This window comes from Providencia sp. UF-183 (assembly GCF_058246155.1).
In genome coordinates this window covers 57,672-114,468 of record NZ_JBSICD010000016.1, presented here as the reverse complement: position 1 = coordinate 114,468, position 56,797 = coordinate 57,672, and the positions used below count along the sequence as shown (strand labels likewise).

Below are 56,797 nucleotides of genomic sequence, written 5' to 3'. Positions count from 1 at the left end.
TCGATGTTGGATTTGGTCGAAGACGGTTCAACGTGGGAAGAAATCGAATACCTCGCTAACGAAATTGAAAAAGCTGGCGCGTGTATGATCAACACAGGCATTGGTTGGCATGAAGCCCGCATACCGACCATCGCAACCCAAGTCCCTCGTCACGCATTTAGTTGGGTCACCCAAAAATTAATGGGCAAGGTGAATATTCCATTAATTACCACTAACCGTATCAATGACCCTTTTGTTGCTGAGCAAATTCTTGCCAATGGGCAAGCGGATATGGTGTCGATGGCTCGCCCATTCCTTGCGGATGAAGCTTTTGTACGTAAAGCCGCCGAAAACCGTGCGGACGAAATAAACACCTGCATCGGCTGCAATCAAGCTTGCCTTGATTTAATTTTTAACGGGAAGCTCGCCAGTTGCCTTGTTAATCCCCAAGCGGTTAGGGAAATGGATTACCCCAATGAAAAAGCTGCTAAAAGTAAATCCGTCGCCATTGTAGGCGCGGGCCCTGCGGGGCTTTCATGCGCTATTTATGCAGCTAAGCGCGGCCATAAAGTCACGTTATTCGAAAAGTCGAACCAAATTGGCGGGCAATTTAATTTAGCGAAACAAATTCCCGGAAAAGAAGAATTCCATGAAACCATTCGCTACTTTTGCCGCCAATTACAGCTGTTGAACGTGGATGTTCGCCTTGAACAACAAGCAGATGCGCAAAGTCTTTCAGGGTTTGACGAAGTGATTATTGCCACTGGCGTCACCCCACGTAAAATTCAGCTGGAAGGAGCGGATCACCATAAAGTGGTTTCTTATATTGACGTGATCACCCACCAGCAAGCGGTTGGCAAAAATGTCGCCATAATTGGCGCTGGGGGCATTGGTTTTGACGTGGCAGAGTTGCTAACGCAAGAAGGCAAAAGTAGCAGTTTGGATACTTCGCTGTTTAATCAAGAGTGGAATATTGACCCCACAATTCATTCAAAAGGGGGAATTTACCCAGAGCATAAAAATGCTGTGGGGTCGGCTCGCCAGCTCTATTTATTACAGCGAAAAAACAGCAAGGTCGGTGCTGGCCTTGGTAAAACAACGGGTTGGGTTCACCGTTTGTCATTAATGAAACGCGGTGTGAAGATGCTCAATGGCGTGGAATACATGCGTGTTGACGATGAGGGTTTGCATATTCGTTATCAAGATAAAACGCAGTGTTTACCTGTCGATAATGTGGTGTTATGCGCAGGGCAAGAACCTTATCGCCCATTAAAAATTCAGCTCGCTGAACATGGAATTGATGCCCATGTCATTGGCGGAGCCGATGTGGCCGCTGAATTGGATGCGCGTAGGGCTATCGAGCAAGGCATGAAAATCGCTTATCAGCTTTAGCTCACCCCCTTTTCCCTCTTGGTTGAATGTATTGAGCCAGAGGGAAAATTGAATACCTCTCCCAATGACCCATTACTATTTATTTATTTGCCTCGCTTTAACGATATTAATTGTTATGTTATAACATAACTCTTGCATTCTATATTACTGAGGCTCTATGTCATTGACTACCGAAACACTCACTACCCCACTCGCAGATGCACAACTACAAAGTGATACTCACAGCCAAATAGGGCTTGATTGGGTGGGTATGACAGGGATTGCCTTACCCATCGAGTTAGCAGGCCGACCCGTTAATGCAAATGTCGATATTGGGATTAATTTCCAAGGGCAAAAAGGCATTCATATGTCTCGTCTTTACCAATCCCTAGATGCACTTACCCAAAGTGAATTAACCCGAGATTTGCTAAGGCAAACGTTAGAGCAGGCGTTGTCTTCTCATATTCAAACGTCCTCTAAAGCTTATCTTCGTATTTATGGTGATATCTTGCTATCTCGCCGCTCTTTAGTTTCTAATCAGTTTGGTTGGAAGTCTTACCCTATTGAAATAGAAGTTAATTTTAAAAATTCATTCACTATTCTGTTAAAGGTTGGTGTGCCTTATTCTTCTACCTGCCCCAGTTCAACCGCGCTTTGTGCCCAAGTGATGCAGCAGCAATTTGCACTGGATTTTGATAACCAAGCGCCCCTATTACCGCAAGCTCAAGTTCTTGATTGGTTGGTTAAGCAAGGCTTACCTGCAACACCCCATAGCCAAAGAAGCTGGGCATGGGTTACTGTAACCTTAAACGCCGAGGAGAAAGAACTTCCCGTTATTGAATTGATAAACCGCATCGAAAACATCCTGCTCACTCCTGTTCAAACTGTGGTGAAGCGCAGTGATGAACAAGCATTTGCCATCACTAATGGGCAAAATTTAATGTTCTGTGAAGATGCGGCAAGAAGGTTAATCAATGCGTTTAGTCATCAATGCCAATTTGACGAAGTGACCGTTGAAATAGACCATCAAGAAAGTCTGCATGCACACAATGCCGCTGCACGCACCAACTGGAAACGAGGTGACCATGCTGCGTAAAAACCCATCAGGCCATGTGCCCGTTGTTTCTGAAAAGGCTTACATTGACCCAACCGCGATTATTTGTGGCAAAGTCATTATTGAAGATTACGTGTATGTGGGGCCTTACGCGGTGATCCGTGCAGATGAACTGAATGAGGACGGAGATATGTCACCCATAGTGATAGGCTCTCACTCAAATATTCAAGATGGTGTGGTGATTCACTCCAAAAGTGGTGCAGGCGTTCATATTGGGTCACATACATCTATCGCTCATCGTGCCATTGTCCACGGGCCTTGCGAGATTGCACAACGTGTTTTTATTGGCTTCAATAGCGTTTTATTTAATTGTGTAATTGGCGAAAACTGTGTGATCCGCTACAACGCCGTGGTTGATGGCCTAACGCTTCCCCCTGCTCGCTATATTCCCTCTTGTGTGCATGTTAACGGGCACAGTGATTTATCGGATTTCAGGCAAGTCGACCGTGCCTCATTGCAATTTTCGGAGGAAGTCGCGGCAACCAATATTCAGTTGGTTGAAGGCTATCGCCGCTTACGTAATGAATTTTAATTCAAAAACAAAAAAGGCAGAATATCTATTCTGCCTTCTCGTTTATCGCATAAAACTATTAATCATTATGGGAGAGCTGAGTCTCTGAATTTGCGAGCTTTTCATCTTCTGCCAAGCAAACTGCAGCAGTAAATAAGACATCAGTAGAAGAGTTCACTGCAGTTTCCGCTGAATCTTGCAGTACACCAATCATCACGCCGACCGCAACCACTTGCATTGCCACATCATTCGGAATACCAAACATATTACACGCTAATGGAATTAATAATAATGAACCACCGGCCACACCAGATGCACCACACGCACACACTGAAGCCACCACACTTAACAGTAATGCAGTAGGGATATCCACTGGAATGCCTTTCGTGTGAACAGCCGCTAGCGTTAGAACCGTAATGGTGACTGCCGCCCCAGCCATGTTAATAGCTGCACCTAATGGGATAGAAACAGAGTAAGTGTCTTCATGCAAGTTCATACGGCGGCACATTGCCATATTTACAGGAATATTCGCCGCAGAACTACGGGTAAAGAACGCCGTAACGCCACTTTCACGTAAACACGCAAACACTAATGGGTATGGGTTGCGCTTTAATTTTGAATAAACGATTAATGGGTTAACAACCAATGCCACAATCACCATACAACCTAATAATACAGCTAATACATGGAAGTAGCCTTGTAGGGCTTCAAAGCCTGTTGTGGCAATCGTTGAGGCAACTAAACCAAAAATACCCAACGGTGCTAAGCGAATAATGACTCTAACTAATTGGGTTACACCATTGGAGAAATCCAGTAGCAGTGTTTTTGTGGTATCACTCGCATGGCGAAATGCGATACCCAGCCCTAATGCCCACGCTAAAATACCGATGTAGTTACCGTTAATCAGTGCATCAACGGGGTTAGTAAATACGTTATTTAATAAACCACTGAGAACTTCGACAATGTTACCTGGAGGGTTCATTTCTGTCTCGCTACCTGCCAAAGCAAGTGTCGATGGAAACATAAATGATGCAACAACCGCCACTAATGCCGCGAAGAATGTGCCTAAGATATAGAGAACCAAAATTGGTTTAATACTGGTTTTTTGCCCTTGGCGATGGTTAGCAATGGACGACATGACCAATACCCATACCAAGACTGGTGCAACCGCTTTTAACGCACTCACGAATAAATGGCCTAACAACCCCACGTTTTTTGCGGCCGATGGCCATAACCATGCCAATAAAATCCCTGCAACTAAGCCAACCAGTATCTGCTTGACCAAGCTACCGTGAGTGATCACTCGCCATAACCCTGTTTTATTTGTATCCATAGTAGACCTATATTATTTATCTTTATTAGGAATTAAATGTGTTTGCAGAGCCAGTATAAGGAATAAATACCTTGTGGAAAGGCTATTATTCAAAATATACACAATGATTGATTTTACTTAACAAATATTTTACATAACTGTGATCGCAATAGAGTTTTGTTTCTTATAGTAGAATGGCATAAGGGAGAATGATTGTGATTTTTCAGAGAGTTAAAACAAAAAACCCCTACCTTATCGGTAAGGGATTTAAATTTTGAAGGGTATTATTTGCTTTTTGCTTCGTTGTGTTTGTTAACAATTGTATTAATGATTAATGTCACCACTAATATTGCGGCAATCGTTCCCAACGATATCGGCGTTGGAATATGGTAGATATCAATAAGCAGCATTTTTATACCAATAAAGCTTAAAATGACCGCTAAGCCATATTTTAACATTGAGAACTTCTCTGCGACGCCTGACAGCAAGAAATACATCGCACGTAACCCTAAAATAGCAAACAAGTTAGACGTTAAAACAATAAACGGGTCAGTCGTCACGGCAAAAATAGCAGGGATACTATCCACCGCAAATATCACGTCACTGATTTCAACTAAGATCAGCACTAAAATAAGCGGCGTTGCAAACAGCACACCATTACGTTTAATAAAGAATTTTTCACCGTGTAGCTCATCGGTCATGCGAAGATGTGAACGCACCCACTTCACTAACGGTTTATCATTAATTGGCGAATCATCTTCTTTGGCAAAAGCCATTTTAAGCCCCGTAAACAGTAAAAATAGGCCGAAGACATATAAAATCCAACTAAACTGCGTGACCAACCAGCTGCCCGCGAAAATCATGATAGTTCTTAATACGATAGCACCCAGCACACCATAGACTAAAACACGGCGCTGTAAACTTGCAGGGATCGCAAAATAGCTAAATAGCATTAACCATACGAAGACGTTATCCACTGCCAAGGCTTTTTCTAACAGGTAACCCGTTAAAAACGCCATTGTTTGGCTATCGGCGAACTCACGGCCTACGTTGTCATTGAGGTACCACCAAAAACCCGCAGCAAAAATAAGCGAAAGTGTGACCCACACGATGCTCCAAGCCGCAGCTTGCTTCATCGACATGGCTTGGCCTTTGTGTTTGCCCTGCCAAAACAAATCGATAAGCAACATGATTAAAATAATAACTGCAAAACTGCCCCATAAAACAGGGTTACCGACTGAATGCATTTTCCTATCCCTTAAAAAACAAAAAACGGCTGATATCCAGAAGACATCAGCCGCTTAAAATTCTTTAACCTCAAGGAGTTATCTATTGGTTGTAAATTATGAGCAAACCTCGCCTTCTGGCAAGGTCTCACTTACAACACAATTAACCCGAGGACAGGTAATGTGGTGCTCGGCTACCGGGTGTAATGTGTACACCGTAATGACGATAAACCGACAAGAAGAAGTTACTCCCCTTTGCTATGCGCAAAATATACGGTAAATAATCTTAAAATGCAATAATTAGCTATATTAGATTTAACCCGATTTTTTTGTGTGAAAAGATACATTAACGGCAAACTTTTGCAGTTTATAGTTAAAATCCTCTACTAAAGTGGGTTTTTAGCCATTTTGCTTTGTTACAATTAGGGTGATTAATTGTAAAAATAGCGCTCAACTTAAATGAATTCTAAAAATATGCTTAAAATTTGCTGTTTAGTTATTTTCGGTTTTGTTAAAGTGAGCGTGATTTACACTAACAGCCTGAGGAAACAACGCTTTCACTTAGGCATTCACTTAATCCATTTCTCCCTGCCCAACAACAAGTTTGTTGCTGTTATTGCCGTTTAGGAAACATTAATGGAATTAGTTAAAGAACTTTTTTTTGCCCTTTGGCACCAAGATTATGTCACACTCTCTAACCCATCATTGATGTGGGCTATCTACCTTATGCTGTTTGCTATCCTGTTTCTTGAAAATGGGGTTTTACCCGCAGCGTTTCTACCGGGCGATAGCTTATTGATTTTAGTGGGCGTCCTGATTGCGAAAGGCACCTTGAGTTACCCTCTTACCATCGTTATTTTAACCGCTGGTGCAAGCTTAGGCTGCTGGGTGGGCTACATACAAGGCCGTTGGTTAGGAAATACAAAGATAGTCAAAGGCTGGCTCGCACATCTCCCCGAACATTATCACCAACGGGCCCATGGTTTATTCCATCGTCATGGTCTTGCTGCGCTGCTGATTGGTCGTTTTCTCGCCTTCGTAAGAACGCTACTCCCGACTATCGCAGGTTTGGCTGGCTTGAAAAATGGCCGCTTCCAAGTGTTTAACTGGCTAAGTGGTTTGCTGTGGGTGTTGATTTTAACCTCAATTGGTTACGGTTTTGGTAAAAGCCCAATTTTCCAGCAATATGAACATCGCATTATGAATGTACTGATGTTAATCCCTGTTTGTCTGTTAGTTATCGGTTTAGTTGGCAGCATTGCTGTTGTGGTAAAGAAAAAACTGTCAGGCAAAAAAGTAAACTAATTCAATTTGCGGGAGCACTTTGCTTCCCGCATTTTCGTTTTTACTCATTTTTACTTTTCCATTTCTCCTTCGCTAAAAACAGCATTAATTCGCTGATTAAACGACGATTTCTTAGCACACTCTGTTTGTCATTTTTTGTTAATAACTCATAATCACGCTGAATATTTGATTGCACTTAGTACAAAAATCGCTATTGTTAATATAACGAATGCGCTTTTTCTATTGATAGGAGGTTGTATATGTCATCGAATCATTCATCAGACGAACTACGTGCGGAACTACGCGCTTTAGCTGATTCTCTGGAAACGATGCTTAGTGATACCGGCGAAAAATCGAAAGAAGAGATCGAAAGTTTAAAATCAAAAGCACAAGAAGCATTGCGCTCATCTCGCGCAAAACTCGGCCAAACCACCGAAAGGATCACCGAGCAAACTAAGGAAATTGCGGGACGCGCAGATAACTACGTAAAAGAAAACCCATGGACAGGCGTCGGTATTGGCGCAGCAGTGGGCGTTGTTCTTGGCGTGTTGCTCGCTAAACGTTAATTGCTTATGGAACCAAATCAGCAACGTCAGGGCCCCGGTAAAGGGGTCCTTGAAACCTTACGACGTATAGCCAATATTTCCGTAGGTATGGTGCAAACTCGCCTAGAGTTAATTGCCGTTGAATTAGAAGAAGAAAAGCTCAACCTGATTCAACTTCTTTTATTGGCAGGTTTAGCGCTACTATTCACCGCATTTGGTTTGATGTGCCTGATCGGCTTAATCTTTTGGTCTGTTGATCCTATTTACCGCTACCAAGCATTGGCGATGACAACTGGCGCGTTAATCCTGCTCGCTATTGTTTTTGCTATTTGGGCGCTAAAAAAGGCAAAACAATCAACCTTACTGGGGGCAACACGTGAGCAACTGGCTCAAGATGCCAACGCATTAGCGAGAAAGGATGATGAGCAAAAATAAGCAACAGTTACTGGCAGCTAGAAAACAACGTTTAGTCAGAAGAATTGAGCGTCAGCGTCAAGAGCTGACGGAAACGTCCTCTGATTGGCTACACACCACTGCACCTTATGACCGTGCTTGGCAAACGATCATGACATTTCGCCCTTTAGTCATTGCAGCCACTGGCTTGCTCTCTGTTTACTCCCTTCGCAAACCACAAAAAATTCTACAGTTAGGCCAAAAAGCCATCACCATTTGGGGCTTAGTTCGTTCAATTCAAAGCGCAATTCAAGCCAGCAAAAAATAGCCATTTTCCCCAAATAAAAATAATCCTTATTATTCAAAAAGATAAATAATGTATCTTTCTAATTTTTATTCCCAAAATAAGTTCATTCAATTTTTTTGTCTATCTTTGTGAATAACCTTTGCTTTTTATTGAAAAAGTAAATCGCTACTATAAGCCCATCAAATGATTTCTAGCCAATTTGTGCTAAAAATAACTTTATAAAGCGACATATATCGCAATTAACTTACATTTAATGACTTATTAGTCTGGAGAATCTCGATGAAAAATTTAGAAAGTGGTGCGATATTATTGGCCCGTATCATGATGCCAATCCTATTTATTGTCGCTGGATATGGAAAACTCGGTGATGCGTATGCAGGTACACAACAATATATGCAAGCCATGGGTGTTCCCGGCTTCTTATTGCCTTTAACGATTTTATTAGAATTAGGTGGCGGATTAGCGGTTCTGTTTGGTTTCTTAACGCGCACCGTTGCCTTGTTCACAGCCGGTTTCACTGTATTAACCGCATTGCTGTTCCACATTGATTTTAGTGTGGCACCAAACAGCTTAATGTTTATGAAAAACTTTACTATCGCAGGCGGTTTCTTACTGTTAGCGGTCACAGGCCCAGGTAAATTTAGTATCGATCATTTACTCGGCAAAAAATGGTAATACGCGTTTCATATCACCCTTATTGATTTCTGATTTGTCTTCATTTGTTTGTCCAACTTATACCTCCCTCGGGAGGTATTTTTTTGCCTAAAATAAAGGTTTTGAACCTGTTAAAGGGGAAATATAGGTAAAAATCATGTAGGAAAGCCTTATTTATTCTTTTAGTTTATGAGCCAAGTCTAAATATCAGGCTGAGATTGTTTTACTTTTTTGAATCATAGCTAGTTAACTGCACTCGTAGACTCTAAATAGTTTGAATTGTCGGCAATAATGGGGTTCTAAAACTGCTATTAACGTCTAAATAATTCGTGCTGTAGCAAGGCGGCAAGCTTGCTAATCCCTAGGGGCATACTTGAGTATGTGACTAGGGTTAGGGAACGATGCCAACAAAGCTACAGTGCGAAGTATGACGACGTTATGAACGAAATAATTTGGGGATCTCACGCAAACACCACGACTTCGCCTCCCCCATACTATCCCTCCGCCACGCCATAATAATCGTCGTCTCATGGCTAAATTCCGCGCCAACAACTTTCAAACGCCCTTCACGAATATCTTGCTCCACCAGCGGATACGGCATCGTCGCCACGCCAAGCCCTGCCAACAGTGCATTACGCTTATCTTCGATACTTGATACCGTTAAACGCTGCTGCTTATCCAGCAACTGTACGGTGATCACCGGGCGTTCACGGGCAGTATCCGCAACCGCTATCCCACGGTATTTCACCCGCGTTGCATCAGAAAGTGGCTCTGGTTCTTGGTGAATCGGATGATCAGGGCTTGCTACATAAATATGGTTAATGGTGTATAACGGTTTTGAGTTAATCTCTGATGACGAACGAAAATGCATATCGGGTGCAATCACAATGTCCGCCTTACCACTTTCGAGGCGCTCCCATGCCCCTGCCAGCACTTCCGTAATCAATGATAGCTGCGTTTCTGACTTTTCAGCCAAACGTTCCACCAGCGGAAATAATGACTGTGCGGGTACCAATGCCTCACAAATAATCGTTAAATGTGTTTCCCAACCTTTAGCAAGCGCTTCCGCATCTGACGTCAGCTTATCCGCCGCCTCGAGTAAAATACGGCCTCTATCCAACAACATTCTACCGACATTGGTAAATTTGGTTCTATGTCCTGAACGGTCAAACAAAATTACATCGAGCTCTTCTTCTAACTTTTGCATGGTATAGCTTAGCGCGGATGGCACTCGACCTAACTCCTCTGCTGCCGCTGCAAAACTGCCACGTCGGTCGATTGCATCCATCACCCTTAATGATTCAAGCGTTAATGCTCTCTCTTTACTCATGATGTATCTCTTTCAGGAAATTTGAACAAGGGAAACAGATTAACTGGCTAACAATTCAACGTCCAGCTATTTATCATAACAATAGATTATTAACTTATTATTTGGATGAGGGTTAACCATTATGATGACATTGAGACCCGTTAACCATTGCGGAAAAGCAGACTATGGTTGGCTACAAGCTCGCTATGCTTTTTCTTTCGGTCACTATTTTGACCCTGATTTTATGGGATTCAAAACACTAAGAGTGCTGAATCAAGAGGTTATAGCGCCGCAAAACTCATTACAGCCAAGAATGTATCCCCATGTCGATATCTTAAATATCGTCCTAAAAGGACATGCACAATACCGCGATAGTTTAGGGAATACCGTTGATGCAAATGAAGGTGATTGCGTACGCTTTTCACCTCGCCCAGACTTGAGTTATAGCGAGCAAAATGTCTGCCCACAAACGCCATTAACACGTTTGCAGCTCTGGCTAAATGCTTGCCCACAGCAAGAGTCATTACCGTTGCAAAAAGTGACAATTTCTGAAGATGAAAATTGCCTTGTGGCATCGCCAGATGGCGAAAAAAACAGCATTCAGCTACGTCAACAAATTTGGATAAACCAAATTCACTTAGCGCCAAAGTCATCATCAACGATGTCCATAAAAGGCCGAAATGCCTTTTTGCAGTCAATACATGGCGGCGCGACTTTGCGTAATAAACACGGTGAAACGTTAACCATGAGCTGTAATGATGGGGTCTTTTTGCAAAACGAAGACGAGTTTGAAATTACCGCTAATAAAGATTTTCGCGGTTTATTGATTGACCTCGGCGAACAAAACTAAGTTTACTGCCAATTTTCTACCGCCTAAAATCAAAATCCCTCGTATTTTATCGAGTACGAGGGAAAATTTGCGAACCGATTCGCAAATTTAATCATTTACATATCCTATATATTGACAAGCCTGTGATAGAGTCCAGCCATTAGTGAGTGAAAGATTTAACCATTTTTTGCTCAATGGCTTTTTTCGTTTTGATTTTAAAGGTGTTTTCGTGGCGCTATTCACTCAACAACGGCACAATCAAATTTTTGCCCAAATTCTCAATGAGGTCGTTCCTCAAGATGAACTTGCCAAGCGTTTTTCTGTTTCAACGCGGACAATCCGTTCTGATATCAATGAAATCAATGAGTTGATTGAAGAATATCACGCGCACATCGTGTATGAACGAGGGCGAGGCTATCGTTTAAAAGTTGAAGATGAAACCCTGTTTGCTACTTTTACACAACGCAGCGAAGAAGACAGCGCCATCCCCCGCACCAGCAAAGAGCGTATTGATGCGTTGCTATTGAAATTATTAATGTTATCCCTGCCGGTCAAGCTTGATGACATCGCAGAAGAGTGGTTTGTGAGTCGCGGTACCCTGCAACAAGATATGGGCGCAGTCAGGGAACAACTGCAAAAATACCAAATCGCACTGGAAAGTATTCCCCACCAAGGCATTCGCCTCAATGGCAGTGAATGGGCAATTCGCGCTTGTATGACGGAAACCTTATGGCGCCGTTATTCAGAGCAAATCACCCCTGATTTAACCACCTTCCACCCAGATAGCTTAGATAATTTGGATTTGACCTATATTGATAAAGTGCTTCATAACAGTATGAATCGCTTTGATATTCGTATCAGTAATGAAGGGCATCTCTACCTCGTTTTTAACTGTGCTGTGACCATTTTACGCATCACTCGAGGCCATGAACTCACCACTTCCGTCAAAAATGATGAAACGGAAGAGGTGATCCGCAAAGCTTGTGATGAAATCTCAAAAGGGCTAATTTACTTTTTAGGCAATGACCTTTCTAATGCAGAACTGAGTTACTTGCATGATCAAATTATTGCTCAGCGCATTAGCCACCAAGACTCTTCCACACAAAAAAGTGGCAGTCACAATGCGCTTTCAGAGCATATATTGAACTATATTAATGAGTTATATAATTATGACTTACGAAATGATGAAAAACTCAAAAAAGATCTCAACACGCATCTTGCTGCGTTGATCACCCGCTTGCAGTACCATATTTCCACGCCAAACCCACTATTATCGGATATAAAACAATACTATCCGTTCGCCTATGATGTCACGCTCAGTGCGTTAACCAGTGCGAGTAAGCAATTACTTCCTCACCCCATCAGTGAAGATGAACTGGGCTACCTTGCGGTTCATATTGGTGTGAGCCTTGAGCGTAACTATGGTGCTGGCTCGGTACGCCAAACTGAGGTTCTGGTTGTTACCGATGCGGGGAACTCAACGTTCCGTGTGGTTGAGTCCAAAATTATGCGCGAATTTCCACAATTGAAATTTAGCCGCGGGCTCACCTTGCAAGAATATGAATCGCTGAGTGAAGTGAGTGAGGATTTTGTGATCACAACGGTACGAATTTCTGAGAAAAATAAACCGGTTATCAAAATTGCGCCCTTCCCAACACCTTACCAGTTAGAACAAGTTGGGCGGCTCGCGATGGTGGATCAAACTCGCCCTTACATTATCGAACGCTTTTTTGACGAGCGATTTTTTATGGTGATTAACGAAAAAATCAGCCAAGAAGAGTTATTCCAAACCGTTTGCCATAAATTACAGCAAGAAGGCTACGTCACGCCTGAATTTTACCCGTCTTTGCAAGAACGCGAGTCCATTGTTTCCACCCTATTGGGTGAAGGTATCGCCCTCCCCCATTCGTTAGGTTTATTGGCAAACAAGACAGTTGTTGCTACGGTTGTTGCCCCTAAAGGCATTGAATGGAATAAAGAAACCAAAGAAAATGCCTATGTCATTTTCCTGCTCGCCATCAGTAAAACTGACTATGAAGAAGCAATGGCAATTTACGACTTATTCGTCACCTTTGTGAAGGAAAAAACCACCCGACGTCTGGTCAGCGTAAAAAACTTCAATGAATTCCAAATGATCGCCAAAGACAGCTTAGCAAGGGTGCTATAGCCCTCATGCAACTTCCACTTCAAGGTGGAAAAGTGGGAGTTGCTGCCTTTTACGTGATCCTAACCACAACTCTACGAAATCTTTTTCCCTTTATACTCGCTTGTTTTACGTGCTAAATGGCTAAGTGGAAACCATAATCGTCAGAAGTCACCTACGCTAATTTTTCATTTCCACTTTAATTTCCAATTATATTTTCCATTTCCAGTTATCACCCATAAAATATACTCGATTGATTTTATTAAAATTAATTCAAATCCCTCACCAATCCAATCATTTACCGATGATTGATTCATGTCAATTTTTCCACTTAACTTCCAAATAGGTTAAATAACAAACCAATTTCACTTAATTTAATTTCCAAATTATTTCCACTTCTAAGTGGAAATTCACTGCCTGCAAAAATTACCAATAAGCGTCTAATGTATAAGACATGAAGGAACAGAGTAGTTTAACTAGCAATATTACTTTGGATTTTAAATAGTTATGAGTGAATCAGTTGTCGTTTTTCAAATGTTAGAGCACGACCTTGATATTGATGAGGTCACACAAAAACTGCTGGCAGTGATTACTGACTGGCTCAAGCAAGAGGACTGCTACACCACCGATGTACAACAACAAATGTTGGAGTCTCATCTGCGTGCCATGGTAGCGAGAGCGAAAACTGGCGAGGCATTACCGGAGGTTGATATCAGTCTATTCGATGAGATTTCTCAACATTCGATTGCATTAGCTCAGCGGGTTGTCGATACGCTCCCCGGCTTAGCACCAGAAGAGACATATTTGCTTTCTGTTCACTTTGAAGTCGTTCGTTCAAATGATTAATTTTTAAGTTGTAGGATTGGAGAATATTTATATGAAACAGATCGTTATTGTGATCGGAGACCGTTTAGGTAAAGGGCAAAAAGTTGCTGCAGGCGTTGAAGCAGCTGGCGGTAAAGCGATTGTTGTACCGGGTGTGGCAGCCGATATGAAACTCGGTGATGTCATGAACGCAGAGCAAGCCGACCTTGGGATTTCATTTTGTGGCAGTGGCGGCGCAGGTGCTATCACCGCTCAAACCAAATATGGCTATAAAGCTCGTTATGGGATGCGCTCTATCGAAGAGGGAGAAACCGCCATTGCGGAAGGTTGCAATGTATTAGGTTTCGGTTTTATGGACAAGGAAGAGTTAGGCGAGCGCTTAGTTAAAGCATTTAATAAAAAATACGGCAACGCTTAATGAAAAAATCGATCGAAACGACAGTACGGGTGACAGGGCAAGGCGACACCAAGCAAAAAGCCATTGCGGACGCCTTAAATTCGATTCAAAAAACCGTACTGAAAAACAGCACAGACATCATCCTGCGGATAGAACCAAAGGATGTTGAGGTTGTTAGTGCTCACTCGCACTCGCGGACAGAAAAATTTCTATTCATCTTTTTGCCACGCAAACGTGAACATTTCCGTGTTGTACTCGACGTTTCGCTGGATGTTACCTTACTTTCTGTCAACGAAATACCATTTACAGAACAATAATAGCAATCAGGTCTGGAGTTAATTCCATGAGTGAAACTGCATCTTTTTTAGAAATATTGGGCATGTCCCTCATTATCGGTGGGCTCTGCGGCTTCGGTTTAGGCGCAGGCGCGGCACGTATGTTCCACGCACCAACTGTGCAAGGGATGGGGGCATTTCGTACATTGGGCGAACTTAACGCATGTGAAGGCGACCCAGCATCTCACTTCTCTTTCGGCTTAGGGTTCTTCTTTAACGCATGGGCATCGTCTGTTGCAGCGGGTGCGTTCACCCAAGACGTTGACCACCGTATCATTCCAAACTGGGGTGCCGCGGCACTGCTAACCAAAAACCGTAACGTAGCAGAAACCCTGCATAACCCGAAAAAAATGGCGATTGCCTGTGCCATCATCGGGGCATTCGTAGTGGCATTCTTAAATACTACCGCATCTGCGGTTCCTGCGGCACTGCAAACCACGGCAATTAACGTTCTTGTTCCTGCGGCAAACCTGCTGGTAAATACCGTGATGCCAGTTATTTTCTGGTTAGCGGCAATGGATGCAGGCCGTCGCTCTGGTTTCTGGGCAACGCTGTTCGGTGGTTGTGCTCAGTTAATCATGGGTAACGCTATCCCAGGTTTAGTATTAGGTATCCTGATTGGTAAAGGCGTTGATGACAACGGCTGGAACCGCATCACACGCACCATGATGATCACTGTCGTTCTGTTGTTCGTTCTGAGTGGCTTCTTCCGTGAATTTGACCTGAAGATGATCACCTCTTTCAACCTAGACAAACCATTGTGGCTTGAATACGTCCACGGACTGCTAAGCGGGAAATAATCATGACAACTGAAATTAATAAAGACGATTTTTGGTACGCAGAATGGTCATTCCCCATCTTTGTTGGGCTGCTATCAGCAGGGATCTTCGCGGGTACCCATATGTACGTGGTTTACGGGTTCGGCGCATTTAACGAAGTGGCGTTTGTCGCCATGTTACGTGCAGGGCTCGACACTGGGGTTTATGGTGCCGTCGCGGCATTCGGTGCGAGTTTCTTATTCGCTCGAATTATCGAAGGCTCACTGGTGGGGATTTTGGATATCGGTGGCGCACTACAAACCGGTATTGGCCTAGGTGTCCCTGCGCTGTTCCTCGCAGCAGGTTGGGATATCTTAGTCACTAACTTCTGGATTTCATTACTGACAGGGTTATTCCTTGGCGTGCTAATCGGCTTACTGATTGTGTTTGCGCGTAAGTTCACCATTGCTCAAGCCAACTCAACCTTTGGTGCTGACGTCATGATGGGTGCGGGTAATACTTCAGGTCGATTCTTAGGCCCGTTAATTATCTTAGCCGCAATGGCCGCTTCCATTCCAATCGGGATAGGTTCACTGATTGGCGCCCTGATCTTTTACGTCTGGCAAAAACCGGTTGCCGGTGGGGCAATTTTAGGCGCGATGTTATTCGGTTATTTCTTCCCTATCGCTGCTTAACACGTATTTTCCCGGGGTATATGCCCCGGGTCACAAAATAGCATGACGTAAAAACGGGGTCAGATACAACAGCACTGCGGTTTGCATCATTTAGAACACACTTTTAAGCATGGTCTAAATAATTCAAATTGCGACTAGGCGGCAAATGAACACATACATCAGTATGTGATTAGGACTCTAAAAACTGCAATTCGCATCATTTAGAACACGCATTTAAGCATACTCTAAATAATTCAAATTGCGGCTAGGCGGCAAACGACGATATCCCTATGAGCATACACCAGTATGTGACTAGGGTAGCGCAAGAGCAGCCAACAACGCTGCGGTTTGAAGTATGACGAGTATGACGAGCACCGAAAATAAAGAAGGCAACTTATGTACACACTCATCATCAAACACGGTAAACGTATCGATGGCACGATTATCGATATTCTGATTAAAGACGGAAAAATCGAGGCGGCAGGTCCTGAGTTAGCCTGTAACCAACAAGCTGACAAAGTCATTGACCTGAAAGGGAAAACCTATGTCAGCGCGGGATGGATTGATTCTCATGCACACTGTTTTGCCGAGTCACCTATCTACTTTGATGACCCCGATTTAGCAGGCGCTGCGGGCGGTGTGACCTCACTGGTTGATGCTGGGAGTGTCGGTGCTGACGATATTGATAAATTTCACCAATTAACCAAAAAGTCCAAAACCAACGTCTTTTCTTTGTTGAATATTTCACGCATTGGCATCATCGCACAAAATGAATTGTCCGATATGAACAACATCAACGAAGCGTGTTTCCAAGAAGCTATCGAACGCCACCAAGGCTTTGTGGTGGGAATGAAAGCGCGTATGAGTAAAAGCGTTGTGGGTGAGAATGGCATTGCGCCGCTCGTTAAAGCCAAAGAGATGCAGAAAAAACACCATCTTCCATTGATGGTGCATATCGGCAATAACCCACCAGATATTGATGAAGTGGCTGACTTACTAACACGAGGCGACATCATCACTCACTGCTTTAATGGCAAACCAAACAAAATTTTAGGCGATGATGGCTACCTTAAACCCTCCATTGCCCGGGCACTGGCACGAGGCGTCATTTTAGATGTTGGTCATGGCGGTGAAAGCTTTAGCTTTAAAGTGGCCGAGCAAGCCATGCGCATCGGTACATACCCAGACATTATCAGCTCCGATATTTACCATCGTAATCGCGTGAATGGCCCCGTTTACAGCCTTGCATTTGTGATGACTAAATTCCTGTGCATGGGCTTTAGCGCTGAGCAAATTTTACGTTGTGTGACTGAAAAAGCCGCTAGCTTCTTATCGCTCCCAGCTAAAGGGTATTTAAGACCCGGTTTCGATGCAGACATTACGTTGTTTGATCTGAAAGAAGAACAAACTGAACTCACTGACGCAGAAGGCGAACACCGTGTAGGTACACACCGCTTTGTACCTATTGCCGCTATCGTTGGTGGTAAACATATTATTCATGCACAAGGCGAATCTGAACATGCAATCGATTTATGAGAAGTATCAGTTAAAACACGTTATCAACGCATCTGGCCGCATGACCATACTCGGCGTATCAACACCGACGCCTGAAGTTGTTGAGCGTGTTGCTTACGGGCTTAATAATTACTTTGAAATTAAAGACTTAGTTAATAAAACAGGTGAATACATCGCCAATTTGCTGAACGTCGAAGCCGCTGTCGTGGTGTCTTGCGCCTCAGCAGGTATTGCCCAAGCGGTTGCGGGTGTGATTGTGCAGGACGATGATGATTTATTGTTGAACCTGCATTCCTCAGAAAAAGTTGTTCCACGTGAAATTATTTTACCCAAAGGGCATAACGTCAACTTTGGTGCACCTGTCGACACAATGGTGTCTTTAGGGGGCGGAAAGGTGATTGAAGCTGGCTTTGCAAACGAATGCAGCGCCGCGCAATTAGCCGCAAAAATCACCCCAAATACGGCTGCGATTCTGTATATCAAATCCCATCATACTGTACAAAAAAGCATGTTAACCGTCGAACAAGCGGCCAAAGTGGCACATGACCACCAGCTGCCATTGATTGTTGATGCAGCCGCAGAAGAAGAGTTAACCGCGTATTACCAAGCGGGTGGCGATATTGTGATTTACAGTGGCGCAAAAGCCATTGAAGGGCCAACCAGTGGCTTAGTTGTTGGTAAAAAACAGTATGTTGAGTGGGTAAAACGCCAAAGCCAAGGTATTGGCCGTGCGATGAAAGTCGGCAAAGAAGGCATTTTGGGCTTAACCCTTGCTATCGAACAATACTTAACTGCGCAAAAAGAAACGGGTGCGGAAATGGTCACGCGAATGACGAAGTTTATCAGTGACCTCAATGCCATTAAGGGCATTTCAGCTCAAGTCGTCTGGGATGCCGCAGGCCGCGACATCGCCCGTACCGAAATCAGCTTCGATGAAAAAGCGATTGGCAAAACAACCTACCAAATTATGGCTGACTTAAAACAAGGCGATACCGCTATTTACTTCCGTGAATATAAAGCCAACGAAGGGAAAGTTGAAGCGGATATCCGCAGTGTCAGTACTGAACAACTTGATGTTATTGCAAAGAATATTCGTTTGTTAGTAGAAGGAATTTAAGATGAAATTGTCACCGAATTTTTACCGTGACCGCGTTTGTTTAAATGTGTTGGCAGGTAGCCACCAAAATGCCAAAGATATCTATGCCGCCGCAGAAACCTTTGTTGTTGTCGGTGTGTTATCGAAAAACTACCCTGACTTAGACAGTGCTATCGCCGATATGCGCATTTATGCCAAAGAAACCGATAATGCATTATCTGTGGGCTTAGGTGCAGGTGATCCGAACCAATCCACAATGGTCTCCTTGATTTCAAAAGAAATTCAACCGCAACACGTCAACCAAGTGTTTACAGGAGCACCAATCAGCCGTGCTTTACTCGGCCAAAATGAAACGTTTGTAAATGCGCTGATTTCCCCAACAGGCACAATTGGAATGGTCAAAATTTCCACAGGCCCGCTTAGCTCTAAAGCCCCTGATGGCATCGTTCCTATTGAAACTGCAATTATGATGCTAAAAGATATGGGCGCAGATTCTGTTAAATTCTTCAATATGAAAGGGTTAACCTATATTGAAGAATATAAAGCCATCGCCAAAGCCTGTGCAAAATTTGATTTTTCTTTAGAGCCGACTGGGGGGATTGATTTAGATAATTTTGCCGAAATTTTGCAAATCGCCCTCGATGCAGGCGTGAAGAAAATCATTCCTCATATTTATAGTTCTATTATTGATAAAGATACGGGTGATACGCGCCCAGAAGATGTGCGTCAATTATTGCAGATGGTTAAGCAAGCGGTTAATTGATGTGTTAAAAGCAGTAAAAAGCAGTCAGAAAATAAATATAAGCGAGACGTTACAAACAGAGTCATTGTGACAAAATGACCAAAACAACAAATGCCCCACTCATCCAGTATGTGTGGGGCTTTTTTCATTCTCTATTAATGACCTATGCTTCGTGCATTCGGTATAATATGAAACCAATAATTATCTGGCACAGGGCTATCCCATACCCCAAAGAAAGCAGCAATACCAATCATGATAAATAAGATTGCCAAGGTCAAAGCCGCCATGACAATCCCCGATAACGGAAATTGGCGTTTTTGCGTGGGTATTTGCAGCGAAAAATCCAGCGTAGACGCAACAGGGCAAGACTCCACACAGGTCATACACCCCGTGCACTCTACCGTTCTTACCTTGATAAGCTTATCCACCGGAATGCGCGATGGGCAGTTTTTCGCACATTTTCCACAATCAATGCAACTTTCTACATTACGGCGAATTATAACGGGTGAAAGTAGTGAAAATAGCCCCAACAGCGCGCCATAAGGGCAGAGATAACGGCACCAAGCATTACGAATAAATAAGCTCAGCACCACCAAAACTACCACGCTAATCAATGCAAAGTCGCTAATATGGCGAAAAAAATCCAACATTTTGACGTCAATAATGATCCCATAAGGCGACATCATAAAGTATTGGATCATCTGCGCTGACATAGAAAATGCAATATAAAGAAAGAAGCTTAACAGCACATACTTTAGGCCTCGTAGGGGAATATCGAGCCATTTAGGGAGATTGATTTGATAACGAAACAGCTTCTGTCCTAATTTCCCTGTATATTCCGATATCGTTCCTATTGGGCACATCCATGAACAAAAGGATTTTTTCAACAGTAAACTAATAAGAATAAACGCCACTAACAGAAACATCGACGCCCCATGAATCGACGGAAAGCTTCCTGTTTCTAATGTGTATTTGACATTCATTAACCCTGCGATAGGCAGCCAGCCTTCAATCCCTCCCGGGCGTGGCAGATACAGCGTTTCGCCCCCAGTTTCAAAATAACGTACCCAGTAATAGAAGGTAATACCGATATAAAGGTTTATCGCCAACAGGATAATTTGGACTATTTTTCGCCACATCGAGGCATTTCGCCAGTCATTCCAAGGGAGCTTACCGCCCACTGTACCGGGACGTCGCATGTAGCGAATATGAGGTTTCTTTGCCATCTAGCCTATCTCTTTAACATGCATTTTAAATACCATTATTGTATTTACATATTTAAAGAGCGTATTGATTTGCATCAGGGGCTGATGACGTTAATAGTTTGACTCAACAAAATAATGAAGGCAGCTCAGAAAAGAAAAATATGACTTTTTCTTCTAATTTCAGATTTTTTCTAAATAATTCGAGTTGTGCCAAGGCGGCAAAATGAGGAAATCCCTAGGAGCATACACCAGTATGTGACTAGGGTTGACGAATGAAGCCAACACAGGCACAGCTTGAAGTATGACGAAAAAAAGGAGCATACACCAGTATGTGACTAGCGTTGCTGAATGAAGCTAACGCTGTGACAGCGCTAAATATGACGAAAAAAGAAGTATGACGAAAAAATGGGAGTTGGCCGATAAGCCGGGTTCTGTCGTGGACAACCATTCATCTAGGCCAGCACTTGCGCACTGGCTCCAGCAACCTACCCGAGTTCAATGCGGGCCGCACCATATGAACCCCTATTTGGTCTTGCTCCGGGTGGAGTTTACCGTGCCACGAACTGTTGCCAGTCGCGCGGTGCGCTCTTACCGCACCCTTTCACCCTTACCTGATCCTGTAAACAGGCCATCGGCGGTTTGCTCTCTGTTGCACTAGTCGTAGGCTTGCGCCTCCCAGACGTTATCTGGCACCCTGCCCTATGGAGCCCGGACTTTCCTCCCCTCTACCCGTCTCCCGAAGGGACTACGATAAAGCAGCGGTTGTCTGGCCAACTCCGCGGCGAATTATAGGCACTTTGCTACGGCTTGTACAGACTTTCAGGCAGGCAATTGACGACTTAAGCCCTTGATAGCGCTATTTGCTTAAAAATCATTCATCACCTTGATTATCTAACATCAATTTATACAGCATATTTTTCTTTAAGCCGTAAATTTCTGCGGTGATCGCCGCGGCTTTTTTCGGTGGCAGCTCTTTTTGCAGCAAATTAAGTGTGCGGATAGCATCTGGTGAAATCGCTGAATCATCTTCAGGCTTCTTATAACCCTCAACAATTAATACCATTTCCCCGCGATGACGGTTTTCATCTTCTTTCACCCAAGCCAATAACTCACCCACAGGGCGCCCTTCAATAGACTCCCATGTTTTGGTGATTTCACGAGCTAAAACAACATGGCGATCTGGCCCCCAGACTTCCACCATATCTGCTAAACTGTCTAGTAGACGGTGGGTTGATTCATAAAAAATCAGCGTGCGTGGTTCTTGTTCAAGTGATTGCAAGACATCTTTCCGACCTTTTGTTTTTGCAGGCAAAAAGCCTTCATAACAAAAACGGTCTGATGGTAAACCCGCGGCTGATAGTGCAGTAATTGCCGCGCAAGCTCCGGGTAAAGGTACGACTCGAATACCAGCTTCACGGCAACGATTGACCAAATGATAACCCGGATCATTAATTAAAGGTGTACCTGCATCTGAGACTAATGCGATACTATCACCTTGATGAAGTCTGCTAATTAATTGATCTGCCTTTTGCTGTTCATTATGATCATGCAGAGCAAACAGTCGTGCATTTATCGCGAAATTTTGCAATAAAATGCCTGAGTGCCGAGTGTCCTCTGCCGCAATTAGGTCAACATGTTTAAGAACATCCAACGCGCGCTGCGTGATGTCGCCCATATTCCCAATCGGTGTTGGGACGATATACAGCGTGGATGCCATAACCACAGCTTGATTAGGTTGGTTCATTGTTTCATCCGAATAGCCGGTTTAAAATTAAGCAATTGAAAAATACACCATTGGATACAGTATGCGTCCTTCAATTTTTTTGCATTTGAAAAAAGGGTTAATCTGCACAGCAATGCTGTCCACATTTGCACTCTCTGGGTGCCAAATTGTCTCAGATTATTTCCCTTCCACCCAAAAAACACCTGAGCAAAGTACGTCCGATGCCAACAGCTACCAAGCTATCATTGATGCGGCTCAAGGCAAACCTTCTCTGGAAGCACTTCGTGCTTACATTAACCAAGAACCATTATTAACGACAGCAGCTGAGCGCCAAGCTAACATCGATGGATTATGGAAGATGTTAACACAATTGACGCCAGATCAGATTCACGGAATTGGCGCAGAGGAAAATAATCTTCAAGGCTGGGTTGATCTTCTCGATATTTATCAAAATAACCAAGATGACCCTGATGCCCTTCGTGCTGGCTTTAATGACTGGAAAATGCGTTACTCAAGCAACCCAGGGGCGACTTTAGCTCCGACTCAGCTTATCCAAGCGATGCTACCTCGCGTTGGTGGTAGCCCGAAAATTGCCTTATTCCTGCCAATGAGTGGTCAAGGCAAAGTGTTTGGTCAAGCCATCATGCAAGGGTTTATGGATGCACAAAAAGGTATCCCCCAAGGTGCAGCGACACCAGCAAGAACAGCGCCACAACCAAGTAGTGGCAACGATGTTCTAGACCAAATTTACGCAGAAGTTGCAAATACGGCTGGTGGCACATCGACTGATACAGATATCGTCACATCCAGCCTACGCATTGATGCTACCCCTGTTAACACCCAAACCATCAAAGTGTTTGATACAACAGGCAAACAAATGCCTCAATTACTCGAACAAGCGAAGAACGAAGGTTTCAACCTTGTTGTCGGCCCATTATTGAAAAACGACGTGCAAACTATTGCACAAATGGGTGCTCCCGTTAGCGTATTGGCATTGAACGAATTAGATGCCAATCAATTGCAACCACGTCCAAATCTTTGCTACTTCTCGCTTTCCCCTGAAGATGAAGCGCAAAATGCGGCGGCGTATATGAAAGCACAAGGCAAACAAATGCCATTGGTTTTAGTGCCTGCTAATGCGTTTGGGGATAGGGTAGCCAAAGCCTTCGCTCAAGGGTGGCAGTCAAAAGGTGGAGGAGCCGTATTAATGCAAACCTTCGGTTCAGTACCTTCTTTAAAAGAATCCATTAATCGTGGTGCTGGGATCCGCATGGCGGGAACCCCCGTTAATACAGGCAACCAGTTAGACGGTGCGAGTGGCGCAATTGATTCTGTTTATATCGTTGCAACACGCGATGAACTCACGCTGATTAAACCAATGATAGAAATGGCAATCAGCTCTCGTTCTCGCCCTGCACTATACACGAGCTCTCGCAGCAACCAAGCAGGTTCAGGCGCAGACTACCGTTTTGAAATGGATGGCGTAAAATTCAGCGAGATCCCGCTGCTTGCAGGTGCAAATAATAACCTACGTAAGCAAGCGCAACAAAAACTCAGCAATGATTATTCATTATTCCGTTTATATGCGATGGGGATTGATGCATGGTCATTAGCGAATAATTACGACAAACTGCAACAAGCAGGGCAAGTGAGGATCAACGGCGCCTCGGGAACATTGAGTACACAGGCTAACTGCGTGGTATTTCGTGAATTGCCATGGCTACAGTTTAAACAAGGGCAAGTTGTCCCTGCTCAGTAAAATTAAAGATAAGCCATCAGGATGATGGCTTTTTCAGACAAGGACGTCATGAAAGCAATTCAAAAACCCTTAAGATGGCTAACAGGCCGATATTACGAAAATCAGGCTCTCTCCTTCCTGAAAAAACAGGGGCTAACTTTTATTGAACGCAATGCCAGAAATCGAGGTGGGGAAATTGACCTCATTATGCGTGATAAAACAGGTTGGGTATTTGTTGAAGTGCGATTTCGCAAAAATTGTGATTACGGTGATGCACTTTTATCAGTAAACTGGCATAAACGTAGAAAATTATTAGCCGCAGCCAAGGTTTGGCTCGCACAACGGCAAGAGAGTTTCGAAACCAGTGCCTGTCGATTTGATATTTGTGCCATTACGGGCAATCAATTCGAATGGATACAAAACGCCTTTAATGAAGAGAGTTAATATTCGTCAGCGAGCTATTGTATCCTTTACCAATAGCGATTGCAGTCAACACCGCGACAGTACGGACATGACGGGTTTACCCTAAATAATTCGTGCTGTCGCAAGGCGACAAATGAGCTAATCCTATGAGCATACAAAAGTATGTGATTAGGATGAGCGTTGCAGTCAACACAGCGACAGTGCGAAGAATGACGGGTAAATTTTTACAGGAAAAAACCAGTGCTAGATAGAATAAAAGTCTGCTTCACCGAAAGCATTCAAACTCAAATTGCAGCCGCCGAGGCGCTGCCCGATGCGATTTCAAGAGCCGCAATGATGATGGTTCAGTCTTTACTTAATGGCAACAAAATTTTATGTTGTGGTAATGGTGCATCAGCGGCTACTGCACAACGTTTTGCTGCTAGCATGATCCATCGGTTTGAAACCGAACGCCCCAGCCTTCCTGCTCTTGCGCTCAATACGGATAATGCCGTGCTTACTGCTATTTCTGGAAGTAAACAGCCTTCTGAAATTTACGCGAAGCAAGTTAGAGCACTAGGGCAACATGGTGATGTTTTAATGGCTATTTCTACCCATGGTAATAGTAGCGATATTATTAAAGCGGTTGAAGCAGCTGTCACTCGAGATATGACCATTGTCGCCCTTACTGGCTACGATGGTGGAGAGCTTGCGGGGCTACTTGGCCCACAAGATGTTGAAATTCGTATTCCTTCTCAGCGCAGTGTTCGAATTCAAGAAGTTCATCTTCTTACTGTAAATTGTCTATGTGATCTTATAGATAATACTCTTTTCCCCCATCAGGATGATTAAGGAGACAAAATGCGATTAATACCCATTTTTGCCATAGTAATCAGTACGATCCTTTTACAAGGCTGTATTGGTGCCGCTGTTGTTGGTTCCGCAGCGGTTGCCACTAAGAGTGCTTCTGACCCACGAACTGTTGGTCAACAGGTTGATGATGGCACACTCGAAGCTCGTGTCAGTGGGCAGCTTAATAAAGACAAAGAAATCACAGGTAAGGCTCGTATTATTGCCACTGCTTATAAAGGTAATGTGCTATTAACTGGACAGAGCCCTGATATGTCATGGGCTGAACGTGCTAAGCAAATTGCCTCTAATGTTGATGGCACTGTATCAGTTTATAATGAGGTACGTAGCGGTGAGCCTGTCGATTTAGGCACTGCCTCAAAAGATACGTGGCTAACAACTAAAGTAAAATCCAAAATTTTGGCCAGTGACAGTGTCAAATCAGGCAGTGTAAAAGTCATCACTGAAAATGGAGAGGTTTTTTTACTTGGCGTATTAACAAGACAAGAAGGTGATGCTGCGGCTAAAATCGCCAGCGAGACAGATGGCGTCCGTCGAGTAACGACTGCTTTCACTTATCTTAATTAATCATAAACAATAATATATCCGAATAAGAATAAGAGCCATCAGTGAAAAACTATGGCTTTTTTCTTATTCAGACAAAACATCGTTTACTTTCAGAAAATTCTTACCACCCAAAAGGTGCATCTGGTTCAGTATCCACGCCTGCCGCTTCAAGACATAAGAAGATGGTGTTTTTACACTATAGCGATGTGGATTTGGAAGAACTGCCGCTAAAAGTGCAGCTTCACTCATCGAAAGCTTACTGGCAGGCTTATTGAAGAATTTATTTGAGGCTTCTTCAACACCAAAAACCCCCTCACCAAACTCCGCAATGTTTAGATAAACAGTCAATATCCTCTGCTTAGACCACATAAGCTCCATTACTGGTGTTATTAATGTCTCTAAGCCCTTTCTAATCCAGCTTCTTCCATCCCATAACCATAAGTTTTTAACGGTCTGCTGAGAGATTGTTGAAGCCCCTCTAATTGATTGTTTATTGTTCGCATTATGCTTGTAAGCGCGTTCAATTGCATCAAGATCAAAACCCCAATGATGTGGAAAATTTTGATCTTCTGATGCGATAACCGCTAAATAAATATACGGAGAGATCTGATTTTCATTTGCCCAAGTAGAGTTTGAAACATAAGAAAAGTTTAAGCTTAACCACGCACTTATTTGCCGTTCGGCCATGACCGCAGAGAATGGCACGGGTACATATTTAAAAATGATGACAGTACAAAACCACACCACAAGTAATGAAAATGTGATCTTCTTTAACCCATGCCACAACCTAGAAACAATAGTTAGCATTCAAATAATCACGCCATTTCCAATACTTTCTCAACAAGCTTATTAATCCCTATATTTGCTTCAGAAATTGATTGTGCCAGCATATAAGCAGGGGTTGTGACAACTCGGTTAACTTCATCAACAACAATGTCATCAACAGGACATTTGATGTGTTTTCCCCCCATACTTTCTATTTGGGCAATCGTTTCACTATCATCACCAATAGTTAATTCTACTGATGTATTTAACATTTTTGGCAGCATTACAGGTGCAATACACATCAGTCCTAGCGGCTTTTTCTGTTGGTGCATTTGGCGAACTAAACTTAATAGTTCTTTATTAATTTCACAGTCACTGCCTTTGACAGCAAAATTACATAAATTTTTTGCAGCGCCAAAACCACCAGGAATGATGAGCGCATCAAGCTTAGAGGCATCAGCAGAGGATAAAGGGGATATTTTTCCACGTGTAATACGCGCAGACTCTTCTAATTGATTGCGTTTTTCTGTTTTTTCGTTTCCATTTACATGATTTATAACAGTAGGTTGCAATTCATCAGGTGCAAAAAAATGAACCTCAGCATTATTTTGATTCAAAGCTAACATAGTCAATACTGACTCATGAACCTCGCTTCCATCAAATACACCACAGCCACTTAAAATAACCGCAATTGATTTCATATCTTGCTCCATTTGTAGTAAATTATCTCTCAAGCGATAAAGCAGGCAAACATCAATCTTCATCACAGATTTTAATGAATCTTGTAACAGATTCGCTAAATTTTGGTATCTTGATGTTATTGTTTACCGCGATCTACCTAATTTAATGATTTGCCTAGAATGAAAACCACATGCAAATCAACGATTTCCCTGGTGTTGGCGCAGTATTCGCGCACCCCAACTTCGGTTGGGGTTATTTTTTTGTGCGCTCATCAACCCAGTTTCTTAAAGTTTCTATATCGCCTTTCCAATCCTGTTTTAGTTCATCCACCCACTCTTGGACATTATCCCACCAAGCAGGTAAATCAGGGGATTGGATTTGCTGAGCAATTTTCTGTAAGTTCCTTAAGCCAACAGAACCCGCTGCGCCTTTAATCTTATGAGCCTCTTCTACGATGCCCTTTTGATCCTTTGCAACCATATTTGAGTCGAGAATAGCTAAGTAACCTGGTAGCATTTTTTCAAATACTTCTAACCCGTCATAAATTAATTTAGGGCCAACCAATTCAATATATTGCTCCAACATGTCACAATCTAATCTTGACTCATCGACTGGTGACTCCTGAGATTCACGTTGAGATCCTTCAGAATATGAAGCCTGTTCACCCCAGAATTGCTCAATAATTTGGGTCAGTGCCGGCACAGATAATGGTTTACTTAAAACACCATCCATCCCCGCATCAAAGTATTCTTTTTTATCTTTAAGCACATTTGCTGTCAGTGCGATAAGTGGTGGTAAGTCCTCTTTACCATATTGCTGTTTCAGTTGCCTTGAAATATCCAGCCCTGTCATATCTGGTAACTGAATATCTAATAGAACTAAATCATATTCACCAGGTGAGAACATGGATAATGCCTCTTTACCTGTCATTGCGACATCAACCGTATTCCCCAAGTTTTCTAATACAGAGCGCGCCACAACGACGTTTAGCTCGATATCTTCCACTAAAAGAATATGTAACGCGGGTAGCGGGTAGTCATCTTCACTTTCTTCAAATTCAATGACATCTTCTTCAACGACTGGGGCGATAATTGACAAGGTAAATGTTGAACCTTCACCAATTTGGCTTTCAACTTGAATATCACCCCCCATATTTTGTGCTAGTCGTCGGGATACAGAAAGTCCAATCCCCGTTCCTGTTGCAGGTTTACCACCAGCAGAATCTGTTACTTGGTAGTACATCGCAAAAATTTTATCTAGCTCATCTTGAGGGATCCCAATTCCACTATCTTGGACTCTAAAAAACAATTTATTTTCAGATTCTTGCCAGATACTTAGTTTCACTTCACCTTTTTGGGTGAATTTGACCGCATTACCAATTAAATTCCACAATATTTGACGTAGACGCGTTCCATCCGTAAGCACTTTTTTAGGCAACGCAGGGGCAACATCCATGACAAATTTTAAGCCTTTAGGCTGGACTAATAAGCCACTTAAATTTTCAAGATCATTCACAAACTCAGATAATGCGATTGGCTGGTTATCCAACTGAACTTTACGGCGTTCAATTTTATCCATCTCAATGACATCATTAAAAATATTTCCTAAAGTCACAGCACTGACATGAATTGTTTTTAAATAGCTAGATTGTTCCGAAGTGAGATCGGTGTCTAATAGAATTCGGCTTAAACCTACAATGCCGTTAAGGGGAGTACGAAGCTCATGGCTGATCGTTGAAATAAATGTGGTCTTCTCCCTACTCGCGTTCTCTAACGCTTCTTGGTAGCGCTTACGCTCGGTTATATCACGCCCAAAGCCCATAAGGCCGTGTCTTTTACCCACGCGATCATAAAATGGCACTTTTCGTAGTTCAAAACAGGCTTTTCGCCCATCGGGATAAACCAGCCATTGTTCGTAAGTCAGTGAAACATTGTGACGAAACACTTTTTCATCGGTTTCCATCACTTTGGAGGCAATTTCCACATCATAAATATCTAGCGGAGTCAGCCCAACTAAGTGTTTTTCACTTTTCCCCGTTAGCAGTTCCATTGCCCTATTACAGCCCGAAAATTCGTTATTTTCATTGCGGTAATAAACCAAGTCAGGGGAGGCATCAAGGAATGAGCGTAACAACACAGATTGTTGCTCAAGTTCAATTTGAGTGAGTTCACGGTATTTCATTTCTTGCTTGAGTTGCTCAAGTAGCTCTAAATGTGCGCGTTCCGCTTTTTCACGTTCAAGTATTTCAAGGTTGAGTTGCTCTATATTCCCTTGTAACTGCGTATTTAATTCAGCATCACGCTTACGCATGACCTCGAGTTTATCGACCATACGTGATAATCGTTGTCGCGACTCTTCAAGTTGTTCGACCACAACGGAAAGAAAATAGACCGCAAGCGGGGTGATAATAAGCCCAAAGAAAATAGAACCTACCATATCCAAGCTATCGACGTGCCCACGCAAGAATATTGTGACTGCCATTTGCATGATCATGGCCAAGACAACAAGTGCAGAAGCCAGTAACAGCGAAAACCGTACCAACCCGAGTTTCATCATCAAATCGACATAGTATTGCGCAAGGCCGCGAAGTACTTTCATAACCACCCCTTAGTAAAATTCTCTTTGAATCATATATCAAACAGGGCAGATTCGGATGTTTATTAATGCAAAATGTCGATCCTGCTCATTCAATAGCCATTTTTTATCATTAATGATAAATAACAATCAGGTATTTTCTTTGTTTTAGCTCGGATAAAAATATGCCTTGGCTACTTTTTCGTCATAATTAATTGAAAAACAAATCAATAATGTGACTTATACTTATTTAGCAGTGCTAAACTTCAAGTTTGAAAGATCGCTATACGCCCCAAATTCAGACTAAGTTCAGTAAGGAATACCATGAACTCAAAAATTATTGGTCTCCCGCGAAATGAACCACAAAAAAAAGCGGAAGGGATTCGAAAAATAAATTTCGTTGAAATTTATGAGCCCGATGATGCCAAACAAATTCAGCAACAAGCGAGTCGTTGCCTTTCCTGTGGAAGCCCATTTTGTGAATGGAAATGCCCTTTGCATAATGCCATCCCTAAATGGCTAAAATTAGCAGAGGAAGGACGTATTATAGAAGCGGCTGAATTATCGCATCATACCAATAGCTTGCCAGAAATTTGCGGTCGAATTTGTCCTCAAGATAAACTGTGTGAAATGGCTTGTGTCCTGAACGACACCTTCGGCGCTGTCACCATCGGTCACATAGAACGTTATATCAATGACACAGCTTTTTCGCTTGGATGGCGCCCTGATCTCTCTCGCGTCTCACCAGTCGATCGCCATGTTGCAATTGTTGGGGCAGGTCCTGCGGGGCTTGCTTGCGCTGATGTTTTAGCCCGCAATGGCGTGCAAGTTACTGTCTTTGATAAACACCCAGAAATCGGCGGTTTATTAACCTTCGGAATACCTGCATTTAAATTAGAAAAGCAGGTCATGGTACAACGGCGCGAAATTTTTACCGAAATGGGGATTCAATTTCAACTTAACATCGATATTGGTCAGGATATACACCTAAATACGCTTGAGACGGATTATGACGCGATTTTCCTCGCTACAGGTGCTTACAGTGCAATTAAAGGTGAACTGCGCAGAAATGGCGCTCATGGCTGTTATGATGCCCTTCCTTATTTAATCGCAAATACACGCCATTTACTGCAACTTCCCCAATCACTAGTTGAACCTTATATCAATTTACGCGGAAAAAATGTGGTGGTGTTAGGTGGTGGCGATACCGCGATGGATTGCGTACGTAGCGCTATTCGGCAAGGGGCGGCCCATGTCAGCTGTGTTTATCGACGTGACAAGCAAAGTATGCCTGCTTCATTAAAAGAGATAAATCATGCAATTGAAGAAGGGGCTGAATTTCATTTTAATTTACAAGCCACTGAGATCCTGTTGGATACCTGTCAACAAGCCAACGGAATTTCTGTCATTCGCACGCAAAATGGCGAATTCAAAGACGGTCGCTACGCTGTAGAAACTATCAAAAATTCAGATTTTACGATTAAAGCAGATGCCGTCATTGTTGCTTTTGGTTTTCGCCCACACAAACAACCTTGGATAGAAGACAGCTCGGTACAACTTGACTCTCAGGGGCATATTTGTGCAAGTCGCAACAGCTCGTTTCCTTTCCAAACCTCCCATAAAAAAATATTTGCAGGGGGTGATGCTGTCCGAGGTTCAGATCTTGTCGTCAATGCGATTGCCGATGGACGCAGTGCCGCTGAGGGTATTTTGCTTTTTTTAGCGGTTTAGTGAATTGTAAAAAATAGACATAAAAAAACAGAGGGGAACCCCTCTGTTCATTAATCTTAATAAAAATGAATTGTTACTTAACGACTCTTAACGCAGGTCTGCCTTTAGGCGGTCTTGGTGGCTCGTCATCTGAAGGTTCATCGTTGTTGTTCTCAACTGACTCACTTTCTTGAACCAATGAGATGTTCTCTTCATGTAGCTCATCGACTTCAGCAAAATCAGATGACAACTCTGCATCATATGCAGCTTCAGGTTCGAACATCATCCCTGCACCGTTTTCACGTGCATACACAGCCATAATTGCAGCCATTGGGACATACACTTGACGTGGAACCCCACCAAAACGCGCATTGAAACGCACTTCTTCGTTTGTAATTTCGAAATTACCCACGGCGCGAGGCGCAACATTCAATACAATTTGCCCATCCCGAGCAAACTCCATTGGAACATTCACGGCAGGAATAGTGACATCAACCACCAAATGCGGGGTCATATCGTTATCGAGCAACCATTCATAGTGAGCACGTAACAGATAAGGGCGGCGTGGAGACATTGCTGCCATTTCCATCATAGCTTAGCCTCTTGCTGACAAACGCATTTCGCGTTCTAATTCAGTCAACGATGCTAAGAATGCATCACGCTCAAACACGCGTTGCATGTACATTTGCAAATGTTTGCTGTTATTCAGTTTTAATTCAATACCAAGGACAGGTAAACGCCATAACAGTGGGGCTAAATAGCAATCCACTAAGCTAAACTCGTCACTCATAAAGAATGGCATTTCAGCAAATACAGGAGAAACGGCAATTAGTTCTTCCGCTAATTGGCGACGAGCACTATCTGCTTCTTGTGCGTTGCCTTTCTCAACTTTATGCATTAATGAGTACCAGTCTTTTTCAATTCGGTGCATTAATTGACGGCTAGTTCCGCGCGCAACTGGGTACACTGGCATTAATGGTGGATGAGGAAAACGCTCATCAAGGTATTCCATGATAATCAGTGGATCATATAACGTCAGTTCACGGTCAACCAGTGTCGGGACGCTTTGGTACGGGTTGAGATCAATGAGATCTTGAGGTGGATGACCGGGTTCAACATGTTCAATTTCGACGCTAACCCCTTTTTCTGCCAGTACGATACGTACCTGATGGCTAAAAATGTCAGTTGGGCCTGAGAACAATGTCATTACCGAACGTTTGTTAGGAGCGACAGCCATTAAAACCTCCAAATTACAAAAATGGACGAAATGTAATTAATTTTTTAATTACCCATTACCCATTTTAAAATCCCCTGTGTTCCGCTTTTATTTATCCATACTAAAAGCCAACACAACCCTCCCGCACAGAAAGGCGAGAAATGATGAAATAAAAAAACAGGCGCATATTCTAACAGATTTTGTACAGCTTAGGGGGGTGCAGTAGGGAAAATCATAGATTTATTTTCTTAATAGCCAACAAGCAAAGAAAAAACAGGGGAATACGTCGATTAAATCAAAATTAACAGGCAATAAACCTTGGAGTTGACTTCATGGCTATTACATTAATATGCTTAAAAAATGTCATTTATATTCGCATGAGTTGATAATTTTAAATTCTAGACTAATTAATTATCTTTTTCTGCTTATTATATTTACTTCTTTTTTATATTATCTTTTTTTGCCTGCTTACAGATTTTTAGGCAATAAAAAACCCGCCATAAAGACGGGTTTTTTCATCAATTTTATGCCTAAAAGGCAATAAATTAACGTTTGGAGAACTGTGGACGACGACGTGCTTTACGCAGACCCACTTTCTTACGTTCAACAGAACGCGCATCACGGGTAACGAAACCAGCTTTACGCAGATCAGAACGAAGAGTCTCATCATAAGCCATCAGTGCACGAGTAATACCGTGACGGATTGCGCCTGCTTGACCTGAAATACCACCACCTTTAACAGTGATGTACAGATCCAGTTTTTCCAACATTTCAACCAATTCTAACGGCTGACGAACGACCATGCGCGCAGTTTCGCGACCAAAGTACTGTTCCAGCGTACGCTGATTGATTGTGATGTTACCGCTACCCGGCTTAATAAAGACACGAGCAGATGAGCTTTTGCGGCGACCAGTGCCGTAGTATTGATTTTCAGCCATTGCTATAATCCCGATTAAATGTCAAGAACTTGCGGTTGTTGAGCCGCGTGGTTGTGCTCATTACCTGCGTAAACTTTCAGTTTACGGTACATTGCACGACCCAGAGGTCCTTTTGGCAACATGCCTTTAACCGCGATTTCAAGCACACGCTCAGGACTGCGAGCAATCATTTCTTCGAAAGTTGCTTGCTTGATTCCACCTACATGGCCAGTGTGGCGATAGTAGATTTTGTCTTCGCGTTTTTTGCCGGTAACAGCAATTTTTTCTGCATTCAGAACGATGATGTAATCACCAGTATCCACGTGCGGAGTGTATTCCGCTTTATGCTTACCGCGCAGACGGCTAGCAATTTCTGTTGCAAGACGGCCTAAAGTTTTGCCATCTGCATCAACAACGTACCAGTCGCGTTTTACGGTCTCTGGTTTAGCTGTAAAAGTTTTCATTAAAACTTACCCAATATTGAAGTTACACGTTGGTGAACACTCATGTTCATAAGCTTTCTGAGGTTCACACGACTCTTTGTCCAGTAAACCTACCCCTTCGAGCAGCCTAACTGGCATTATGCGTTATTTTTTGGGAAATAAAAAATAGCGCTGTAACGTGGGGTCGCAAGATTATAGAGAAGTCGGAAACAAAAATCGACCCCAAATGCATTTTTTTTACGTTTGTGTGAATATCCAACGCCATTTGTACTTAATTTGAACGTTTTGGCTTATTTCAGCGCTAAAACTCACATGCGCTCGAAAAACTTAAGCCAAATGCGGGATTTTTAAATACTCTTCGCTTTGCATTTCTTGTAAGCGTGATAAGCAACGTTGGTATTCAAAAGCTAAAAGCTGCCCCTGATAAAGGGATTCCATCGGGACTTCCGCATTAATCACGAGTTTCACTTTACGCTCGTAAAACTCATCCACCAGCGCAAGAAAACGCCGTGCAGGGTTTTCGTCTTTTGTCCCCATCACAGGTACATCGTACAATAAAACTGTGTGATAACAGTTTGATAAATAAATATAGTCATTTTGACTTCGCGGCTCTTCACACAGCACTTTAAACTCAACGGCTAAAACACCTTCAGACGAACGAAGTACCTGCATTTTCCGGTGATTGACTTCTAAAACTGGGTTTATCGCCCCCTGTTTCCCCGCCAATTTGACAAAAACATCATCCAAGTGCTGGCGATTTTGTGCATTTATCGGAGATAAAAAGAGGTGGGCTTGCGTCAATGTGCGCAAGCGATAATCAATCCCTGCATCAACATTCATAACATCGCAATATTTTTTGATTTGCTCAATGGCTGGCAAAAAGCGCGCGCGCTGTAACCCATTACGATATAAGTTATCGGGGATAATATTGGACGTGGCGACCAGTGTGATCCCGCGAGCAAACAAGCCTTCCAGCAAGGTACCTAAAATCATTGCATCCGTAATATCAGAGACAAAAAACTCATCGAAACACAATACATCCGTTTGTTTTTTAAACTCATCAGCAATGATATCCAGCGGATTTTCTTGCCCCTGTAATGCCATCAAATCTTCCTGCACTTTCTTCATAAAACGATGAAAATGCAGCCGCAGTTTACGATCACCCGGCAAACTCTCATAAAACATGTCCATTAGCCATGTTTTCCCGCGCCCCACGCCGCCCCACATATATAAGCCGTGGACAGGCTCTATTGATTTATTGGACGCGTTTTTTCCTAATAAACGGCTAAAAAAACCGCTTGGTTTTTCATTCGGTGTGACTAATGTGGAATTAGTAAGCTGATGATAAATTTTATCTAAACGTTCTACGGCAAGCTTCTGTACGTCATCAGGCTGATAATTGCCATCCGCGAGCGCTTGTTGATAACGCATTGTAGGGGTCATCGGTGACATTAACTGAGTAATCCTTAAAAAATTTTCGGTTTTTTTACCGTTATTTGATATACACTGCCTTTATTATAACCAGATTCAGTTATCATTTAACTTTCGGTTAACGAATCATCATAGAGTAAGGAAATTCACTTTAAGATTCCACTCTTAAAGTTGTTAACTGTTTATAATAACTCGATTCAAGCGTTGTGGGTTTTCTCATCACTTAACCGCTAAATTACAATATGTTGAGATGCTTTACTTGACGCCTACATGCAACTTGAATTATTTAAGGTATAGTAACGGTAACGACGCTTAATTTCTGCGAACATTGAAGTAATGAAGGAGTCAGCATGACCTGGGAGTATGCATTAATCGGATTGATTGTCGGTTTTATCATCGGTGCATTAGTTGTCCGCTATGGTAATCCAAAACTTCGCCAACAAAAAACAGCGCAAGCTGAGCTAGACAAAAAAAGTACTGAGCTAGAAGAGTACCGTAAAGAATTAGTCAGCCACTTTGCTCGTAGCGCAGAATTATTGGATAAAATGGCGCGTGACTACCGTCAGCTTTATCAACATATGGCACAAAGTTCATCTGAATTAATGCCAGATATGCCAGCACAAGATAACCCATTTAACTATCGCTTGACCGAATCCGAAGCGGATAACGATCAAGCGCCAGTGAAAATGCCACCAAGAGATTACTCTGACGGTGCATCGGGCTTATTCCGCCCGATTGAAGAGAAAGAAAAATAGTTTCTGATTGTATATCACCAGTAAGTCCCGCTTACTGGTGATTTCTTATTGTATTCGCTTTAATCCCCAACTCTATTCGCATCATCCACTGCAAAGTATTCATTTAATAATCCTGAACAACATTTCCATCTAAATTAAATTTAATGATTTATTTAGCAACCGTATAGAAGTTAAAGTTTTACTTAAGTTGCATGTAAATAGATGTAAAAGAGTGGTTAATTGCTATCTGTAAGTGGAACTTTTGCGCATAATCTGTGGTCATAGTCATCAGTAAAATTGAATCTTATACCAACCAAATAGAAGCTCATTGTGTTTGCCAAACGAAAGGCTCACAGTGAATTAAACCTTTATTCTTGAGAGAATTGACTGAATTATGAAAAGAAAAAACTTTTTTCTTACCGCTGTAGCAATGAGTTTAGGCTTATCTTTGGCCACTATTCCCACTGTAAGTAGTGCTGCACTCCCTGCGACACTGCCAGCAACGGCGCAAAGCCAAAACATGCCGAGCCTTGCACCAATGCTGGAAAAAGTATTGCCAGCGGTGGTGAATATTCACGTATCGGGAACTCGCGTACAAAACCAACAAATCCCTGAAGAATTAAAATTCTTCTTTGGCCCTAATGCACCTTCACAGCAACAAAGCGTGCGCCCATTTGAAGGCCTTGGTTCAGGGGTTATTATCGATGCCCAGCAAGGTTATATTTTAACCAACAACCATGTTATTGATGGCGCAGATAAAATTCAAATTCAATTAAATGATGGCCGTGAAATTGCCGTCAAATTGATTGGTAAAGACCCGCAAACCGATATCGCGTTACTGAAAATCTCAAATGATAAAGATATCAAAAATTTAACCGCCGTCAGTATTGCTGATTCCGATAAATTGCGTGTGGGTGATTTTGCTGTCGCGGTTGGTAACCCATTCGGATTAGGCCAAACAGCTACTTCGGGGATTATTTCTGCATTAGGTCGTAGTGGCTTGAATCTTGAGGGCTTAGAAAACTTTATTCAAACCGATGCATCCATCAACCGTGGTAACTCTGGTGGTGCCTTAGTGAACTTAAACGGTGAGCTGATTGGCATCAACACCGCTATTTTAGCCCCTGGTGGTGGTAATATCGGTATCGGTTTTGCTATCCCAAGCAATATGGCGAAAAACCTCAGTGAGCAGCTAATTAAGCACGGCGAAGTTAAGCGCGGTATCTTAGGTATTAAAGGGACTGAGATGAATTCAGACATCGCAAAAGCCTTCAATATTGATGCTCAGCGCGGTGCGTTTGTCAGTGAAGTTCTGCCGAAATCATCTGCTGCAAAAGCAGGTATTAAATCAGGTGACGTTCTAGTCTCTGTCGATGGTAAGCGCATTAACAGTTTTGCGGAATTAAGAGCTAAAATTGGTACTAGCCAAATCGGCAAAGAAATCACTATTGGCCTTATCCGTTCAGGCAAACCAATGGATGTAAAAGTTGTTCTTGAAAATGATGAAGGCTCAGCAACACGCGCAGAGAAATTAACTGAATCATTATTAGGCGCAACGATTTCGAATGCGACTATTAGCAATACACGTGGTGTTCAAGTGGACAGCGTCGCACCTAAATCCCCTGCTGCAGCTATTGGCTTAGTCAAAGGTGACTTAATCTTTGGCGTGAACGATCAACGCGTTGAAACTATTGAGCAATTCCGCAAAATCATCGATGGTAAGCCTCCAGTACTGGCAATGAAAGTCTTACGTGATGGTGAAACCTTATATTTATTAATGCGCAATTAATTAATAAACGTAGGTCTTAAAATCAATAAAACAGGTACAGTATCACTCTGCTGTACCTGTTTTTTTATGTTATGCTCACTGCATGTTTAAAAATAACTGAATCTCCAATATCTTATGGTAAAGAAGCTAACCATCTCTGTCCTGCTTGGCCTATTGACTGCATTGATTATCATCATTGCGGTACCTTCTTTGCGCCCACAAGGTTTAGCGGATTTACTGTATGGCAGAACAAATAGCGAGCCTATCAGTTATAACAAAGCTGTGCGTCGTGCAGCTCCAGCCGTGGTTTATGTTTACAGTAGCTCGAAAGGCAGTTTTTCCCAGTCTGGACGTGAACTAAAATCGTTAGGCTCAGGTGTGATTATGAGCCCGAATGGCTATATCATTACCAATAAGCATGTGGTTGATAACCCAGATCAAATCTTAGTAGCACTGCAAGACGGCGCCATTTTTGATGCCTTACTGGTAGGTTCTGATTCACTGACAGACCTTGCTATACTTAAGATTGATGCGGATAACCTCCCTGTAATCCCCATTAATACTCAACGTGTCACCCATGTGGGGGATGTCGTCTTAGCTATTGGCAATCCCTACAATATTGGTCAAACCGTCACCCAAGGCATTATTAGTGCGACAGGCCGTGTGGGTCTAAGCTCGACACGTCGGCAAAACTTCTTACAAACTGATGCTTCAATTAATTCAGGTAACTCTGGTGGAGCCCTAATTAATACCGAAGGTGAGTTAGTCGGGATTAACACCCTTTCTTTCACTGCGGGACAAGGAATTACGTCAGAAGGCCTCAGTTTTGCCATTCCGACTGCGCTTGCAACTAAAATTATGGATAAACTGATCCGTGATGGCCGAGTGATCCGTGGCTATATTGGCATTACCGCGCGTGAGCTTCCACAAATCAGATCAAACAATAATAATATCAACCAGATACAAGGGCTACGTATTTTCCAAGTTGCGCCAAATGGCCCAGCGGCTAAATCGGGTATTGTTCAAGGAGATATCATTTTATCTGTTGATGGAAAACCCGCTATCTCTGCTGCTGAAACTATGGATTTCGTGGCTGAAATTCGCCCCGGCAGTAAAGCCTCTGTGCAAATTTTGCGAGACGGCGAAACGAAAACTATCGATGTCGTTATTGAAGAAAATCCTGAAGGACAAGCTGGTTAATTGCAGGCAAATAAATTTGACGATAAAAAATGCCGTTCAATTGAACGGCATTTTTGTTTCAATTCAATAAACGAGAACGTTAGTCGTCTGAATGAACACGCTGAATATCTGCCCCTAAACCACGTAGCTTGTCTTCAATATGCTCATAACCACGGTCAATGTGGTAAATACGGTCAACCGTTGTAGTGCCTTCTGCAATACAACCTGCAATAACAAGGCTTGCAGATGCACGTAAATCTGTTGCCATCACTTGTGCACTGGTTAGCTTCTCAACGCCATGGCACAACACCGTATTACTTTCGATTTCCGCATGCGCACCCATACGGATAAGCTCAGGGATATGCATAAAACGGTTTTCAAAAATTGTCTCAGTGATAAGCCCTGCACCTTCAGCGACTAAGTTTAGTAAGCTGAACTGTGCTTGCATGTCTGTTGGGAACCCCGGATGTGGTGCCGTACGGATAGTCACCGCTTTAGGGCGTTTACCTTCCATATCTAAGCTAATCCAGTCATCACCGATTTCAATCGTTGCCCCTGCTTCGCGCAATTTTGCTAATACTGCATCCAGTGTATCTGGGCGTGCATTACGGCAAATCACTTTACCGCGAGAAACTGCCGCCGCGATTAAGAATGTGCCTGTTTCAATACGGTCAGGCAGAACTTGGTATGTACCACCACCTAAACGCTCAACCCCTTCAATCACAATACGGTCAGTGCCTGCACCGGTAATTTTTGCACCAAGGGTGTTTAAGAAATTAGCCGTGTCTTCAATTTCTGGTTCGCGCGCCGCATTTTCGATGGTTGTTGTGCCTTCCGCTAATGTGGCAGCTGTCATAATAGAGACCGTTGCCCCTACGCTAACTTTATCCATCACGATGCAGGCCCCTTTCAGGCGACCATCAACGGTGGCTTTCACATAACCATCTTCCAGAACAATATTTGCACCTAACTGTTCTAAACCAGAAATATGTAAATCAACAGGACGAGCACCAATAGCACAACCACCCGGCAGAGAAACTTCGCCATGACCAAAACGTGCCACTAAAGGTGCCAGCGCCCAGATAGAAGCACGCATGGTTTTCACGAGGTCATAAGGGGCGCAGTAAGTGCTTACTGTGCTCGCATCAACAAATACTGAACCATTACGTTTCACTTTCGTGCCAAGCTGATTCAATAATTTAATGGTGGTGTCGATATCCCTCAAATGAGGAACATTCTGTATTTCTACAGGCTCTTCAGCCAATAGAGCAGCGAACAGGATTGGCAGCGCAGCATTTTTCGCGCCAGAAATAGTAACCTCGCCCGATAAACGGGTTGGTCCTTTAACTAAAAACTTATCCATTCAAGTATTCTCGTATGTCGAATTGTACAGGCTGTTCGCTTAGGCTTTGAAATCAAAGGCCACTAAGTTTACGATCGCGCTCCCATTGCGCAGGGGTGTACGCTTTAATTGATAGAGCATGGATGCGGTTATCCGCAATATATTCCATCAATGGCGCATAAATTGCTTGCTGTTGCTTAACACGGCTCATACCGTCAAACATGTCACCGACAGCGATAACCTGAAAGTGGCTACCATCACCTGTAACAATAGCCTCATCCAGAGACAACTTTTCCATCAATACTTGTTTTATTTCGTTGGTTTCCATAGTGACTCTATTATGATTATTTGTGGTTTTTCAATTTTACTCTGACTAATTCTAGTTGAATGTGCCCAATTAGTCACAACTCGAATTGAAAGAGCATAAACGTCTATCCTAAAGGATTAAGCCTAACACTTAAACCAAAGAAAACGCCCCTAACGCACAAATGCACGTAGAGGCGCTTATTTTTACATAACTTGACCGAATTTAGGACTCATCGCCTTAATCCAGAATGATGGTTTTCACCCCATACAACTCAATAAGTGTATTCAAGTTATCACTGGCACCAATAATCTTCAGCGGCAGTTTTTTGGTTTGAAACTCGCCTTTTAAGCGAACTAACATTGCCAGCCCTGTTGAATCCACATGGGTTAAGCCTGAAACATCTATTTTTTCAATCTGTTCCAGCAATGGGGATTTTTTATCCCAAAACGACATCAACGAGTCACGGTCTAATGAGCCCGTCAAATGCAGTGTTGATTGCGTTTTTTCCCATGCCAATGCGTGGCTCATATTAGTTTTTCTCTTCTAACGTAATTGGCGCTTTTGCACTGATTTCTAACTGTTTTGTTAAGCCATCAATGCCTTGTTTACGTAAAATATCGCCCCACTCATTTTGCTTGGTGGTGATCATGCTTACGCCTTCAGCGATCATATCATACGCTTGCCAATAACCCGTTTTGCTGTTTTTACGCCATTGGAAATCTAAGCGTACCGGCGGACGGCCATTGGTGTCGGTGATTGTGACACGAATAGCAACGATATTTTTATCGCCAACAGGTTGTTCTGGCGCAATTTGGTAAGTTTGACCATGGTACATTGCCAGTGCTTGGCCATAAACCTGCTCAAGGTAGTCTTCGAATGCCGCAAAGTAAGCATCACGCTGTGCAGGGGTTGCACCTTTATAGTAAGTCCCTAAAACCAGCGCACCTGCATATTTAATTTGCACATAAGGCAGTAATTCTTCACGAACAATCGTTCTTAGGTATTCAGGATCTTGTTTAATCTTCGGCTGTTCAGATTTCAACCGATTAAAAGTTTTTGCTGCCGCCTCATCCATTAATTTATACGGATTCGTTTGGTCTACCGCCATCGCAAATGGCGCAATAGCCAACATGGCAACCATCATTAAACGTTTAAACATAATTCATTCCTTTAACTATTTTGAGGGAGCTGCGGATTATTTAGATGCAGGCTCAGCACCTTGACTATCGCCACTCTTATACAAGAACTGCCCGATTAAATCTTCCAACACCATTGCAGGTTTAGTGTCTTCAAGGCGTCCACCATTTTTCAAGATAGCAGTCCCTAACTCTTCATCATCAGGACCAATATTCATAGCAATATACTGTTCGCCCAGTAAACCTGATGTCCGAATGGATAAAGAACTTGAATCTGGAATATTGTCATATTCACTTAGTAAATCGATTTTTACTTCAGGTACATAGTTCTTTTTATCGAGGGTGATACTGGCAACACGGCCAACAACCACACCACCAACTTTGATTGGAGAACCTTCTTTCAAGCCACCAATATTTTCAAATGACGCTGAAATTTGATAGGTGGATTGGCTACCAATCGATTTCAAATCGGCGACTTTTAAACATAAAAAGATAATGGCGGCGATCGCCAACAACATAAAACAGCCAACCCATATTTCACTTTTTTTACTTTGCATGACTTAGTTCCCAAACATCAGTGCGGTAAGTACGAAATCCAGTCCTAAAACAGACAATGACGCATGAACAACGGTTCTCGTTGTTGCTTGGCTGATCCCTTCCGAGGTTGGAATTGCATCATAGCCATTAAACAGTGCGATCCATGTTACGGTGAACGCAAACACTAAGCTTTTGATAACACAGTTAACCAGATCTAATCGCCAATCGATTGAAGATTGCATTGATGCCCAGAAAAAGCCTTCATCAATCCCCTTCCAATCCACACCAACCAATGCACCGCCTAAAATACCGACAGCCACAAAAATCAGTGATAACAACGGCATACTAATAAAACCAGCCCAGAAGCGTGGTGCAATAACCCGTCTTAATGGGTCTACCGCCATCATTTCTAAACTCGAAATTTGCTCAGTGGCTTTCATTAAACCAATTTCAGCTGTCAATGCCGAACCCGCACGCCCTGCAAATAACAAGGCCGTCACAACAGGACCAAGCTCCCTTAATAGAGAAAGTGCCACCATCATGCCTAGGCTCGCTTCTGCACTGAATGTGGTGAGGACAAGGTAGCCTTGTAGCCCCAACACCATGCCAATAAATAAGCCCGATACTGCCACAATCAATAAAGACTGTACGCCTACCGCATACAGTTGCTTCATTAGAAGCGGCCACTGTTTGCCAAATTCAGGTTTACCTAATAAGGCGCGAAACAGCATGTAGCCTGCTCGCCCAAAAGCAGAAAAAATATCAATCCATCGACGTCCGAAGGCTGCTATCGCCTTTATTATCATCTTATTTTACCCTAATAAATCGGCCAGATAATCATTGGCAGGAAAACGGAACGGCACAGGACCATCAGCAATACCATCAAGAAATTGGCGCACGCGAGGGTCTTGGTTATCACGCAGCGCTTCACCCGTTCCCTGAGCAATCACATGCTGCTGGGCAACAATATACGCATTATCTGCAATGCTCAAGACCTCTGGCACATCATGAGAAACCACCACACATGTTACGCCAAGCGCCTGATTTAATTCATCAATAAGTTTAACCAAAACCCCCATCGTAATCGGGTCTTGCCCTACAAAAGGCTCATCAAACATGATCAAATCTGGGTCAAGGGCAATGGCGCGTGCTAAAGCTGCACGGCGTGCCATTCCGCCAGAAAGCTCAGATGGCATCAATGCAGCCGCCCCGCGTAACCCGACCGCCTCTAATTTCATCATCACGGTCGTGCGAATTAAAGACTCGGGTAAATTTGTATGTTCACGCAGTGGAAACGCTACGTTATTAAACACATCCATATCAGTGAACAACGCCCCTGATTGGAACAACATGCTCATTTTTTTACGTGCTTGATATAATTTGGAACGTGATAATGACGGGATATTGTCGCCATCAAACCAAATTTCACCTTCATTTGGGCGTAATTGCCCACCAATCAAGCGCAGCAATGTGGTTTTACCAATCCCAGATGGCCCCATTATTGCCGTAATTTTACCACGAGGAACAGTCAGGTTAATATTTTCAAATATTTTCCGATTGCCTCGAGTAAAGGACATGTTCCGTACTTCGATTAAGTTGTCTGTCTGTGCTTGCATTGTTAAATAACTCGTTATACATCATGCCTGAATATCATGTTTACCCGCTCAGATATTACCGAAAGATAAACTGAAAATCGTCTAATATCACAACGAAATAGAATTTATAGTATTATAGCGCCGAAAATGTGACTTTTAGTGTTACAACTGTGTTTTTGTATAAATAACACCAACCAAAACTGATTAAATTAATTTATAGTCAGTAAAAATTGCCTGCAATAACAGCAGATAGCTCTTAGAATGTGGCGTTTAATTAATGGTGAGGATACGCGAATTTACCCGCCTATTTTTGGTTCAAGATGCTAAAGAAAGCAGATTTTACCTCTCCAATTGTACTTTGGATCACCGTAAAATAACAATTAGGTACGAAACTATCATTAAAGATAGCTTAACAGACAAAATACTTACTGATACTAAGTATTCGTTATACAATTCATTTTTGCTTATCCGATTCACTTAAAAGCTACGCATGGAACGAGAAATGTCAAACTTCGATTTTCAGAAAGTAGGTAAAGAAGTTCTCCATATCGAACACGAAGGCTTAAAAAACCTAGAACAATATATTAATGCTGACTTTAACCGCGCTTGCCAATTGATTTTTGGTTGTGAAGGTAAAGTTGTCGTGATGGGAATGGGAAAATCTGGGCACATCGGCCGTAAAATTGCAGCGACATTAGCCAGTACGGGTACCCCCTCCTTTTTTGTTCACCCAGGCGAAGCTAGCCATGGTGATTTAGGGATGATAACGAATAAAGATGTAGTACTCGCCATTTCAAACTCAGGGGAGTCTGGTGAAATTTTAGCGTTACTGCCTGTTTTAAAGCGTATTAAGGTTCCCTTAATCTGTATGACAAACAACCCTGATAGTAATATGGGGAAATATGCAGATGTCCATTTGTGCATTAAGGTGCCACAGGAAGCCTGCCCATTAGGGCTCGCACCAACAACCAGTACCACGGCAACCTTAGTGATGGGCGATGCCTTAGCTATTGCATTGTTAACTGCTCGTGGGTTTACTGCAGATGATTTCGCACTTTCTCACCCAGGCGGCGCACTTGGGCGCAAACTTTTACTCTTAGTTCGTGATTTAATGAATACGGGTGAGGATATCCCCCATATTCCTAAAAGCGCGTCTTTGCGTGAAGCTTTAGTCGAAATTACCCGTAAAAAACTGGGTATGACTGTGGTTTGTGATGACGAGATGAATATTGAGGGTATCTTCACGGATGGTGATTTACGCCGTATCTTTGATATGGGAATTGACCTGAATAACGCGAAAATTGCGGATCTCATGACCCCTGGTGGCATTCGAGTCTCCCCAAGTATGTTAGCCGTTGAAGCGCTCAATTTAATGCAATCAAAACACGTAACCTCATTGTTAGTTGCACAAGACAATAAATTAGTGGGTGTTTTACACATGCACGACCTGCTCCAAGCAGGTGTTGTATAATATAAGGAAATACCATGAGTTCTCAAAACTTGAACACCTGCTACGGCCCCGTTGCCACTTCCGTCATCGAAAAAGCCGCTAAAATTAAGCTGCTCATTTGCGATGTCGATGGCGTGATGTCCGATGGTTTGGTGTATATGGGGAATAATGGTGAAGAGCTCAAAGCCTTTAATGTGCGTGATGGATATGGTATTCGTTGCCTATTAACGTCCGATATTGAAGTCGCCATTATTACTGGCAGAAAAGCCAAGCTCCTCGAAGATAGAGCGCAAACTTTAGGCATTACATATCTTTACCAAGGCCAAAGCGATAAGCTTTTGGCGTATCGTGAACTGTTAGATACACTACAACTAGCAGAAGACGAAGTGGCTTATATTGGCGACGACCTCATCGACTGGCCTGTTATGGCACGAGTCGGGTTATCTGTCGCTGTTGCGGATGCGCATCCGCTGCTCCTACCGAAGGCAAACTACGTAACACGCATCGGTGGTGGTAAGGGCGCAGTACGTGAACTTTGTGACCTGATCCTTCTTTCCCAAGGTAAATTGGAAGAAGCGAAAGGCTTATCGATATAACGAATAGATTGAATTCATGAGCAATGCGAAGAAGTGGTTAATCATTATTTTGTCCTTGGTTGCGTTAGGGCTTATTGGCTGGAATTTAGCAGGCAATGACGCATCTGACTCACAGGAGAAAGTAATCAATGATGGGCAACCTAATTATCAAACTGATGATTCAGTGACTTACGTCTATAACCCAACAGGAAATCTAGCGTATAAACTCGTTTCAGATAAAATTGATAATTATACTGAAGGGAAAATCACGTGGTTTTCGAAACCCGTTTTAACTACTTATAACGAAGCTGGCGTGCCTACATGGACAGTCACAGCCTTCAAAGCAAGGTTAACAAACGACAGGGTGCTTTACCTGTACAGTGATGTCCAAGTCGATAGTTTAACAAAAGAGTCGCAGATACAACGAATTACAACTGAAAGTGCAGTTGTCAATTTGACAACACAAGACGTTTCATCCGACGATAAAGTGACCATTATTGGGCACGGTCTTAATTCTACTGGTTTGAAAATGAAGGGAAATCTTCGTACTAGAACCGCAGAATTAATCGAGGATGTGAAAACTCATTATGTGTTACAACCGGAAGAGCATCAAAATGAATCAAGTAACTAAGAAGCGTTTTATTCAAGGAGCGGTTGCCAGTGCAATTTTGGCTCTTAGCCTCCCAGCGATGGCATTAAAAAGTGACACCCAGCAGCCGATGACGATTAACTCGGTCAAACAATCTCTTGATTTAGAAAAGAACGTCACCACATTTACCGATGACGTTGTGATTAAACAAGGCTCTATTGATATTCGTGCTAACAAAGTGGTTGTAACACGTCCAAGCAGCGACTCGGATAAAATTGTGATCGAAGCTTTCGGTAATCCTGTGACGTTTTACCAGTTGCAAGATGACGGTAAGCCAATCAAAGGCCATGCAAACAAAGCGCGCTATGAAGTGGATAAACAGCTCGTCACTTTAACGGGCGGTGCGTATTTAGAGCAGCTAGACAGCAATATCAAAGGCGACAAAATCACCTATGTTGTACCAACACAGCAAATGGAAGCCTTTAGTGATAAAGGCAAGCGCGTGACTACCGTGATTTTGCCTGCGCAATTGCAAGAAAAAGGCCCAGCAGCAAACAATTCATCAGCAACTACGGGTAAGAGTAAATAATCGTTATGGCGACACTAACCGCAGAGAATCTGGCTAAATCCTATAAAAAACGCAAGGTTGTTGAAGATGTCAGCCTTGAAGTTAAATCAGGCGAAATTGTTGGCCTGTTAGGGCCAAATGGTGCCGGTAAAACCACCACCTTTTATATGGTTGTGGGTATTGTTCAGCGGGATGCGGGCAAAATTTTAATTGATGGTGAAGATATCAGCTTACTGCCACTGCATGAACGTGCACGTCGCGGTATTGGCTACCTACCTCAAGAAGCCTCTATTTTCCGTCGCCTTAGCGTTTATGATAACCTGATGGCGGTACTTGAAATCCGCGAAGATTTAACGTCTCAACAACGTAAAGAGCGTGCTGAAGAGTTAATGGAAGAGTTTAGCATCACACATCTTCGCGACAGCATGGGGCAATCCCTTTCAGGTGGTGAACGCCGCCGTGTTGAGATTGCTAGAGCGCTGGCCGCTAATCCAAAATTCATTTTATTAGATGAACCCTTTGCGGGGGTTGACCCAATCTCTGTCTTGGATATTAAAAAAATCATCCAGCATTTACGTGACTATGGCCTTGGCGTATTGATTACCGACCATAATGTTCGTGAGACGCTAGATGTGTGTGAAAGAGCCTATATTGTGAGCCAAGGCCACCTTATCGCCCATGGCACACCAACGATGATCTTGGAAAATGAACAAGTGAAACGTGTATACTTAGGTGAAGGTTTCCGGTTATAAACCGTGATATCGAGTTTCGTTGTTAGGGAGAAAAAAACACTTTCATGAAGCAAAGTTTGCAGCTCAGAGTCAGTCAACAACTTGCAATGACCCCTCAATTGCAGCAGGCAATCCGTCTGTTGCAACTTTCTACACTTGAGCTTCAACAAGAAATTCAACTTGCGTTGGAAACCAACCCGCTTCTTGAACAAGAAGAACTCGGTTCTGAAAGTGACTCAATTGATTCTCTCGATACCACTGACAGCAGCGAACTCGATACAAAAGATGCTTTAGAAAACAATGATATGCCTGAGGAACTTCCTCTTGATGCCGATTGGGATGAAATCTACACGGCAGGAACACCATCAGGCACCAGCAATGATTACAGCTTCGATGAGCTGCCTGTTTACCAAGGTGAAACCACACAAACGCTGCAAGATTATCTAACGTGGCAATCCGATCTCACCCCGTTTACAGATACAGACCGTGCGATTGCCACCGCAATTATTGATTCTATAGATGATTCCGGCTATCTCACTACATCAATCTCTGATATACATGAAGGGATTGATAACCCTGAAATTACCCTAGAAGAAGTCATTGCAGTGCTAAAGCGTATTCAGCACTTTGACCCGCTTGGTGTTGCTGCACAAGATTTAAAAGAATGTTTATTGATTCAGCTTTCGCTCTACCCAAAAGAAACGGGTGGGTTACAAGAAGCTAAGATAATCATCAGCAACCACATTGATTTGCTTGCTAATCGTGATTTTAGGCAGCTCGGCAAATTAACGCGCTTAAAGGAAGATGCACTGAAAACGGCTATCGATTTGATTTTAACCTTAAATCCAAAGCCAGGGCAGTCTATCAATACAGGCGAATCGGAATATGTTATTCCAGATGTTTTAGTGAAAAAGATAGCTGGGCACTGGCAAGTTGAGCTAAATACAGATAGCATTCCTAAACTAAGTATTAACAATCATTATGCTTCGATGGCAAATAGTTCAGCTAGCGATGATGATACACAATACATTCGTAGCCACCTGCAAGATGCAAAATGGTTGATTAAAAGCTTAGAAAGCCGCCATGAAACGCTGTTAAAAGTGGCAACCTGTATCGTTGAACAGCAACAAGAATTCTTTGAGTTAGGTGAGGAGTACATGAAACCGATGATATTGGCAGATATTGCCTATCAAGTGGACATGCATGAATCCACCATCTCTCGAGTGACAACTCAAAAGTTTCTCCACAGCCCACGAGGCATTTTTGAGTTGAAGTATTTTTTCTCAAGCCATGTAAGCACGGACACAGGCGGCGAAGCCTCATCCACTGCAATTCGGGCCTTGGTGAAAAAACTGGTTGCTGCTGAAAACCCAGCAAAACCATTGAGTGACAGTAAATTGACGAGTATGCTGGAAGAACAAGGTATTCAAGTGGCTCGTCGTACTGTTGCTAAGTATCGTGAATCGTTATCTATTCCGCCCTCAAACCAGCGTAAACAACTGGTTTAATTGATAAAATAAGGAAGGTTGTATGGAATTTCAGATTACTGGACACAATATTGAAGTTACTCCAGCACTGCGTGAAACTGTTGAGAAAAAGCTCAGTAAATTAGGGCAATTGTTCGACCGTATTAACAGTATCCAAGTCGTCCTGAAAGTTGAAAAAGTTCAGCAAATTGCTGAAGCAACCGTGCAAGTTAATGGAGCGGAGCTCCATGCATCAGCGGAAGAAAATGACATGTATGCCGCTATCGATTTACTGGTAGACAAACTGTCACGCCAATTAACCAAACATAAAGAAAAACTGAGACAACATTAATACATTGATGCGGCTTACTCGTTAAGCCAATGAATGTTTCAAACCAGATGGTGGCATACACCATCTGGTTTTGTAGTCCTAAGTGAACAATAAAATGAATAGTGATATAGAAATCCAGTTAAACGACGTTTTATCATCAGCCTGTACACGTAATAATATTGTGTGCACCAGTAAAAAAAGAGCCCTAGAAATTATTAGTGAGCTGGCTGCCGTTGAATTGGAATTACCTGAAAATACGGTATTTGAAGCGTTATTAACCAGAGAAAAAGTCGGTACTACAGGCATTGGCGGTGGAATTGCAATTCCTCATGGCAAGCTCGATGAAAGCGAAAGTTCTCGCGCAGTCGGCGTGTTTTTGCATTTAGAAGAACCTATTGCCTTTGATGCGATTGATAATCAGCCTGTTGACCTGCTTTTTGCCTTACTCGTGCCATCAGACCAATGTAAAACGCACTTACACACGTTGTCGCTTATCGCCAAAAAACTGGCTGATAAAACATTCTGTAAGCGTCTACGCTGCGCGCAAAGCGATGATGAGCTTTATCGTATTATTACAGAGTAAGTGATAATTTATGTGTCTTGCTATAGCCTAATGATATTGTTATGGTTTCTATCGTTAGAAATAACAAAACACAGTTTATTAAGACATACATCATTAGGAAACGAAAGGGAGTAAGCTCATGGTGCTGATGATTGTCAGCGGCCGTTCCGGTTCGGGGAAATCCGTTGCCTTACGTGCGCTGGAAGATATGGGTTTCTATTGCGTGGATAACCTACCGGTTGTGTTATTACCGGAGTTAGCAAATTCACTCGCTGATCGTAATATCTCAGCAGCGGTGAGCATTGACGTGCGTAATATGCCCGACAATCCAGAAGTGTTTGAAGAAGCAATTGATAAACTACCTGCAAGCTTCTCTCCACAACTTTTATTTCTGGATGCTGATCGCAACACTCTGATCCGCCGTTACAGTGATACTCGTAGGTTACACCCACTTTCAAGTAAGAACCTTTCTCTTGAAAGTGCCATTGATGAAGAAAATGAGCTTCTTGAGCCACTACGCTCACGGGCAGACTTAGTCATCGATACCTCTGAAATGTCTGTTCATGAGCTAGCAGAAATGCTCAGAACCCGTTTAATGGGTAAACGCGAACGTGAACTGACTATGGTGTTTGAGTCCTTCGGCTTCAAACACGGTATTCCTATTGATGCAGACTATGTTTTTGATGTGCGCTTTTTACCCAATCCACACTGGGACCCAAAACTGCGCCCAATGACAGGCCTTGATCGCCCTGTCGCTGCATTCTTGGATAGGCATACTGAAGTTCATAACTTTATCTACCAAACCCGTAGCTATTTAGAGTTATGGCTGCCGATGTTAGAAACCAACAACCGTAGCTACTTAACTGTCGCAATTGGCTGTACTGGGGGTAAACACCGTTCTGTCTATGTTGCCGAACAACTTGCTGACTATTTCCGTTCCCGTGGCAAAAACGTGCAATCGCGCCACCGGACGCTCGAAAAACGCAAGTAGCTGAAATGACGGTAAAAGCCACAATAACACTGAAAAATCGCCTTGGTATGCATGCCAGACCGGCCATGTTACTTTATGATTTAGTTCAACAATTTAACTCTAAGGTTATTTTGCGCAATAATAGCCAAATTGAGGCTGAGGCTGATAGCGTTATTGCAATGTTGATGTTAGACTCGGAACAAGGCAGTAAAATTGATATTGAGGTTAGTGGCACAGATGAAAATCAGGCATTAGCCGCCATTGTTAACCTGTTCGAGAGTGGGTTTGATGAGCTTGATGAGCTCAAAAAAGAATAACCTACTTCAGCCTAACAATAAAAATATCAATATGCGTATTTTTACAAAGGCAGGCTTGGAGATCGTGATCCTGATCTCTTCCCTTTAAAGCGCATAGCGCCTAATATTTTAATCAAATTTTATTTATAGCGACACCCCCTACCTTCTGGGTGGGGGGTGTTTGCTTTGTACGTCTCTATTGGAGTGTGGTATGACAAAGCCAACAATTATTATCAATGATTTAGATGCTGAACGCTTAGATGCACTGATGGAACAGCCGGCTTACGCAGGTACCCCTGTTGCCGAAGCGCTCAATGATGAACTTGACCGTGCAGACATTCTTAGCCCACAAGAAATCCCTGCTGATGTGGTCACAATGAACAGTACCGTCCGCTTTTTAGACCTCATTAGCAACGAAGAGCGCACGCGTACACTCGTTTACCCTGCTTCGCTAAAAGATAGCGCAGAACAGTTATCTGTTATGGCGCCTATCGGTGCAGCGCTATTAGGCATGCACACGGGTGACGAAATTAGTTGGGAACTGCCAAACGGTGTGCAAACACGTGTTCGTGTTCTTGAAATCGTCTATCAGCCTGAAGCGGCTGGCGAATTTCACCGTTAATTTCGACTTGCTGAATTAAGGATGGCTTAGCGAAAAAAGTTTTATTGAGAAACTCAGGCAAGTCTTCTGGCATATTCAGGCACTCATTGAGTGCCTTTTTTGTACCTAGTTATCTTGATAGATGAAGCTACGGTTTTTTCGTTATACGCAATAGCCTTTTGTGTTGCCACTGACGAAAAAATTTATCCAATAAAAAGAGCCTAATCGCCTTTATCGCTAATAACCCACCCCAAATAGACATCACCCAAATTGGCCAATGACGTTCTGGGGTATAAACAAAGTTAACGATATACAATACAGAGCACACCGCAATCGCAATGATGATGTTTTTGAGTAGCTTAGCCTCATCATTAACCCGCTTTTTCGCCTCTTCTATGCGGCTATCCAGCTCACTACTTTCGAGTAAAGGCTCAGAAGTTAGCTCTGATGCACTCACATTAAAAACGGATGCGAGCGCACTCAGTGTTTCTAAACTTGGCACTTCATTATTTTCAATGCGTTGAATCGTTCTTGTACTTAGCGATGACAATTGAGCAAGTTGCTCTTGCGACCAAGCTCTTGCCAATCTGAGCTGTTTGACTTTGTTTTCCATAATAACCTACCTTAGACCTCGCAATCTTCGTGTATGGCTATACTGTCAACTCAATAGAGTTTTGACCACGACGCCTTAGCGACAGAGAAACGACAATAACATGACAGTTTATAAATCAATAAATTAGATAATATTATCATCAAGTAAAAACGCCTAATAAAATATATTAGGCGCTTAAAGTTGTTCGTTTGACAGGGAAAGCGTTACTCCCCCGCAATACTCATTTCAGGGATCAACACAGACCCACACTGAATATTACTACGAGTTTCAATATCATCAGCAATAGTGACCATATTGGCCCACATATCTTTTAGATTGCCTGCGATAGTAATTTCGCTAACAGGGTATTGGATTTCGCCATTTTCAACCCAAAAGCCTGATGCACCACGAGAGTAATCCCCCGTAATACCGCTTACACCTTGGCCCATTAACTCAGTAACAACTAAACCAGTTCCCATTTGTTTGAGCAATGCATCAAAAGAAAGCCCTTGCCCAGCGATACGCCAGTTATGAATTCCCCCCGCGTGGCCTGTGCTCTGTAAGCCCAGTTTGCGAGCAGAATAGCTGGTCATTAGCCACGTTTGCAGAACGCCATCTTCTACGATATTACGCTCAGTTGTGCGTACACCTTCGCTATCGAAAGGAGAAGAGGCTAAACCGCCGATTAAATGCGGCTGCTCATTAATGGTTAACCAGCTTGGTAAAATTTGTTTGCCGAGGCTGTCTAATAAAAATGACGATTTACGGTAAATGCTGCTGCCGCTGATCGCCCCAACAAGGTGACCAAACAGCCCTGTCGCGACTTCTGAGGCAAAAATCACGGGAGCTTTCATGGTTGGCAGTTTTCTTGGGGATAAACGCGCTAGCGTACGGCGTGCACATTCTTGACCAACCCACTCAGGGGATTTCAATGCATCCACACTGCGACCAATGGTGTAAGCGTAGTCACGTTCCATATCGCCATTGTGTTCTGCAATCACACAGCTCGACATAGAATAGCGGCTTGAGCAATAGCTTTGCAGCATGCCATGGGAGTTACCAAACACACGCACGCCGTAGTGGCCATTAAAGCTACCGCCTTCGGTGTTTACAATACGCGAGTCCGCATTTAACGCTGACATTTCTGCAATAGACGCTAAGCGAATGGCTTCTTCAGGGGACAGCGCTGTCGCTTGGAATAATTTAAGATCAGGCGCTTCAAACGCCAGTAATGATTTTTCCGCAGGGCCCGCACACGGGTCTTCAGAGGTATAATTCGCAATATCGATAGCAGCTTGAACAGTGCGCTCAATGGCTTCTGGGCTTAAATCTGTTGAAGATGCGCTACCTTTACGCTGTTGGTGGTAAACAGTGATACCTAACGCGCCATCACTGTTAAATTCCACATTTTCAACTTCACCTTGACGGGTGCTGACGCTGATCCCCGTGCTTTTATTCACCGCCACTTCCGCGGCATCACAACGTGATTTGGCAAATTCTAATGCGTGCGCAACTGCATCTTCGAGTTTTTTACGTTGTTCTGTGACTTGTTCGGTTACACTCATGCATTCAATCCAATAATGTGGGGAAAATGTTTTTCTGCCCTAACATGCAAATGCTAGGTAGTCATAAAGGGGTTTTCCCAGTTACAATAGATAATAGTCAAATGTTAACACTCACAACGCAGTAAATCATATTAATTACGCGTAATTTCACTACTGTGTTTGGAAAAAGGAAAATCGATATGGCCAAACAGCCTGATGACTGGCTGGATGACATCCCAGCGCCGCAAGACGAAGAAGACGAGGAGATCATTTGGGTCAGCAAAAGCGAAATTAAACGCGATGCTGAGATCCTCAAAAAACTGGGGGCTGAACTCGTTGATTTAAGTAAAAGCGAGCTTGAACGTATTCCATTGGACACTCAACTACTTGAGGCCATTGAGCTTGCTCAGAAAATCAAACGTGAAGGTCGCCGTCGACAATTACAGCTTATCGGTAAATTATTGCGTTCACGTGAAGTGGAACCGATTACCGAAGCCCTTGATAAACTGAAAAACCGCCATAACCAGCAAATCGTCATTCTGCATAAATTGGAAGATTTACGCACCCGTTTACTGGAAGGGGGTGATGATGTGATTGAAGAAGTGGTTACGTTGTTCCCAACAACAGACAGACAACAGCTGCGCGCCCTTGTGCGTAATGCGAAAAAAGAACGTGAAGGCAACAAGCCGCCAAAAGCGTATCGTCAAATATTCCAATATTTGAAAGACCAGTCTGAAATCGCCTAATCGTTTTCCCCTACGCCTATTTTGGGGCGCTAGGGGAAAATCCTAAAAAGCATCCCTTCCATTGATACCCCGTGTAAAGCGGCGTACTATTCGCCTGTTAGTCATACTCTGACCCGTATTATCGCGGCTGCTGAACCCCGATAAATTATGAGGAAGATATGGATAATACTCGAAATAGAGCATGGCGCAGAGCCCAAGCTCGTACCAATAAATCACGTGATCAACTGAACGCTCGCCTTGTCGACTGTTATGCGCCAGAAAAAAACTGGAAGCAAATGTATGGGCGCAGTGAAAAAATGATCCGCGCAGCTCAACTTGGCATGGCCTACCCGCAAGTAAGCAGTGCCAAACTGGTGCGTAATAGCCTTGATGAGGCACAAAACGATCAGTGAATATTTTATTCATTTGCAGTAAAAATCAATGGCGTAGCCCAACCGCTGAACAGATCTGGCGCAATCATGCAAGCTGGGTCACCCGTTCAGCGGGAACAAGCCGCCACGCGAAACGCCCCATCAATGCCGATTTAATCCGTTGGGCGGATGTGATTTTTGTGATGGAACAAAAACATAAAAACCACCTTAAAGCCGATTTTGCACGGCTACTAGAGCACAAACCCCTTCATGTTTTGGACATTCCTGATGATTATCAGTATATGGACCCTGAACTGATCGCCCTATTGGAAGATTGTGTTCCTGGTTATCTTTCTCTTTGAGAAAAATTCAAACATGACTCTCAAACGCTAAGTGGTTTAATCTATATTTCATCCCTTCAGAAATAATAAAAGCAAAAGGATAGTAACAAAAATGAAAAAATGGTTATCCTCAATCTTTGGACAGAAACAATCTGGTTACCCAGTTGTATGGGATGCAAGTAAAATATCGATTTACCAACAGTTAAGCTCATGGCAAGAAGAACTGACTCCATTGCCCGAATCACTCTCAGAGCTCCCAGATTCAACAGACAATGATGATACTGAAATTCGTTGGGCGAATGGCGCAGAAGATGGTGTATTAGGACATCATGGTTCAGGGCAAAGTGAAACGGATATTGACACGCTATACTTGCTTTTGAAACCTGCGGTTGAAAAAGGGGATAAAACCTCTGTTCTCCAGTTTTATCAGTATGCGGCACAAAATACGCCTATTTCATATATTGATGATTTTCTTGAACTGATTGTTAAACAACAAGATATCTCAGCCATAAAATTAGCCGAGTTTACTGATTGGTTGCTATACCATAGCCCTGACCGAAATATCGTTAAACTCGCAATGGCATTAACGATTTTCTTCCCAAGCCTCGAACGGTTAAATACCTTGTACTGCCTCGCCGCCCACGATGAGTTGACGCTTTATGCCATTTTCCCTGTACATGCCATGATTGAATCACCAGATGAATATGAAGCTATGTGGCTAAAAATGGCGAAACGAGTTGAAGGTTGGGGGCGTGTGCAGCTCATAGAGCGGATGCCAACCCCCTTAAACGAAGAAACCCGTCAGTGGATGCTTTTAACAGGCTATAAAAATGACGTAATGCCAGAGTACACCGCTTGGAACTGTGCAACCCATGCTCACCTTAGTGATGCACTTGAAATGCGAGTAGATAGCACATTATTAGCCGCAGCAACCGATATTCTTCAAG

At 43.0% G+C, this 56,797-nt stretch carries 63 protein-coding genes and 1 other RNA gene (2 of these 64 only partly in view); 41 read left to right on the top strand and 23 right to left on the bottom strand.

From position 1 onward, the window contains the following. The 3 genes from AC4IFT_RS15370 to AC4IFT_RS15360 form a co-directional block, all read left to right on the top strand. Window positions 1-1,371, top strand: the 3' portion of a protein-coding gene (locus AC4IFT_RS15370) for an FAD-dependent oxidoreductase (protein WP_490751756.1). The gene continues 651 nt to the left of window position 1, outside the view; 1,371 of the gene's 2,022 nt are visible here — the last part of the coding sequence; its start codon lies off the left edge, out of view; the stop codon is at window positions 1,369-1,371. Between the two features lie 157 nt (window positions 1,372-1,528). Then, window positions 1,529-2,446, top strand: a complete 918-nt coding sequence (gene folE2 / locus AC4IFT_RS15365; RefSeq protein ID WP_490751754.1) for a GTP cyclohydrolase FolE2 — start codon at window positions 1,529-1,531, stop codon at window positions 2,444-2,446. Beyond that, the gene (locus tag AC4IFT_RS15360) at window positions 2,436-2,996 is read left to right on the top strand and encodes an LbetaH domain-containing protein (RefSeq protein ID WP_490733521.1); all 561 of its coding nucleotides are present in this window, start codon (window positions 2,436-2,438) and stop codon (window positions 2,994-2,996) included. Before folE2 ends, AC4IFT_RS15360 begins: the two co-directional genes overlap by 11 nt. A 58-nt stretch (window positions 2,997-3,054) precedes the next feature. Here the strand turns inward: AC4IFT_RS15360 and sstT are convergent, their stop codons facing one another. Beyond that, window positions 3,055-4,308 (bottom strand): serine/threonine transporter SstT, encoded by a 1,254-nt coding sequence (sstT, locus tag AC4IFT_RS15355; protein ID WP_490733388.1) that lies wholly within the window; start codon window positions 4,306-4,308, stop codon window positions 3,055-3,057. 263 nt (window positions 4,309-4,571) lie between these two features. Then, window positions 4,572-5,534, bottom strand: coding sequence for a TerC family protein (locus tag AC4IFT_RS15350; RefSeq protein ID WP_490733390.1), 963 nt, complete (start codon window positions 5,532-5,534; stop codon window positions 4,572-4,574). 615 nt (window positions 5,535-6,149) lie between these two features. On the opposite strand from AC4IFT_RS15350, the gene AC4IFT_RS15345 reads away from it, so the two are divergent. From AC4IFT_RS15345 to AC4IFT_RS15325, 5 genes are all read left to right on the top strand, one after another. Next, entirely contained in the window at window positions 6,150-6,818 is a 669-nt protein-coding gene (locus tag AC4IFT_RS15345) for a DedA family protein (RefSeq protein ID WP_490733392.1), read from the top strand. A gap of 239 nt (window positions 6,819-7,057) precedes the next feature. Further along, on the top strand, window positions 7,058-7,363 hold the full coding sequence (locus tag AC4IFT_RS15340) for an ElaB/YgaM/YqjD family protein (protein ID WP_490733394.1): 306 nt from the start codon (window positions 7,058-7,060) through the stop codon (window positions 7,361-7,363). A 6-nt stretch (window positions 7,364-7,369) separates the two neighbouring features. Continuing rightward, entirely contained in the window at window positions 7,370-7,777 is a 408-nt protein-coding gene (locus AC4IFT_RS15335; RefSeq protein WP_490733397.1) for a phage holin family protein, read from the top strand. Further along, a complete protein-coding gene (locus AC4IFT_RS15330; RefSeq protein ID WP_490751752.1) occupies window positions 7,764-8,063 on the top strand; it encodes a YqjK-like family protein in 300 nt (99 codons plus the stop codon). The genes AC4IFT_RS15335 and AC4IFT_RS15330 overlap by 14 nt, the downstream gene beginning before the upstream one ends. Window positions 8,064-8,321: 258 nt before the next feature. Then, entirely contained in the window at window positions 8,322-8,717 is a 396-nt protein-coding gene (locus AC4IFT_RS15325; protein ID WP_225818498.1) for a DoxX family protein, read from the top strand. Between the two features lie 415 nt (window positions 8,718-9,132). On the opposite strand, the gene AC4IFT_RS15320 is transcribed toward AC4IFT_RS15325, so the two are convergent. Next, window positions 9,133-10,026 (bottom strand): LysR family transcriptional regulator, encoded by an 894-nt coding sequence (locus AC4IFT_RS15320; RefSeq protein WP_219244544.1) that lies wholly within the window; start codon window positions 10,024-10,026, stop codon window positions 9,133-9,135. 121 nt (window positions 10,027-10,147) lie between these two features. On the opposite strand from AC4IFT_RS15320, the gene AC4IFT_RS15315 reads away from it, so the two are divergent. From AC4IFT_RS15315 to dagF, 10 genes are all read left to right on the top strand, one after another. After that, window positions 10,148-10,855, top strand: coding sequence for a pirin family protein (locus AC4IFT_RS15315; RefSeq protein ID WP_490733401.1), 708 nt, complete (start codon window positions 10,148-10,150; stop codon window positions 10,853-10,855). Between the two features lie 166 nt (window positions 10,856-11,021). Next, complete coding sequence (locus AC4IFT_RS15310; RefSeq protein ID WP_490733523.1) at window positions 11,022-13,001, top strand: BglG family transcription antiterminator; 1,980 nt, start codon at window positions 11,022-11,024, stop codon at window positions 12,999-13,001. A gap of 483 nt (window positions 13,002-13,484) precedes the next feature. After that, window positions 13,485-13,823, top strand: a complete 339-nt coding sequence (locus AC4IFT_RS15305) for a transcriptional antiterminator (protein ID WP_206083581.1) — start codon at window positions 13,485-13,487, stop codon at window positions 13,821-13,823. Window positions 13,824-13,854: 31 nt separating this feature from the next. Continuing rightward, window positions 13,855-14,220, top strand: coding sequence for an SFCGS family glycine-rich protein (locus AC4IFT_RS15300; protein ID WP_206083580.1), 366 nt, complete (start codon window positions 13,855-13,857; stop codon window positions 14,218-14,220). Continuing rightward, entirely contained in the window at window positions 14,220-14,516 is a 297-nt protein-coding gene (locus AC4IFT_RS15295) for a DUF4312 family protein (RefSeq protein WP_047756106.1), read from the top strand. Before AC4IFT_RS15300 ends, AC4IFT_RS15295 begins: the two co-directional genes overlap by 1 nt. A gap of 26 nt (window positions 14,517-14,542) precedes the next feature. Then, a complete protein-coding gene (locus tag AC4IFT_RS15290) occupies window positions 14,543-15,334 on the top strand; it encodes a DUF4311 domain-containing protein (RefSeq protein WP_206083579.1) in 792 nt (263 codons plus the stop codon). Window positions 15,335-15,336: 2 nt separating this feature from the next. After that, on the top strand, window positions 15,337-15,987 hold the full coding sequence (locus tag AC4IFT_RS15285) for a DUF4310 family protein (RefSeq protein WP_219244547.1): 651 nt from the start codon (window positions 15,337-15,339) through the stop codon (window positions 15,985-15,987). A gap of 375 nt (window positions 15,988-16,362) precedes the next feature. Next, window positions 16,363-17,502, top strand: a complete 1,140-nt coding sequence (locus AC4IFT_RS15280; RefSeq protein WP_490733403.1) for an amidohydrolase/deacetylase family metallohydrolase — start codon at window positions 16,363-16,365, stop codon at window positions 17,500-17,502. Further along, window positions 17,486-18,598 carry a DgaE family pyridoxal phosphate-dependent ammonia lyase gene (locus AC4IFT_RS15275; RefSeq protein WP_490751750.1) on the top strand — a complete coding sequence of 371 codons (1,113 nt, stop codon included), beginning with the start codon at window positions 17,486-17,488 and terminating at the stop codon, window positions 18,596-18,598. The genes AC4IFT_RS15280 and AC4IFT_RS15275 overlap by 17 nt, the downstream gene beginning before the upstream one ends. Before the next feature lies 1 nt (window position 18,599). After that, window positions 18,600-19,340: a 2-dehydro-3-deoxy-phosphogluconate aldolase gene (dagF, locus tag AC4IFT_RS15270; RefSeq protein WP_490733407.1), complete on the top strand. Its 741-nt coding sequence runs from the start codon at window positions 18,600-18,602 to the stop codon at window positions 19,338-19,340. Window positions 19,341-19,474: 134 nt separating this feature from the next. Here dagF and AC4IFT_RS15265 read toward each other — a convergent pair whose 3' ends face one another. From AC4IFT_RS15265 to rsmI, 3 genes are all read right to left on the bottom strand, one after another. Beyond that, window positions 19,475-20,545, bottom strand: a complete 1,071-nt coding sequence (locus tag AC4IFT_RS15265; protein ID WP_490751748.1) for a 4Fe-4S binding protein — start codon at window positions 20,543-20,545, stop codon at window positions 19,475-19,477. 383 nt (window positions 20,546-20,928) lie between these two features. Then, an RNA gene (rnpB, locus tag AC4IFT_RS15260) (RNase P RNA component class A) lies at window positions 20,929-21,302 on the bottom strand. 93 nt (window positions 21,303-21,395) lie between these two features. After that, entirely contained in the window at window positions 21,396-22,268 is an 873-nt protein-coding gene (gene rsmI, locus AC4IFT_RS15255) for a 16S rRNA (cytidine(1402)-2'-O)-methyltransferase (RefSeq protein WP_490733411.1), read from the bottom strand. A 61-nt stretch (window positions 22,269-22,329) separates the two neighbouring features. Between rsmI and AC4IFT_RS15250 the strand changes: the two genes are divergently transcribed. The 4 genes from AC4IFT_RS15250 to dolP all read left to right on the top strand — a co-directional run bounded on the left by AC4IFT_RS15250 (window position 22,330) and on the right by dolP (window position 25,824). Then, complete coding sequence (locus AC4IFT_RS15250; RefSeq protein WP_490751746.1) at window positions 22,330-24,006, top strand: penicillin-binding protein activator; 1,677 nt, start codon at window positions 22,330-22,332, stop codon at window positions 24,004-24,006. 48 nt (window positions 24,007-24,054) lie between these two features. Continuing rightward, entirely contained in the window at window positions 24,055-24,429 is a 375-nt protein-coding gene (locus AC4IFT_RS15245; protein ID WP_490733414.1) for a YraN family protein, read from the top strand. A gap of 219 nt (window positions 24,430-24,648) precedes the next feature. Next, window positions 24,649-25,239, top strand: coding sequence for a DnaA initiator-associating protein DiaA (gene diaA / locus AC4IFT_RS15240; protein WP_004908326.1), 591 nt, complete (start codon window positions 24,649-24,651; stop codon window positions 25,237-25,239). A 9-nt stretch (window positions 25,240-25,248) separates the two neighbouring features. Beyond that, complete coding sequence (gene dolP, locus AC4IFT_RS15235; protein ID WP_047756668.1) at window positions 25,249-25,824, top strand: division/outer membrane stress-associated lipid-binding lipoprotein; 576 nt, start codon at window positions 25,249-25,251, stop codon at window positions 25,822-25,824. A 63-nt stretch (window positions 25,825-25,887) separates the two neighbouring features. Here dolP and mtgA read toward each other — a convergent pair whose 3' ends face one another. The 3 genes from mtgA to arcB all read right to left on the bottom strand — a co-directional run bounded on the left by mtgA (window position 25,888) and on the right by arcB (window position 29,847). Beyond that, entirely contained in the window at window positions 25,888-26,610 is a 723-nt protein-coding gene (gene mtgA, locus AC4IFT_RS15230) for a monofunctional biosynthetic peptidoglycan transglycosylase (RefSeq protein WP_490733417.1), read from the bottom strand. A gap of 8 nt (window positions 26,611-26,618) precedes the next feature. Then, entirely contained in the window at window positions 26,619-27,269 is a 651-nt protein-coding gene (elbB, locus tag AC4IFT_RS15225) for an isoprenoid biosynthesis glyoxalase ElbB (RefSeq protein WP_490733419.1), read from the bottom strand. A 232-nt stretch (window positions 27,270-27,501) separates the two neighbouring features. Further along, entirely contained in the window at window positions 27,502-29,847 is a 2,346-nt protein-coding gene (gene arcB / locus AC4IFT_RS15220) for an aerobic respiration two-component sensor histidine kinase ArcB (protein ID WP_490751744.1), read from the bottom strand. 300 nt (window positions 29,848-30,147) lie between these two features. On the opposite strand from arcB, the gene AC4IFT_RS15215 reads away from it, so the two are divergent. Further along, window positions 30,148-31,554 carry an FAD-dependent oxidoreductase gene (locus AC4IFT_RS15215; protein WP_490751742.1) on the top strand — a complete coding sequence of 469 codons (1,407 nt, stop codon included), beginning with the start codon at window positions 30,148-30,150 and terminating at the stop codon, window positions 31,552-31,554. 73 nt (window positions 31,555-31,627) lie between these two features. Here AC4IFT_RS15215 and sspB read toward each other — a convergent pair whose 3' ends face one another. From sspB to zapE, 5 genes are all read right to left on the bottom strand, one after another. Beyond that, window positions 31,628-32,122, bottom strand: a complete 495-nt coding sequence (gene sspB, locus AC4IFT_RS15210; protein ID WP_490733525.1) for a ClpXP protease specificity-enhancing factor — start codon at window positions 32,120-32,122, stop codon at window positions 31,628-31,630. Between the two features lie 6 nt (window positions 32,123-32,128). After that, window positions 32,129-32,770, bottom strand: coding sequence for a stringent starvation protein SspA (sspA, locus tag AC4IFT_RS15205; protein ID WP_490733425.1), 642 nt, complete (start codon window positions 32,768-32,770; stop codon window positions 32,129-32,131). A 524-nt stretch (window positions 32,771-33,294) separates the two neighbouring features. Further along, the gene (gene rpsI / locus AC4IFT_RS15200; RefSeq protein WP_004258235.1) at window positions 33,295-33,687 is read right to left on the bottom strand and encodes a 30S ribosomal protein S9; all 393 of its coding nucleotides are present in this window, start codon (window positions 33,685-33,687) and stop codon (window positions 33,295-33,297) included. A gap of 14 nt (window positions 33,688-33,701) precedes the next feature. Then, window positions 33,702-34,130 (bottom strand): 50S ribosomal protein L13, encoded by a 429-nt coding sequence (gene rplM, locus AC4IFT_RS15195; RefSeq protein ID WP_006814213.1) that lies wholly within the window; start codon window positions 34,128-34,130, stop codon window positions 33,702-33,704. A gap of 306 nt (window positions 34,131-34,436) precedes the next feature. Continuing rightward, the gene (zapE, locus tag AC4IFT_RS15190; protein WP_490751740.1) at window positions 34,437-35,561 is read right to left on the bottom strand and encodes a cell division protein ZapE; all 1,125 of its coding nucleotides are present in this window, start codon (window positions 35,559-35,561) and stop codon (window positions 34,437-34,439) included. Window positions 35,562-35,890: 329 nt separating this feature from the next. Between zapE and zapG the strand changes: the two genes are divergently transcribed. The 3 genes from zapG (at window position 35,891) to degS (ending at window position 39,242) form a co-directional block, all read left to right on the top strand. Next, entirely contained in the window at window positions 35,891-36,295 is a 405-nt protein-coding gene (zapG, locus tag AC4IFT_RS15185; protein ID WP_004908297.1) for a Z-ring associated protein ZapG, read from the top strand. 373 nt (window positions 36,296-36,668) lie between these two features. Then, the gene (locus AC4IFT_RS15180) at window positions 36,669-38,063 is read left to right on the top strand and encodes a Do family serine endopeptidase (protein ID WP_490733430.1); all 1,395 of its coding nucleotides are present in this window, start codon (window positions 36,669-36,671) and stop codon (window positions 38,061-38,063) included. 114 nt (window positions 38,064-38,177) lie between these two features. Beyond that, the gene (gene degS / locus AC4IFT_RS15175; protein ID WP_490733432.1) at window positions 38,178-39,242 is read left to right on the top strand and encodes an outer membrane-stress sensor serine endopeptidase DegS; all 1,065 of its coding nucleotides are present in this window, start codon (window positions 38,178-38,180) and stop codon (window positions 39,240-39,242) included. A gap of 79 nt (window positions 39,243-39,321) precedes the next feature. Here the strand turns inward: degS and murA are convergent, their stop codons facing one another. The 7 genes from murA to mlaF all read right to left on the bottom strand — a co-directional run bounded on the left by murA (window position 39,322) and on the right by mlaF (window position 44,159). Further along, a complete protein-coding gene (gene murA / locus AC4IFT_RS15170) occupies window positions 39,322-40,584 on the bottom strand; it encodes a UDP-N-acetylglucosamine 1-carboxyvinyltransferase (protein ID WP_490751738.1) in 1,263 nt (420 codons plus the stop codon). A 52-nt stretch (window positions 40,585-40,636) separates the two neighbouring features. Beyond that, window positions 40,637-40,891 carry a BolA family protein gene (gene ibaG, locus AC4IFT_RS15165; protein WP_206083559.1) on the bottom strand — a complete coding sequence of 85 codons (255 nt, stop codon included), beginning with the start codon at window positions 40,889-40,891 and terminating at the stop codon, window positions 40,637-40,639. A gap of 216 nt (window positions 40,892-41,107) precedes the next feature. After that, window positions 41,108-41,398, bottom strand: coding sequence for a lipid asymmetry maintenance protein MlaB (gene mlaB / locus AC4IFT_RS15160; RefSeq protein ID WP_490733438.1), 291 nt, complete (start codon window positions 41,396-41,398; stop codon window positions 41,108-41,110). A gap of 1 nt (window position 41,399) precedes the next feature. Then, the gene (gene mlaC, locus AC4IFT_RS15155; protein WP_219244565.1) at window positions 41,400-42,029 is read right to left on the bottom strand and encodes a phospholipid-binding protein MlaC; all 630 of its coding nucleotides are present in this window, start codon (window positions 42,027-42,029) and stop codon (window positions 41,400-41,402) included. 36 nt (window positions 42,030-42,065) lie between these two features. Next, complete coding sequence (mlaD, locus tag AC4IFT_RS15150; RefSeq protein WP_273826740.1) at window positions 42,066-42,563, bottom strand: outer membrane lipid asymmetry maintenance protein MlaD; 498 nt, start codon at window positions 42,561-42,563, stop codon at window positions 42,066-42,068. 3 nt (window positions 42,564-42,566) lie between these two features. Continuing rightward, window positions 42,567-43,349 (bottom strand): lipid asymmetry maintenance ABC transporter permease subunit MlaE, encoded by a 783-nt coding sequence (gene mlaE, locus AC4IFT_RS15145; RefSeq protein WP_047756206.1) that lies wholly within the window; start codon window positions 43,347-43,349, stop codon window positions 42,567-42,569. Window positions 43,350-43,355: 6 nt separating this feature from the next. After that, on the bottom strand, window positions 43,356-44,159 hold the full coding sequence (mlaF, locus tag AC4IFT_RS15140) for a phospholipid ABC transporter ATP-binding protein MlaF (RefSeq protein ID WP_490733441.1): 804 nt from the start codon (window positions 44,157-44,159) through the stop codon (window positions 43,356-43,358). A gap of 481 nt (window positions 44,160-44,640) precedes the next feature. Here mlaF and kdsD point away from each other — a divergent pair, with 481 nt between their 5' ends. From kdsD to rnk, 11 genes are all read left to right on the top strand, one after another. Beyond that, a complete protein-coding gene (gene kdsD / locus AC4IFT_RS15135; protein ID WP_490733443.1) occupies window positions 44,641-45,609 on the top strand; it encodes an arabinose-5-phosphate isomerase KdsD in 969 nt (322 codons plus the stop codon). Window positions 45,610-45,623: 14 nt separating this feature from the next. Further along, window positions 45,624-46,184, top strand: a complete 561-nt coding sequence (gene kdsC / locus AC4IFT_RS15130) for a 3-deoxy-manno-octulosonate-8-phosphatase KdsC (protein WP_219244569.1) — start codon at window positions 45,624-45,626, stop codon at window positions 46,182-46,184. A gap of 16 nt (window positions 46,185-46,200) precedes the next feature. Beyond that, window positions 46,201-46,794: an LPS export ABC transporter periplasmic protein LptC gene (lptC, locus tag AC4IFT_RS15125; protein ID WP_219244570.1), complete on the top strand. Its 594-nt coding sequence runs from the start codon at window positions 46,201-46,203 to the stop codon at window positions 46,792-46,794. Further along, the gene (gene lptA, locus AC4IFT_RS15120; RefSeq protein WP_219244571.1) at window positions 46,778-47,341 is read left to right on the top strand and encodes a lipopolysaccharide ABC transporter substrate-binding protein LptA; all 564 of its coding nucleotides are present in this window, start codon (window positions 46,778-46,780) and stop codon (window positions 47,339-47,341) included. The genes lptC and lptA overlap by 17 nt, the downstream gene beginning before the upstream one ends. A 5-nt stretch (window positions 47,342-47,346) precedes the next feature. Further along, window positions 47,347-48,072: an LPS export ABC transporter ATP-binding protein gene (gene lptB / locus AC4IFT_RS15115; RefSeq protein WP_219244572.1), complete on the top strand. Its 726-nt coding sequence runs from the start codon at window positions 47,347-47,349 to the stop codon at window positions 48,070-48,072. A gap of 44 nt (window positions 48,073-48,116) precedes the next feature. Beyond that, window positions 48,117-49,559: an RNA polymerase factor sigma-54 gene (gene rpoN, locus AC4IFT_RS15110; RefSeq protein WP_490733446.1), complete on the top strand. Its 1,443-nt coding sequence runs from the start codon at window positions 48,117-48,119 to the stop codon at window positions 49,557-49,559. A gap of 22 nt (window positions 49,560-49,581) precedes the next feature. Beyond that, window positions 49,582-49,869: a ribosome hibernation promoting factor gene (gene hpf, locus AC4IFT_RS15105; protein ID WP_219244574.1), complete on the top strand. Its 288-nt coding sequence runs from the start codon at window positions 49,582-49,584 to the stop codon at window positions 49,867-49,869. A 94-nt stretch (window positions 49,870-49,963) separates the two neighbouring features. Further along, window positions 49,964-50,431: a PTS IIA-like nitrogen regulatory protein PtsN gene (ptsN, locus tag AC4IFT_RS15100; protein WP_353243663.1), complete on the top strand. Its 468-nt coding sequence runs from the start codon at window positions 49,964-49,966 to the stop codon at window positions 50,429-50,431. Window positions 50,432-50,549: 118 nt separating this feature from the next. After that, window positions 50,550-51,401, top strand: a complete 852-nt coding sequence (gene rapZ, locus AC4IFT_RS15095; RefSeq protein WP_206083546.1) for an RNase adapter RapZ — start codon at window positions 50,550-50,552, stop codon at window positions 51,399-51,401. 5 nt (window positions 51,402-51,406) lie between these two features. Next, window positions 51,407-51,697, top strand: coding sequence for a PTS phosphocarrier protein NPr (gene npr / locus AC4IFT_RS15090; RefSeq protein ID WP_490733449.1), 291 nt, complete (start codon window positions 51,407-51,409; stop codon window positions 51,695-51,697). A 190-nt stretch (window positions 51,698-51,887) separates the two neighbouring features. Then, window positions 51,888-52,298, top strand: coding sequence for a nucleoside diphosphate kinase regulator (rnk, locus tag AC4IFT_RS15085; RefSeq protein WP_219244577.1), 411 nt, complete (start codon window positions 51,888-51,890; stop codon window positions 52,296-52,298). 127 nt (window positions 52,299-52,425) lie between these two features. Here the strand turns inward: rnk and AC4IFT_RS15080 are convergent, their stop codons facing one another. Continuing rightward, window positions 52,426-52,890 (bottom strand): helix-turn-helix domain-containing protein, encoded by a 465-nt coding sequence (locus AC4IFT_RS15080; protein WP_490751737.1) that lies wholly within the window; start codon window positions 52,888-52,890, stop codon window positions 52,426-52,428. Window positions 52,891-53,093: 203 nt separating this feature from the next. Then, window positions 53,094-54,434, bottom strand: a complete 1,341-nt coding sequence (gene pmbA / locus AC4IFT_RS15075; protein WP_206083542.1) for a metalloprotease PmbA — start codon at window positions 54,432-54,434, stop codon at window positions 53,094-53,096. 179 nt (window positions 54,435-54,613) lie between these two features. On the opposite strand from pmbA, the gene yjgA reads away from it, so the two are divergent. The 4 genes from yjgA to AC4IFT_RS15055 all read left to right on the top strand — a co-directional run. Beyond that, the gene (gene yjgA, locus AC4IFT_RS15070) at window positions 54,614-55,159 is read left to right on the top strand and encodes a ribosome biogenesis factor YjgA (protein ID WP_219244580.1); all 546 of its coding nucleotides are present in this window, start codon (window positions 54,614-54,616) and stop codon (window positions 55,157-55,159) included. A 158-nt stretch (window positions 55,160-55,317) separates the two neighbouring features. Then, complete coding sequence (locus tag AC4IFT_RS15065) at window positions 55,318-55,551, top strand: hypothetical protein (protein WP_490751736.1); 234 nt, start codon at window positions 55,318-55,320, stop codon at window positions 55,549-55,551. Further along, window positions 55,548-55,871: a low molecular weight protein tyrosine phosphatase family protein gene (locus tag AC4IFT_RS15060; RefSeq protein ID WP_490751734.1), complete on the top strand. Its 324-nt coding sequence runs from the start codon at window positions 55,548-55,550 to the stop codon at window positions 55,869-55,871. The genes AC4IFT_RS15065 and AC4IFT_RS15060 overlap by 4 nt, the downstream gene beginning before the upstream one ends. 91 nt (window positions 55,872-55,962) lie before the next feature. Then, on the top strand, window positions 55,963-56,797 hold the 5' portion of the coding sequence (locus AC4IFT_RS15055; protein ID WP_490751733.1) for a hypothetical protein. It continues 752 nt past the right edge of the window; the window shows 835 of its 1,587 coding nt (coding positions 1-835); it begins with the start codon at window positions 55,963-55,965; its stop codon lies beyond the right edge, outside the window.

Excerpts from the sequence above, each read along its gene's own strand:
- murA (WP_490751738.1), bottom strand. The coding sequence starts at position 40,584 with ATGGATAAGTTTTTAGTTAAAGGACCAACCCGTTTATCGGGCGAGGTT.
- npr (WP_490733449.1), top strand. The coding sequence starts at position 51,407 with ATGACGGTAAAAGCCACAATAACACTGAAAAATCGCCTTGGTATGCAT.
- AC4IFT_RS15285 (WP_219244547.1), top strand. The coding sequence starts at position 15,337 with ATGACAACTGAAATTAATAAAGACGATTTTTGGTACGCAGAATGGTCA.
- AC4IFT_RS15360 (WP_490733521.1), top strand. The coding sequence starts at position 2,436 with ATGCTGCGTAAAAACCCATCAGGCCATGTGCCCGTTGTTTCTGAAAAG.
- mlaF (WP_490733441.1), bottom strand. The coding sequence starts at position 44,159 with ATGCAAGCACAGACAGACAACTTAATCGAAGTACGGAACATGTCCTTT.
- AC4IFT_RS15315 (WP_490733401.1), top strand. The coding sequence starts at position 10,148 with ATGATGACATTGAGACCCGTTAACCATTGCGGAAAAGCAGACTATGGT.
- mlaC (WP_219244565.1), bottom strand. The coding sequence starts at position 42,029 with ATGTTTAAACGTTTAATGATGGTTGCCATGTTGGCTATTGCGCCATTT.
- mlaD (WP_273826740.1), bottom strand. The coding sequence starts at position 42,563 with ATGCAAAGTAAAAAAAGTGAAATATGGGTTGGCTGTTTTATGTTGTTG.
- AC4IFT_RS15300 (WP_206083580.1), top strand. The coding sequence starts at position 13,855 with ATGAAACAGATCGTTATTGTGATCGGAGACCGTTTAGGTAAAGGGCAA.
- arcB (WP_490751744.1), bottom strand. The coding sequence starts at position 29,847 with ATGAAAGTACTTCGCGGCCTTGCGCAATACTATGTCGATTTGATGATG.
- kdsD (WP_490733443.1), top strand. The coding sequence starts at position 44,641 with ATGTCAAACTTCGATTTTCAGAAAGTAGGTAAAGAAGTTCTCCATATC.
- AC4IFT_RS15325 (WP_225818498.1), top strand. The coding sequence starts at position 8,322 with ATGAAAAATTTAGAAAGTGGTGCGATATTATTGGCCCGTATCATGATG.
- mlaE (WP_047756206.1), bottom strand. The coding sequence starts at position 43,349 with ATGATAATAAAGGCGATAGCAGCCTTCGGACGTCGATGGATTGATATT.
- folE2 (WP_490751754.1), top strand. The coding sequence starts at position 1,529 with ATGTCATTGACTACCGAAACACTCACTACCCCACTCGCAGATGCACAA.
- rsmI (WP_490733411.1), bottom strand. The coding sequence starts at position 22,268 with ATGAACCAACCTAATCAAGCTGTGGTTATGGCATCCACGCTGTATATC.
- AC4IFT_RS15345 (WP_490733392.1), top strand. The coding sequence starts at position 6,150 with ATGGAATTAGTTAAAGAACTTTTTTTTGCCCTTTGGCACCAAGATTAT.
- degS (WP_490733432.1), top strand. The coding sequence starts at position 38,178 with ATGGTAAAGAAGCTAACCATCTCTGTCCTGCTTGGCCTATTGACTGCA.
- AC4IFT_RS15275 (WP_490751750.1), top strand. The coding sequence starts at position 17,486 with ATGCAATCGATTTATGAGAAGTATCAGTTAAAACACGTTATCAACGCA.
- hpf (WP_219244574.1), top strand. The coding sequence starts at position 49,582 with ATGGAATTTCAGATTACTGGACACAATATTGAAGTTACTCCAGCACTG.
- AC4IFT_RS15305 (WP_206083581.1), top strand. The coding sequence starts at position 13,485 with ATGAGTGAATCAGTTGTCGTTTTTCAAATGTTAGAGCACGACCTTGAT.
- AC4IFT_RS15065 (WP_490751736.1), top strand. The coding sequence starts at position 55,318 with ATGGATAATACTCGAAATAGAGCATGGCGCAGAGCCCAAGCTCGTACC.
- AC4IFT_RS15280 (WP_490733403.1), top strand. The coding sequence starts at position 16,363 with ATGTACACACTCATCATCAAACACGGTAAACGTATCGATGGCACGATT.
- elbB (WP_490733419.1), bottom strand. The coding sequence starts at position 27,269 with ATGAAATCAATTGCGGTTATTTTAAGTGGCTGTGGTGTATTTGATGGA.
- AC4IFT_RS15265 (WP_490751748.1), bottom strand. The coding sequence starts at position 20,545 with ATGGCAAAGAAACCTCATATTCGCTACATGCGACGTCCCGGTACAGTG.
- AC4IFT_RS15350 (WP_490733390.1), bottom strand. The coding sequence starts at position 5,534 with ATGCATTCAGTCGGTAACCCTGTTTTATGGGGCAGTTTTGCAGTTATT.
- AC4IFT_RS15290 (WP_206083579.1), top strand. The coding sequence starts at position 14,543 with ATGAGTGAAACTGCATCTTTTTTAGAAATATTGGGCATGTCCCTCATT.
- dolP (WP_047756668.1), top strand. The coding sequence starts at position 25,249 with ATGCGATTAATACCCATTTTTGCCATAGTAATCAGTACGATCCTTTTA.
- AC4IFT_RS15180 (WP_490733430.1), top strand. The coding sequence starts at position 36,669 with ATGAAAAGAAAAAACTTTTTTCTTACCGCTGTAGCAATGAGTTTAGGC.
- AC4IFT_RS15340 (WP_490733394.1), top strand. The coding sequence starts at position 7,058 with ATGTCATCGAATCATTCATCAGACGAACTACGTGCGGAACTACGCGCT.
- ibaG (WP_206083559.1), bottom strand. The coding sequence starts at position 40,891 with ATGGAAACCAACGAAATAAAACAAGTATTGATGGAAAAGTTGTCTCTG.
- ptsN (WP_353243663.1), top strand. The coding sequence starts at position 49,964 with ATGAATAGTGATATAGAAATCCAGTTAAACGACGTTTTATCATCAGCC.
- AC4IFT_RS15295 (WP_047756106.1), top strand. The coding sequence starts at position 14,220 with ATGAAAAAATCGATCGAAACGACAGTACGGGTGACAGGGCAAGGCGAC.
- rpoN (WP_490733446.1), top strand. The coding sequence starts at position 48,117 with ATGAAGCAAAGTTTGCAGCTCAGAGTCAGTCAACAACTTGCAATGACC.
- mlaB (WP_490733438.1), bottom strand. The coding sequence starts at position 41,398 with ATGAGCCACGCATTGGCATGGGAAAAAACGCAATCAACACTGCATTTG.
- AC4IFT_RS15080 (WP_490751737.1), bottom strand. The coding sequence starts at position 52,890 with ATGGAAAACAAAGTCAAACAGCTCAGATTGGCAAGAGCTTGGTCGCAA.
- AC4IFT_RS15215 (WP_490751742.1), top strand. The coding sequence starts at position 30,148 with ATGAACTCAAAAATTATTGGTCTCCCGCGAAATGAACCACAAAAAAAA.
- rnk (WP_219244577.1), top strand. The coding sequence starts at position 51,888 with ATGACAAAGCCAACAATTATTATCAATGATTTAGATGCTGAACGCTTA.
- sspB (WP_490733525.1), bottom strand. The coding sequence starts at position 32,122 with ATGGAAATGGCAGCAATGTCTCCACGCCGCCCTTATCTGTTACGTGCT.
- pmbA (WP_206083542.1), bottom strand. The coding sequence starts at position 54,434 with ATGAGTGTAACCGAACAAGTCACAGAACAACGTAAAAAACTCGAAGAT.
- rplM (WP_006814213.1), bottom strand. The coding sequence starts at position 34,130 with ATGAAAACTTTTACAGCTAAACCAGAGACCGTAAAACGCGACTGGTAC.
- lptA (WP_219244571.1), top strand. The coding sequence starts at position 46,778 with ATGAATCAAGTAACTAAGAAGCGTTTTATTCAAGGAGCGGTTGCCAGT.
- lptC (WP_219244570.1), top strand. The coding sequence starts at position 46,201 with ATGAGCAATGCGAAGAAGTGGTTAATCATTATTTTGTCCTTGGTTGCG.
- rapZ (WP_206083546.1), top strand. The coding sequence starts at position 50,550 with ATGGTGCTGATGATTGTCAGCGGCCGTTCCGGTTCGGGGAAATCCGTT.
- AC4IFT_RS15245 (WP_490733414.1), top strand. The coding sequence starts at position 24,055 with ATGAAAGCAATTCAAAAACCCTTAAGATGGCTAACAGGCCGATATTAC.
- zapG (WP_004908297.1), top strand. The coding sequence starts at position 35,891 with ATGACCTGGGAGTATGCATTAATCGGATTGATTGTCGGTTTTATCATC.
- AC4IFT_RS15330 (WP_490751752.1), top strand. The coding sequence starts at position 7,764 with ATGAGCAAAAATAAGCAACAGTTACTGGCAGCTAGAAAACAACGTTTA.
- AC4IFT_RS15320 (WP_219244544.1), bottom strand. The coding sequence starts at position 10,026 with ATGAGTAAAGAGAGAGCATTAACGCTTGAATCATTAAGGGTGATGGAT.
- yjgA (WP_219244580.1), top strand. The coding sequence starts at position 54,614 with ATGGCCAAACAGCCTGATGACTGGCTGGATGACATCCCAGCGCCGCAA.
- rpsI (WP_004258235.1), bottom strand. The coding sequence starts at position 33,687 with ATGGCTGAAAATCAATACTACGGCACTGGTCGCCGCAAAAGCTCATCT.
- lptB (WP_219244572.1), top strand. The coding sequence starts at position 47,347 with ATGGCGACACTAACCGCAGAGAATCTGGCTAAATCCTATAAAAAACGC.
- AC4IFT_RS15335 (WP_490733397.1), top strand. The coding sequence starts at position 7,370 with ATGGAACCAAATCAGCAACGTCAGGGCCCCGGTAAAGGGGTCCTTGAA.
- kdsC (WP_219244569.1), top strand. The coding sequence starts at position 45,624 with ATGAGTTCTCAAAACTTGAACACCTGCTACGGCCCCGTTGCCACTTCC.
- dagF (WP_490733407.1), top strand. The coding sequence starts at position 18,600 with ATGAAATTGTCACCGAATTTTTACCGTGACCGCGTTTGTTTAAATGTG.
- AC4IFT_RS15250 (WP_490751746.1), top strand. The coding sequence starts at position 22,330 with ATGCGTCCTTCAATTTTTTTGCATTTGAAAAAAGGGTTAATCTGCACA.
- mtgA (WP_490733417.1), bottom strand. The coding sequence starts at position 26,610 with ATGCTAACTATTGTTTCTAGGTTGTGGCATGGGTTAAAGAAGATCACA.
- zapE (WP_490751740.1), bottom strand. The coding sequence starts at position 35,561 with ATGTCACCGATGACCCCTACAATGCGTTATCAACAAGCGCTCGCGGAT.
- sspA (WP_490733425.1), bottom strand. The coding sequence starts at position 32,770 with ATGGCTGTCGCTCCTAACAAACGTTCGGTAATGACATTGTTCTCAGGC.
- sstT (WP_490733388.1), bottom strand. The coding sequence starts at position 4,308 with ATGGATACAAATAAAACAGGGTTATGGCGAGTGATCACTCACGGTAGC.